At 50.7% G+C, this 57,671-nt stretch carries 45 protein-coding genes, 2 tRNA genes and 1 riboswitch (1 of these 48 running past the window's edge); of the genes, 15 read left to right on the forward strand and 32 right to left on the reverse strand.

Going from position 1 to position 57,671, the window contains the following annotated elements:
• Positions 1-198 precede the first annotated feature (198 nt).
• From GOB58_RS10765 to GOB58_RS10775, 3 genes are all read right to left on the reverse strand, one after another.
• The gene (locus GOB58_RS10765; protein ID WP_173560192.1) at positions 199-1,164 is read right to left on the reverse strand and encodes an NAD-dependent epimerase/dehydratase family protein; all 966 of its coding nucleotides are present in this window, start codon (positions 1,162-1,164) and stop codon (positions 199-201) included.
• Positions 1,165-1,244: 80 nt separating this feature from the next.
• Positions 1,245-1,769 carry a DUF192 domain-containing protein gene (locus tag GOB58_RS10770; RefSeq protein ID WP_173560193.1) on the reverse strand — a complete coding sequence of 175 codons (525 nt, stop codon included), beginning with the start codon at positions 1,767-1,769 and terminating at the stop codon, positions 1,245-1,247.
• Positions 1,770-1,777: 8 nt separating this feature from the next.
• Positions 1,778-2,452 carry an MBL fold metallo-hydrolase gene (locus GOB58_RS10775; RefSeq protein ID WP_265793208.1) on the reverse strand — a complete coding sequence of 225 codons (675 nt, stop codon included), beginning with the start codon at positions 2,450-2,452 and terminating at the stop codon, positions 1,778-1,780.
• A gap of 215 nt (positions 2,453-2,667) precedes the next feature.
• Between GOB58_RS10775 and GOB58_RS10780 the strand changes: the two genes are divergently transcribed.
• The 5 genes from GOB58_RS10780 to GOB58_RS10800 all read left to right on the forward strand — a co-directional run bounded on the left by GOB58_RS10780 (position 2,668) and on the right by GOB58_RS10800 (position 7,083).
• On the forward strand, positions 2,668-3,762 hold the full coding sequence (locus tag GOB58_RS10780) for an XdhC family protein (RefSeq protein WP_173560194.1): 1,095 nt from the start codon (positions 2,668-2,670) through the stop codon (positions 3,760-3,762).
• The gene (locus GOB58_RS10785) at positions 3,762-4,376 is read left to right on the forward strand and encodes a nucleotidyltransferase family protein (RefSeq protein WP_173560195.1); all 615 of its coding nucleotides are present in this window, start codon (positions 3,762-3,764) and stop codon (positions 4,374-4,376) included. Before GOB58_RS10780 ends, GOB58_RS10785 begins: the two co-directional genes overlap by 1 nt.
• A gap of 113 nt (positions 4,377-4,489) precedes the next feature.
• On the forward strand, positions 4,490-4,840 hold the full coding sequence (locus GOB58_RS10790) for a RidA family protein (protein ID WP_086553955.1): 351 nt from the start codon (positions 4,490-4,492) through the stop codon (positions 4,838-4,840).
• A 324-nt stretch (positions 4,841-5,164) separates the two neighbouring features.
• Complete coding sequence (locus GOB58_RS10795) at positions 5,165-6,007, forward strand: CHAP domain-containing protein (protein ID WP_143295988.1); 843 nt, start codon at positions 5,165-5,167, stop codon at positions 6,005-6,007.
• A 134-nt stretch (positions 6,008-6,141) separates the two neighbouring features.
• Complete coding sequence (locus GOB58_RS10800) at positions 6,142-7,083, forward strand: alpha/beta fold hydrolase (RefSeq protein WP_173560196.1); 942 nt, start codon at positions 6,142-6,144, stop codon at positions 7,081-7,083.
• 58 nt (positions 7,084-7,141) lie between these two features.
• On the opposite strand, the gene gcvP is transcribed toward GOB58_RS10800, so the two are convergent.
• The 10 genes from gcvP to gyrA form a co-directional block, all read right to left on the reverse strand.
• Positions 7,142-9,964, reverse strand: coding sequence for an aminomethyl-transferring glycine dehydrogenase (gcvP, locus tag GOB58_RS10805; protein ID WP_242005320.1), 2,823 nt, complete (start codon positions 9,962-9,964; stop codon positions 7,142-7,144).
• A 254-nt stretch (positions 9,965-10,218) separates the two neighbouring features.
• Positions 10,219-10,584, reverse strand: a complete 366-nt coding sequence (gene gcvH / locus GOB58_RS10810) for a glycine cleavage system protein GcvH (RefSeq protein ID WP_173560198.1) — start codon at positions 10,582-10,584, stop codon at positions 10,219-10,221.
• 50 nt (positions 10,585-10,634) lie between these two features.
• Positions 10,635-11,768 carry a glycine cleavage system aminomethyltransferase GcvT gene (gene gcvT / locus GOB58_RS10815; RefSeq protein WP_173560199.1) on the reverse strand — a complete coding sequence of 378 codons (1,134 nt, stop codon included), beginning with the start codon at positions 11,766-11,768 and terminating at the stop codon, positions 10,635-10,637.
• A 177-nt stretch (positions 11,769-11,945) separates the two neighbouring features.
• Positions 11,946-12,034: riboswitch (glycine riboswitch) on the reverse strand.
• 43 nt (positions 12,035-12,077) lie between these two features.
• On the reverse strand, positions 12,078-12,959 hold the full coding sequence (gene speE / locus GOB58_RS10820) for a polyamine aminopropyltransferase (protein WP_086636185.1): 882 nt from the start codon (positions 12,957-12,959) through the stop codon (positions 12,078-12,080).
• Positions 12,960-13,058: 99 nt separating this feature from the next.
• Entirely contained in the window at positions 13,059-13,526 is a 468-nt protein-coding gene (gene speD, locus GOB58_RS10825) for an adenosylmethionine decarboxylase (RefSeq protein ID WP_086553950.1), read from the reverse strand.
• A gap of 142 nt (positions 13,527-13,668) precedes the next feature.
• Positions 13,669-15,987, reverse strand: a complete 2,319-nt coding sequence (locus GOB58_RS10830) for a tetratricopeptide repeat protein (protein ID WP_173560200.1) — start codon at positions 15,985-15,987, stop codon at positions 13,669-13,671.
• Between the two features lie 487 nt (positions 15,988-16,474).
• A tRNA-Lys gene (locus GOB58_RS10835) sits at positions 16,475-16,550 on the reverse strand.
• A gap of 189 nt (positions 16,551-16,739) precedes the next feature.
• Positions 16,740-17,231 carry a peptidylprolyl isomerase gene (locus GOB58_RS10840; RefSeq protein WP_086553948.1) on the reverse strand — a complete coding sequence of 164 codons (492 nt, stop codon included), beginning with the start codon at positions 17,229-17,231 and terminating at the stop codon, positions 16,740-16,742.
• 28 nt (positions 17,232-17,259) lie between these two features.
• On the reverse strand, positions 17,260-17,799 hold the full coding sequence (coaD, locus tag GOB58_RS10845; RefSeq protein ID WP_086553947.1) for a pantetheine-phosphate adenylyltransferase: 540 nt from the start codon (positions 17,797-17,799) through the stop codon (positions 17,260-17,262).
• Positions 17,796-20,549 carry a DNA gyrase subunit A gene (gene gyrA, locus GOB58_RS10850; protein ID WP_407651759.1) on the reverse strand — a complete coding sequence of 918 codons (2,754 nt, stop codon included), beginning with the start codon at positions 20,547-20,549 and terminating at the stop codon, positions 17,796-17,798. Before gyrA ends, coaD begins: the two co-directional genes overlap by 4 nt.
• Before the next feature lie 325 nt (positions 20,550-20,874).
• Here gyrA and GOB58_RS10855 point away from each other — a divergent pair, with 325 nt between their 5' ends.
• Positions 20,875-21,060 (forward strand): YqaE/Pmp3 family membrane protein, encoded by a 186-nt coding sequence (locus tag GOB58_RS10855; protein WP_086553945.1) that lies wholly within the window; start codon positions 20,875-20,877, stop codon positions 21,058-21,060.
• 71 nt (positions 21,061-21,131) lie between these two features.
• Here the strand turns inward: GOB58_RS10855 and GOB58_RS10860 are convergent, their stop codons facing one another.
• From GOB58_RS10860 to truB, 4 genes are all read right to left on the reverse strand, one after another.
• Positions 21,132-22,550: an NAD(P)H-dependent flavin oxidoreductase gene (locus tag GOB58_RS10860; RefSeq protein ID WP_173560202.1), complete on the reverse strand. Its 1,419-nt coding sequence runs from the start codon at positions 22,548-22,550 to the stop codon at positions 21,132-21,134.
• A 61-nt stretch (positions 22,551-22,611) separates the two neighbouring features.
• Complete coding sequence (gene pnp / locus GOB58_RS10865; protein WP_173560203.1) at positions 22,612-24,771, reverse strand: polyribonucleotide nucleotidyltransferase; 2,160 nt, start codon at positions 24,769-24,771, stop codon at positions 22,612-22,614.
• A gap of 264 nt (positions 24,772-25,035) precedes the next feature.
• A complete protein-coding gene (gene rpsO / locus GOB58_RS10870; RefSeq protein ID WP_086553942.1) occupies positions 25,036-25,305 on the reverse strand; it encodes a 30S ribosomal protein S15 in 270 nt (89 codons plus the stop codon).
• Positions 25,306-25,326: 21 nt separating this feature from the next.
• Entirely contained in the window at positions 25,327-26,241 is a 915-nt protein-coding gene (gene truB, locus GOB58_RS10875; protein ID WP_173560204.1) for a tRNA pseudouridine(55) synthase TruB, read from the reverse strand.
• 240 nt (positions 26,242-26,481) lie between these two features.
• Between truB and GOB58_RS10880 the strand changes: the two genes are divergently transcribed.
• The 4 genes from GOB58_RS10880 to GOB58_RS10895 are packed head-to-tail and all read left to right on the forward strand — an operon-like array spanning position 26,482 to position 29,989.
• Positions 26,482-27,651 carry an MlaE family ABC transporter permease gene (locus GOB58_RS10880; RefSeq protein WP_242005319.1) on the forward strand — a complete coding sequence of 390 codons (1,170 nt, stop codon included), beginning with the start codon at positions 26,482-26,484 and terminating at the stop codon, positions 27,649-27,651.
• 2 nt (positions 27,652-27,653) lie between these two features.
• Complete coding sequence (locus tag GOB58_RS10885) at positions 27,654-28,436, forward strand: ABC transporter ATP-binding protein (protein WP_086553940.1); 783 nt, start codon at positions 27,654-27,656, stop codon at positions 28,434-28,436.
• A 6-nt stretch (positions 28,437-28,442) separates the two neighbouring features.
• On the forward strand, positions 28,443-29,399 hold the full coding sequence (locus tag GOB58_RS10890) for an MlaD family protein (protein WP_086553939.1): 957 nt from the start codon (positions 28,443-28,445) through the stop codon (positions 29,397-29,399).
• Complete coding sequence (locus GOB58_RS10895; RefSeq protein ID WP_173560205.1) at positions 29,396-29,989, forward strand: PqiC family protein; 594 nt, start codon at positions 29,396-29,398, stop codon at positions 29,987-29,989. Before GOB58_RS10890 ends, GOB58_RS10895 begins: the two co-directional genes overlap by 4 nt.
• Positions 29,990-30,037: 48 nt before the next feature.
• On the opposite strand, the gene GOB58_RS10900 is transcribed toward GOB58_RS10895, so the two are convergent.
• The 6 genes from GOB58_RS10900 to GOB58_RS10925 form a co-directional block, all read right to left on the reverse strand.
• Complete coding sequence (locus GOB58_RS10900; RefSeq protein WP_173560206.1) at positions 30,038-31,459, reverse strand: glycosyltransferase family 4 protein; 1,422 nt, start codon at positions 31,457-31,459, stop codon at positions 30,038-30,040.
• A gap of 69 nt (positions 31,460-31,528) precedes the next feature.
• The gene (locus GOB58_RS10905) at positions 31,529-32,686 is read right to left on the reverse strand and encodes a hypothetical protein (protein WP_233127803.1); all 1,158 of its coding nucleotides are present in this window, start codon (positions 32,684-32,686) and stop codon (positions 31,529-31,531) included.
• 161 nt (positions 32,687-32,847) lie between these two features.
• Positions 32,848-35,916 (reverse strand): glycosyltransferase, encoded by a 3,069-nt coding sequence (locus tag GOB58_RS10910; RefSeq protein ID WP_173560207.1) that lies wholly within the window; start codon positions 35,914-35,916, stop codon positions 32,848-32,850.
• Between the two features lie 50 nt (positions 35,917-35,966).
• Positions 35,967-37,781, reverse strand: coding sequence for a tetratricopeptide repeat protein (locus tag GOB58_RS10915; RefSeq protein ID WP_173560208.1), 1,815 nt, complete (start codon positions 37,779-37,781; stop codon positions 35,967-35,969).
• 43 nt (positions 37,782-37,824) lie between these two features.
• Positions 37,825-39,285, reverse strand: a complete 1,461-nt coding sequence (locus GOB58_RS10920; RefSeq protein WP_173560209.1) for an HlyD family type I secretion periplasmic adaptor subunit — start codon at positions 39,283-39,285, stop codon at positions 37,825-37,827.
• A gap of 3 nt (positions 39,286-39,288) precedes the next feature.
• On the reverse strand, positions 39,289-41,484 hold the full coding sequence (locus tag GOB58_RS10925) for a peptidase domain-containing ABC transporter (RefSeq protein ID WP_194299706.1): 2,196 nt from the start codon (positions 41,482-41,484) through the stop codon (positions 39,289-39,291).
• Positions 41,485-42,179: 695 nt separating this feature from the next.
• Between GOB58_RS10925 and metH the strand changes: the two genes are divergently transcribed.
• The 4 genes from metH (at position 42,180) to purF (ending at position 49,469) form a co-directional block, all read left to right on the forward strand.
• A complete protein-coding gene (gene metH, locus GOB58_RS10930) occupies positions 42,180-45,695 on the forward strand; it encodes a methionine synthase (RefSeq protein ID WP_407651757.1) in 3,516 nt (1,171 codons plus the stop codon).
• A 73-nt stretch (positions 45,696-45,768) separates the two neighbouring features.
• Complete coding sequence (locus GOB58_RS10935) at positions 45,769-47,421, forward strand: Na/Pi cotransporter family protein (protein WP_158092779.1); 1,653 nt, start codon at positions 45,769-45,771, stop codon at positions 47,419-47,421.
• A 2-nt stretch (positions 47,422-47,423) separates the two neighbouring features.
• Complete coding sequence (locus GOB58_RS10940; protein WP_173560212.1) at positions 47,424-47,948, forward strand: CvpA family protein; 525 nt, start codon at positions 47,424-47,426, stop codon at positions 47,946-47,948.
• Between the two features lie 45 nt (positions 47,949-47,993).
• Entirely contained in the window at positions 47,994-49,469 is a 1,476-nt protein-coding gene (gene purF, locus GOB58_RS10945) for an amidophosphoribosyltransferase (RefSeq protein WP_086636158.1), read from the forward strand.
• A gap of 72 nt (positions 49,470-49,541) precedes the next feature.
• Here the strand turns inward: purF and GOB58_RS10950 are convergent, their stop codons facing one another.
• The 3 genes from GOB58_RS10950 to GOB58_RS10960 are packed head-to-tail and all read right to left on the reverse strand — an operon-like array spanning position 49,542 to position 53,386.
• The gene (locus GOB58_RS10950) at positions 49,542-50,201 is read right to left on the reverse strand and encodes a PqiC family protein (RefSeq protein ID WP_086636157.1); all 660 of its coding nucleotides are present in this window, start codon (positions 50,199-50,201) and stop codon (positions 49,542-49,544) included.
• A 3-nt stretch (positions 50,202-50,204) separates the two neighbouring features.
• On the reverse strand, positions 50,205-51,860 hold the full coding sequence (locus tag GOB58_RS10955; RefSeq protein ID WP_086553971.1) for a PqiB family protein: 1,656 nt from the start codon (positions 51,858-51,860) through the stop codon (positions 50,205-50,207).
• 44 nt (positions 51,861-51,904) lie between these two features.
• The gene (locus GOB58_RS10960; protein WP_233133287.1) at positions 51,905-53,386 is read right to left on the reverse strand and encodes a paraquat-inducible protein A; all 1,482 of its coding nucleotides are present in this window, start codon (positions 53,384-53,386) and stop codon (positions 51,905-51,907) included.
• A gap of 166 nt (positions 53,387-53,552) precedes the next feature.
• Between GOB58_RS10960 and GOB58_RS10965 the strand changes: the two genes are divergently transcribed.
• Positions 53,553-53,628: transfer RNA gene (locus GOB58_RS10965), tRNA-Thr, on the forward strand.
• Between the two features lie 43 nt (positions 53,629-53,671).
• On the opposite strand, the gene GOB58_RS10970 is transcribed toward GOB58_RS10965, so the two are convergent.
• The 6 genes in view from GOB58_RS10970 to GOB58_RS10995 are tightly spaced (at most 52 nt apart) and all read right to left on the reverse strand, a layout consistent with a single transcriptional unit that may run on beyond the window.
• On the reverse strand, positions 53,672-55,363 hold the full coding sequence (locus tag GOB58_RS10970; protein WP_173560213.1) for an ArnT family glycosyltransferase: 1,692 nt from the start codon (positions 55,361-55,363) through the stop codon (positions 53,672-53,674).
• Positions 55,357-56,121, reverse strand: a complete 765-nt coding sequence (locus tag GOB58_RS10975; protein ID WP_369822914.1) for a glycosyltransferase — start codon at positions 56,119-56,121, stop codon at positions 55,357-55,359. The genes GOB58_RS10970 and GOB58_RS10975 overlap by 7 nt, the downstream gene beginning before the upstream one ends.
• A gap of 13 nt (positions 56,122-56,134) precedes the next feature.
• On the reverse strand, positions 56,135-56,629 hold the full coding sequence (gene atpF / locus GOB58_RS10980) for a F0F1 ATP synthase subunit B (RefSeq protein ID WP_173560227.1): 495 nt from the start codon (positions 56,627-56,629) through the stop codon (positions 56,135-56,137).
• Positions 56,630-56,663: 34 nt separating this feature from the next.
• A complete protein-coding gene (locus GOB58_RS10985; RefSeq protein ID WP_086636181.1) occupies positions 56,664-57,254 on the reverse strand; it encodes a F0F1 ATP synthase subunit B family protein in 591 nt (196 codons plus the stop codon).
• A gap of 37 nt (positions 57,255-57,291) precedes the next feature.
• Positions 57,292-57,516, reverse strand: coding sequence for an ATP synthase subunit C family protein (locus GOB58_RS10990; protein WP_003624142.1), 225 nt, complete (start codon positions 57,514-57,516; stop codon positions 57,292-57,294).
• A gap of 52 nt (positions 57,517-57,568) precedes the next feature.
• Positions 57,569-57,671 carry the final stretch of a F0F1 ATP synthase subunit A gene (locus GOB58_RS10995; RefSeq protein WP_086553925.1) on the reverse strand. The gene runs 647 nt beyond the window's last position, so 103 of the gene's 750 nt are visible here — the last part of the coding sequence; its start codon lies off the right edge, out of view — the gene reads right to left on this strand; its stop codon occupies positions 57,569-57,571.

Genomic DNA, 57,671 nt, shown 5'->3' on the forward strand with positions numbered 1-57,671 from the left:
AAAACCCCGGAAGCCTCAGCCTCCAGAGCCTCATCCGCTCTCGATGAGCCAGCTTCTACAGCCTCATACTAACCCTGTCAACACACCCCAAAATTAACCCAAAAACCCAGGAAAAACCTGGTGAAAACAACTCAAACACACCTCAATTCCACTCAATTCCACTCAAAAAAAAGCAAAAATCCTCAAAAAAAATCAAAATTAATCCTCATATGCTCTGAACCACTGCGTAAAGGCCGAAAGTCCTTCCTCAAATGACACCTCAGAGCGCCATCCGGTCAGTTCATGAAGGCGTTCAACGCAAGCCCAGGTCTTTTCAACATCAGCCTGCGGGCGCGGCAGCAATCTCAGGTGAGCCTTACACCCCAGTCCTTTCTCCAGCAGATGCACCATATGCCGCACAGATTCGGGATGATCACTGCCAACGTTGAGAATCCGCGCTGTGCCATGAGCTGGCGGTCTGACAAGCACGAGTAATACGGCACGAACAGCATCACTGATGTAGGTAAAGTCACGTGCAAGGCTATCGCCTTCATACAACGTTACCTCGTCACCCAGCGTCATCGCCCTGGCAAAACTGTAATACGCCATATCAGGTCGGCCCCACGGCCCGTAGATAGTGAAAAAGCGCAGCCCGGTCTGTGGCAGGCCGTAAAGATGAGAGTAAGACTCGGCAGTGAGTTCACCACTGCGTTTTGTCACAGCATAAAACGAGCCTGGAACATCGACTCTGTCTGTTTCACGAAAAGGCAGTTGCGTATTGCGCCCGTAAACGGACGAAGAAGATGCATACACCAGGTGCTTAAGCCGGGGCAGCCTGCGTGCAAACTCGAGCACAGCTACATGACCCTGCACATTGGAATGCACAAAAGCCTCAGGGTTACACACCGAGTACCGCACGCCGGCCTGCGCAGCCAGATGCACAATACCGGTAATGCGCGCGCTGACATCAGAAAGGGCATTTTCTGCCAGCAGATCACACAAATCCATCCGGAAGAAGGTGAAGTTTTTTTTCTGCCTGAGCTGATCAAGACGATTCTGCTTCAGACGGGGGTCATAATACGCATTGAGGTTATCGATACCGATAACCTCAGCCCCCTCTTTTAACAGAGCCAGACAGGTATGATACCCAACAAACCCGGCTGCCCCGGTTACCAGAATCGTCACGCTTCTACCTCGTCAAACAGGTTGGAATGGTATCTGCCTGCATCAGCCACACTTACTGCCACATACATCAGGCTTATTATTCAGGACTTTTTCTTCAGAGCTGCGGCGTCAACTTTATCGCCCACAACAATACCAAGGCGAGCCGTAACACCGCCGGCCAGTTCAAGTGTAGCCACTGCGGGCCCATGACTGCTGATATGCGCCAGGCTCTGAGGCACAGTATTTTCTGCGATGGCCTGAATACGATTATCTGCACCGATAAAAACAATATCGAGCGGAACAAGCGTATTTTTCATCCACATATCGCTCTGTTGCGGATAGCTCCACACGAAAAGCATACCCTCGTTATCAGGAATATGCGTACGAAACATTTCGCCAACCTGCTGCTGCCTGGGTGTACGGGCTATCTCAGCAGAGAAAATATGTGCTTCACCACTGGCTGACGTGATCGTCAGTTTTTCAACAGGCAGTTTAGGCTGTGCCTGAACTGGCTCAGGCAGCTCCTGCTCCTGTGCAGAAACATACAGCGGAGCTGCGGTGACCATAGCAGCACACAGGCCTGCTGCCAGAACATACCGTATACCGGTTTTTACATTAACACTCATCACATGCCTCAGCCTGCATTAAAGAAAGGATTACCGCTACGCTCGGAACCCACAGTGGTGTGCCCTCCGTGCCCGGGAACAACGATATAGCCATCATCCAGAGAGAACAGCTTTTCACGAATAGAATTTAAAAGAAGGGACTCGTCAGCATAAGCAAAGTCAGTACGACCCACTGCCCCTTTGAAGAGAGTATCTCCTGCAAATACGATTTTTGCAGCATGATCGATAAAGACAACATGCCCAGGCGTATGGCCAGGTACATGAAGCACATGAAGCTTACGCCCGATCAGATCGAGCACCTGCCCGTCCTCACTATACTCATCAGCTGTCGCATTCTCCAGCTCACTCAGACCAAAATGTCCGGCCTGCTTCTCGATAGAGGACAAAAGAAATTCATCGCGCTTATCAGGGCCGATAACGACCGGCGCTTTACCCTGACGTTCTGCCAGAATACGACACAGCGGCGCCACACCACCTGCATGATCAAGGTGCCCATGAGTGAGAATAATCGCTGAAACAGTAAGATTATTTTGCCCCAGGAACTGAGCCAGAACATCTGCATCACCGCCAGGATCAACAACGACAGCCTCAGCTGTCTCAGGGTTCCACAATACAGAGCAGTTTTGCCGAAAAGGGGTGACGGGAACAACCCGCACCTGCAAACCATCAAAGGTGAAATGCACGTCTCTTAACTCCTACTTCTTCAGGCGCTGCTCACGCAAAACAAAACGTCACGGCTACAGTCCACTTAAAACCTTAAGTCATACTATCACGAGAGCAGGCACATAAAAACTGAGCGAAAAAACAACTTCCTTTTAACAGCACTGGTCTATGCTTCGATAGAAGCCTACACTCCTCTCAAGTATAGTCTTTGTTATGTCAGGTTTTATTAGTCGTTATGACCAGCTCTCCCCTTCCGACCCGAACCCTTATTGATCATGCACTGCACTGGTGTGATGCAGGCGATAAGGTTGTGATTGCAACCGTCACCGGTACATGGGGCAGCTCTCCCCGGCCAGCGGGCAGCGTAATGGTCATGAGCGAAAGCGGTCGGATAGAGGGTTCTGTCAGCGGCGGCTGTGTTGAAACAGACGTCATTACCGCCGCACAGGAACTTATGAATGGTGCCCCGCCACGTATTATCTCTTATGGTGTCAGCTCAGAGCGCGCATGGGAGGTCGGGCTGGCCTGTGGTGGTAAACTCGAAGTTTTACTTGAAGCCGTTAAAAACGCCGCCTGCCCGTGGGGCAGATTACCTGAAGCCATTTTACGCACGGCGCAGACTGCACAGAACCGGCGTGAGAGCGTTGTTCTGATCAGAACCATGGATGGCTTACACCACACTTTACTGACGGAGGAGCAGCTCGCCGGGGGGGACACACCCGATATTCCTGTTCCTGTTAGCCGCCTGGCCCTGCAAAGCCTTAAAGAGGGACGCAGCAAAGCCCTTGAAAGCGAAAACAAAACACCGGCATGGTTTGTGCAGCCACTGCCGCCGCCTTTGCGCCTTCTTATTGTCGGAGCAGTACATATTGCGCAGCATCTTGCTCTGCTGGCCCGCATGTCAGGGCTGGCTCCGGTTGTTATCGACCCCCGGACACCGCTCGCGACCGAAGAACGCTTCCCCGGCCTTATACCCGGCACAACCCTGATTACAGAATGGCCGGATGAGGTACTGCATAAGCTAAAACCTGACAGTATGACAGCTATTGTCACCCTGACACATGATGCCAAACTGGATGACCCGACACTGGAGGTCGCACTGCGCAGCTCTGCTTTCTATATTGGTGCTCTGGGCTCACGTAAAACCCAGGCGAGCCGGATTAAACGACTACATGAAGCAGGCTTTTCTGAACATTCACTGAAGCGCATTCACGGTCCGGTTGGTCTGGCCATTGGCGCGACTGGTGCTGAGGAAATTGCTATCTCGATTCTGGCGGAAATTATTGCCGTACGGCGTAATGCCTCCCTGGCGGAAGCACCAGGCTGGTAATGTCGCGCCTCAATATCACGCTTATTCTGGCCGCAGGCTATTCCCGCCGCACCGCGCCCTGCCATAAGCTTCTGGCAACTAATGCTGCCGGGCAAACAATGCTGGGCTGTACGATCAATACGGCCCTGGACAGCATAACTGACCGGGTTGTGGTGGTAGTGCCACCACAACGCCCCGACTTAAAGAATATTGTCACGCAGGCTTCGGCTTTATCAGACCGCATAGAATTATGTGTCTCACATAATACAGCACTGGGCCTGTCAGCCTCTTTACGAGCCGGGATAGAAGGCGCTGAAAAATACCAGGCACACTCTGCGCTGATCTGCCTGGGAGATATGCCACTTGTGCCCGTAACATTACTCAACACATTAATAGCAACGCAGCATGTGCCCTCCCCGCCCCCCGCAGCGGCCCCTTTGCTGCATGGCCGCCCTGGTAACCCGGTAATATGGCGCGCCGATCAGTTCTCTGCCCTTAAACAGGCAGAAGGAGATAAAGGCGGACGCGACCTTCTCAGGCAGCTTGGGGCAGCTCTGCATCTCATCGAATCTGACCCTGCCCTTCTGACTGATTTTGATACACCTGAACGCCTGCAACAATTCGCCCGACTATAAGCATTTCATCTGTTGACCATCTGGCAGATCCGTCTGAACAATAACGGCAGAAGCTGGCAGACATAACGTTACCAGCCCGTTAGCCACAGCCTTTTTCGGAGTACAATAAAAGAATGAGTAGAATTCTGCGCACAAACCCCTCTCCTGTCCTTTCTACAGCAGTAGAGTATCATGGTTTTGTGTTCACACAGGGTGTTGTTGCACGTGACCTGAGCCAGGATATTGATGGGCAGACACGCGATGTGCTGGCACAGCTTGATGAATTACTTGAACACCACGGAACAGATAACACACGTCTGCTGCAGGCTCAGATCTGGCTCAAAGACATTAACGACCGCGATGCTCTGAACAAACACTGGACAGCATGGCTGCCAGAAAATCAGGCTCCTGCACGTGCCTGTGTTCAGGCTGTGCTGGCAGACCCACGTATGCTGGTCGAAATTATGCTGGTTACCACTAAATAAAACACTCTTATTTTGTGACGGTCAGGCCACACAAGCTGTGATAATTTCGCAACTCTCCTGACGAATCCTGGCCGTCATTCTGTATGCTCGCTCCGACAAAAAAGAACCCTCATTTTTTATAATTTTGCAGATTTTATCATTTTATAGGAAATTTTTCCTATAAAACATTTTTTGCTATCCTTTTTATGACAAATCGATAAAAGCATGTTTATTGCTCTGCTTTCAGTGCTTGCCCGATATGCACAGAATGTCAGATAACTCCTCTTACAGTTGTTTCAGACAACAGACCTAAGAACAGATTTAATATGAACGAGGTAAGGCGACATGCGAAAAAAACAGTCAGGCTCTCTTATACTCAAAGTAGCCGCTGTTTCTCTGCTGTCCTTATCTGCCACCCTGCAGCCTGCATGGGCTAAGAGAGTCTCTCATTCTGTTACAAATCATCACAGAATAAACAGAGCTTCTCTGCATTACAGCCATGCCCGCAGACATCACTATGCAGGTGGTGGCCACGTTATTCAGTGTGTTGCCTACGCAAAAACTGCATCTGATGTTGTTATTCGCGGTAATGCACGGGACTGGTGGTACAAAGCCGCCGGAGTTTATGAGCGTGGCTCAGCACCCCGCGAAGGTGGTGTACTAAACTTCCGCCCGATACGCCGCATGCCTCTGGGACATGTTGCTGTTGTACGACAGATCATTAACAGCCGTACTATTATGGTCGATCAGTCACACTGGGCGCAGAACGGCATTGCTCACAATACACCCGTTATTGATGTTTCACCCAACAATGACTGGTCAGCTGTTCGCGTTGCACTGAACAATCATTCCGGTAGTTTTGGTTCAATTTACCCGACATATGGCTTCATTTACGGGCACGACAATCACAACACCTCAGCGCCTCAGCACCACCAGAATCCTGAAAATGCACGCAGTGCCGTTATGATGGCCTGGGCGAAGAAAATACAGAATAACCCGAACCTGGCTACCCAGCTTGCTGAGGCTCCGGAAAATGCTCAGCCTGTTGACGGTCTGCACTCAGCCACATCAGATACTGTCAGCAATGACCAGAACCTCCCGTCAGGGACAAAACAGAAACCTGCTATCAGACACGTTCGGTCAGGTATACATCACAGACCAGGCGTAAGACATACCAGCCACAGATAAGGCAAAAACTCATTTTAGTTTCAGATTAAACGCATCAGGTTATTACTGGTGCGTTTTTTGTTATGAAGATTTTATAATTCTAAAATTATTTTCATAAATCTATACTGACCTTAGCCAACAATAAGGTCATGAAAATGCGAAAATTATCCCGCGCTATTCTGAAGTTAGGTGCTTATTATTTATTACTGACATTTCCTGTTGCCGCGCATACAGAAAATATTTCTCATCAGTCGCAATCTGCTGCGTTTTCTTCGTCACATTTTACCATAACAGACGAAGGAACAACGCAAAAACCTGATATTATTTTTATACCAGGGCTAAGCGAAGGACGTGATATATGGGCAAACGAAGCCCTGCGACTTTCATCTGATTATCACCTTCATATGCTACAAATTAACGGCTTCGCCGGGCAAAAATTCCCTCACAATACATCCCGTTTCTTTCTGTTACCCTCAGTTGTTAAGCAGCTCCACAACTACATTACGACCCGCCATATGCACCCCGTGCTCATCGGGCACTCACTCGGCGGGCTGATTGCTTTGATGCTGTCTCAGCAATACCCACAGGATGTCTCCAAAATCATAGTTGTCGATACACTACCCTTTTATGGTAATTTATATGGCCCTCAGGCGACTGTTGAAAATACAAAAAAGATCGCTCTGGCAACACGTGATAATATTGTGCATCAAAACCCTGAGCAGGCGAAACAAGCCCAAAAACAGATTGCTCAGATGCTGGCTTTAAGTCCGGCAGGGCAACAATACGTTCTGATAAATACGCAAACCAGTGATCCCGCGATTGTTGCACAGGCTTTGTATGAAGACGCACAAACAGACCTGCGCCCACAAATTTTATCTAACAAAGTCAAAACCCTTGTTCTCTATGCCTATGACCCGACACTGTACGGAAAGACAGATCAAAAAACACCTGCCGGGGATTATATGGAGACAATTTTCAAAGCCGGTTACAAAAATATGCCTGATGTCACGCTGGTGCGTATCGATAATTCGCGTCATCTGATTATGTTCGATCAGCCCGAAGCCATGCATAAGGCCATCGAAGATTTTCTCAGATAAAATACCCATAAAAAAGGGGCCATAAGGCCCCTCCGTTACTGATAATAACTTCCTGGTATTATTCCATATACTCCGAAATATCAGGGCAGGTGCACACCAGGTTACGGTCACCATGAGCGTTATCAATACGCCCGACAGGCGGCCAGTATTTTGTTGTAAACGCGACACCCTCCGGGAAGGCCCCTTGCCTGCGTGGATAGGCACGATCCCACTCGTCTGCCGTTACGACATCAGACGTATGCGGTGCATGACGGAGAGCTGACTGCTCAGCGCTCAGTCTGCCCGCTTCAACCGCACCAATTTCTGCTCTGATACCCAGCATTGCGTCACAAAAGCGATCGAGCTCTGCTTTCCCTTCCGATTCGGTTGGTTCGATCATAAAGGTACCCGCAACAGGAAAACTGACTGTTGGCGCATGAAAGCCATAATCGACCAGCCGCTTGGCAATATCATCAACGCTCACGCCCGTCTGATCTTTGATCGGACGAAGATCAAGAATACATTCGTGCGCCACACGGTTATGAGACCCGCGATAAAGCACCGGATAAACTTCTGACAAACGGCTGACGATATAGTTAGCATTCAGCACAGCAACCTGCGTTGCCCGTGTCAGACCTGCATCCCCCATCAGACGGATATAAGCCCATGAAATTGGCAGAATAGATGCAGAACCAAATGGTGCGGCACTCACTGCCAGCGAGGTCTCAGTCGCTGCCGGGTTACCTGGCAGAAAGTCCTTCAGATGTGCTTTTACGCCAATTGGCCCCATGCCTGGGCCACCGCCACCATGCGGAATACAGAATGTTTTATGCAGGTTAAAATGGCTGACATCACCGCCATAATCACCGGGGCGTGCCAGGCCAACCTGCGCATTCATATTGGCGCCATCGACATACACCTGTCCGCCTGCTTCATGCACCAGGTCACAGATCTCGCGGATGTTCTGTTCAAAAACACCATGCGTAGAAGGATAGGTAATCATGAAAACGGAGAGATCAGCGGCGTGTACCTGAACTTTCTCACGCATATCAGCCAGATCGATATTGCCGCCGGCATCACACTTAACCACAACGACTTTCATGCCAGCCATCTGGGCTGATGCCGGGTTAGTACCATGAGCAGATGCCGGAATGAGGCAGATATTACGATTCTCCTGTCCGCGATGACGATGATATGCGCTAATGGCCAGCAGACCAGCATACTCACCCTGCGCACCTGAGTTCGGCTGGAATGAGACTGCATCATATCCGCTGACAGCACACAGCCAGCGCTCAAGATCATCAAACAGTGCCTGATAGCCTGTAGTCTGCTCAGCCGGAGCAAACGGATGAATGGCACTAAAACCAGGCCATGTGATCGGCAGCATTTCGACCGTAGCATTCAGCTTCATTGTACACGAACCAAGAGGGATCATAGTACGGTCAAGCGCCAGGTCTTTATCGGCCAGACGGCGCAGATAGCGCAGCATATCAGTCTCAGACTGACAGGAGCGAAACACAGGCTGCGTCATAAAAGCAGATGTACGGTTCAGCGTATCCGGCAGAGCAGAACCTGCTGCGCTGAGCCCCCGTGCCATGCTCTCAACCTGTCCGGCAGTTTTCTCAAAGACTGTCCAGACCGCATACACAATCTCAGCAGTCGTGGTCTCATCAAGGCTGATACCAAGACGTCCCCCGCCTGCATCACGCAGATTGATGCCCGCAGCACGTGCTTTGACCAGAATATCCTGCGCAGCAGCGCCAGCCTGAACGGTAATCGTGTCAAAGAAGTGAGACGTTTCAACCGTCGCCCCAAGTGCCTTAAGACCTGCTGCCAGAGTTGCTGTCAGACCATGTACACGACGGGCAATTGCCTTCAGCCCTTCAGGGCCATGATAGACACCATACATACCGGCAATAATGGCCAGAAGCACCTGTGCTGTGCAGATATTCGAAGTCGCTTTTTCACGACGAATATGCTGCTCACGTGTCTGAAGAGCCAGGCGATAGGCCGGGTTACCGGCACTATCCACCGACACACCGACAAGACGACCGGGCAGGTTACGCTTATGGGCATCACGCACAGCAATATAAGCCGCGTGCGGACCACCAAACCCCATAGGCACACCAAAACGCTGGCTTGAGCCGACAGCAATATCGGCTCCCAGTTCACCAGGCGAGGTCAGCAGCGTTAAAGCCAGCAGGTCAGCAGCGACGGCAACAATACCACCAGCCTGATGCACAGCATCAGCAAACGGACGCAGGTCTTTCAGGACACCAGATGTACCAGGATACTGAAAAAGAGCACCAAAAATATCAGAGGCAACAAGGTCTGTAGCAGGGTTACCCACAACAATGGTAATACCGAGGGGCTCTGCACGGGTTTTTAAAACAGTCAGTGTCTGCGGATGACACTCAGCATCGACAAAGAACGCAGAAGCTTTTGACCTTGCAACACGGTGCGCAAGAGACATAGCCTCAGCTGCAGCTGTTGCTTCATCAAGCAATGACGCGTTGGCAATATCCAGCCCTGTCAGCTCGGTAATCATCGTCTGAAAATTGAGAAGAGCTTCAAGACGCCCCTGACTGATTTCAGGCTGATAGGGCGTATAAGCTGTGTACCAGGCCGGGTTTTCAAGAATGTTACGCTGGATGACAGCAGGCAGAACCGTGCCGTAATAACCCTGACCGATGAGAGACGTCATCACCTGGTTCTGGCTGGCCAGTCTGCGCAAATGGGCCAGAACTTCCTCTTCCGTCCAGCCTTCGCCAATCCCCATCGGGGCTGACAGGCGAATCTCATCAGGCACAGTCTGCTTCATCAGCTCATCAAGCGAAGAGGCTCCAACTGTTTTAAGCATAACAGCAACATCATCGGCCGAAGGACCAATATGACGCGGCATAAAAGAACCTGCCGCAGGTTTAAGGCCATCAAAAACTGACAAGCCTGCTACCGGAGAAGCAGAACAACGATCTGATGCAGAATCAGGGGTGAGCATGCAGGGGTGATCCTGAAAAATAAAACTGACACAGCAGTTCAGACGAAACATTCAGGCAAACAGCGCGTTTTTGCAGACTGTCGGCCCGCAATCAGAATAAAAAAGCCTTACAGCCTCTGTTTGCTGCCTCACAGAAGCAGAAGCTGTAAAAACGTAGCTTAACCAATAAAAGCAGCGTACGCGTCGGCATCCATCAGGGCAGAAAGCTGCTCCGGATTGCTGATACGCAGTTTCAGGATCCAGCCTTCGCCCTCCGGGTCAGAGCTGACACGTGCAGGGTCATCAGAAAGCGCAGCATTGCCTTCAAGGATTTCGCCATCAACAGGTGCGTAAATGTCTGACGCAGCCTTAACGGATTCAACAACAGCCACAGCATCGCCAGCACTGGCGACAGTTCCGGTCTGGTGCACTTCAACGAACACCAGTTCACCAAGCTCATCAGCCGCGTGGCGGGTAATACCAACAACAGCTGAATCGCCATCTACACGCAGCCATTCATGCTCTTTTGTGAAATATAACGTCATGTCAGACTTTTCCTTAATAATCAGAATAAAAAATCAGAAAAAACCGGTGCTCAGCGCTTAAAACCAGCTGGCACAAATGGCAGAGCCGCAACGGTGACAGGCACAGCACGACCGCGCAGCTCTGCAAAAAGAGATGTCTTCAACGCGGTATAAGCACTATCGACATAACCCATCGCAACAGGTGCCCCGACAGTGGGACCAAAAGCGCCAGATGCAATGTGTCCGACCTGCTGTGTTAATGCTTCATCCGCATACAGCTTTGTGCCATGACGTACAGGCGCCCGCCCCTCAGGGCTCAGGCCAACACGACGGCGGCCTACACCCTGTTCAAGCTGCCTGAGAATAATATCAGCACCAGGGAAACCGCCTTCACGTTTACCACCTGCACGACGTGACTTCTGAACCGACCACTCAAGAGAAGCTTCAACCAGTGTTGTTGTCTCATCAATATCAACACCATACAGGCACAGACCACCTTCAAGACGCAGGCTGTCACGTGCACCGAGGCCGATGAGCTTCACTGAAGGGTGCTCAAGCAGTTTACGGGCAACACGCTCAACATCAGAAGAGGGAACAGAAATTTCAAATCCGTCCTCCCCCGTGTAGCCTGAGCGGGAGATAATGCAGGGCGCGCCATCAACATCAAAAGCCCGTACATCCATAAATACCATATCTTTAACGTCAGGTACCAGAGCAGCCAGCACCAGCTCTGCTTCAGGCCCCTGAAGAGCAAGAAGCGAGCGGTCTGACAATGGCTCCGTCACACACTCTGTCAGCTCCGCTGTCAGGCGGGCAATATCGGCCTCTTTACAGGCGGCATTCACTACAAGAAGCAGTTCATCATCAAGGCGGGTGACCATCAGATCGTCGAACATGCCGCCTGTCTGCGTTGTAAACTGGGTATAACGCTGCCGCCCGTTTTTAAGTGCGAGAATATCTGCCGGCACGAGGCGCTCAAGGGCCAGGGCGGCCGTATCAACATCGCCAGAGCGTGCGCGCAGACGCACCTGCCCCATGTGAGACACATCAAACAACCCGGCATGCTGCCGTGTGTGACGATGCTCAGCCATAATACCGTCAGCATACTGCAAAGGCATTGCGTACCCTGCGAAGGGAACCATTTTGCCGCCAGCATCCACATGCAAATTATAAAGAGGAGTATGGAGAAGAGAATCTGTGCTCATGCACGCTGCCTTATGACAAAAGACACGGCAACCCTGCACATTGTTAACTCTGAAAACAGACAGAAAAACAACTCACGGGGCTCCGGATCAGGATAATACCGTCCACTGCCCCTTCTGTCTTTTTGCCTGAGATCGCTATCCCGTCGGCGGGTGAGTTAACACCTCTCTTCAGAAGTTTACTGCACAGGGTCCTTTTGCCTGAGAGTTTCCGGGGCGGTTGCTCCTTCGGCGCCGGCCTTACAGCCGGTCTCTCCCTCTGTGCAGCTAAACTGGTGACATCATTACGCTAACAAGTCAATCGTGACCTGCTTACTTTACCTTTTTGTCAGCACCTGGCAGGTGGCGCGCAATGTAAGGTGGCAGATTAAACGCACCAACATGAATTTCAGGTGTCCAGTAATCCGTTTTACCCGCAATGCCAGCCTGAACTGCGCGAGCCCGCACTTCCTCTGCATTCTGCTGCGCAGGGTTTTTGCCTTTTGAAGCAATACCAAGTGTCATAAAGCCACCGACATAAGTCGGCACAGCAGCAACATAAGCTGATACATGAGGGAAGAACTGTGCACGACGCGCACTGGTTTCATGCAGCTCATCAGCCTGCATGAACGGCACACCGCACTGATTTACAATCAGCCCCTCGGCTGAAAGGATACGGGCACAGTTTTCGTAGAATTCGTCAGTAAACAGAACTTCGCCAACACCAATAGGGTCAGTGCTGTCAACAATGATCACATCGAACGAGCCATCAGCAGCACGCTTCACATAGTCAATGCCATCACCCACAATTACTTCAGCGCGCGGGTTGTTCCATGCATCACCGGCAATACCTGGCAGATATTTCTTTGAAAGCTCAATAACGCTGCCATCAATCTCAACCATGACTGCTTTTTCAACACCTGGGTGTTCAAGCACACGACGCAGCACACCGCCATCACCCGCACCGATGATCAGAACACGACGTGGCTCAGCATGGGTAAACAGTGGCACGTGTGTCAGCATTTCCTGATAAACAAACTCATCACGCTCAGTAATCTGCACAACGCCATCAAGCAGAAGAACGCGCCCGTGAGAATCACTCTCGAAAACAACGATATCCTGAAAGTCACTTTTTACGCGGGCCAGTTCTTTAACCACGCGAAAACGCTGACCCCAGTTATCGTACAGGGTTTCTTCTATCCATTGCTGTGTCATGTATTTTATACCCGGTTCATAAAAACGAAGCCAGGACGCGCCACTTTCTGGCATGTCCCGGCTTCGGGCAGACTATCAGAAAAAAGAAAGTGACTGTGCTTACTTAACAGTAACGCGACCGCGACGCTGCTCATCCACTTCAATACGTTTTGCCTGGAAGAGACGCTGCATCACAGGAATAGCCAGATGCGGGTCACAAACACCACACATAAAAATATCCACAGCGGCGAAGTTACGCTCAGGCCATGTGTGGATAGAGATGTGGCTCTCTGCCAGAACGATCACACCTGACACACCACCATTGGGCGTGAAGTGATGAAAGTGACTGTGCAGAATAGTTGCACCCGCAGCAACAGCGGCTTCGCACAATGTACGATCGATCTGTGCCGGGTCATCGAGATTGGTAGCATCCCAAAGATCAATAAGCAGATGCGTGCCTGCAAATTTTTCGCCATCCCTTTCAACGAAATAATCTTTACGATCTTCGTCAAACGATGCGGGAAGAGTAGCTGTCTGGTTATCGCTCGGGAGTTCCGAGACCATCCCCAGTTGAGCAAGTGCGTTCATTGACGTACCCCTAAACCAGTAGATAGCCTGTTGGGCTGAATTGCCCCCTTGGGCCAAGAGGCCCCGTAACTAGGTCCTTATGCCTCCCTGGCGCAAGTGTTTTTTTAATATTTCACAAAAATAAATAAAAAATTAAAATATATCAGTGTGATGGCGGGCGAATCATTGCACCTTTAAACTGGCGTTCGAGAAGGAGATCCGCCTCATGCCCCATGGTCCGCCCGGAAAGGAAATTTTTAAGACGCTGCAGGGTATCTGTATCATGTGCTGAGACAGCATCAGCCGTAAGACGCGCCGCCAGACTTTGCTGCGCATCAGTCAATGCCCCTGACTGAGGTAACTTCCGAGTCGCCAGACGACCGATAACCAGCACGGCATCAGGCCACTGATAGCTGGCCTCATACAGCTGACCACGCAAATCAAGCCCCTCATCTGTTTCATCATGAGCAAGCAGAGCCAGAGCCTGATCTGCTTTGCCTTTCTTTTTTGCCAGCAGGGCCAGATCATACGTTTTACGGGCTGCCAGAGCCGGAGAAAGGAACTGAGCCGGCATGCTCTCCAGCAACTGACCAGCCTCATCTGTCATCCCCTGAAGCAGAGCAGCGCGTGCCATCAGTTCTTTCGCCTGACTACGCTGTTCAGGTGCTGGGAACAGTACCATCGCCTGACTGAAAATATGCTGCGCTCGCGAAACATTATCAAGCGCCATCAGTAACTGACCATACCCCATCAGTATCTCTGCTTTTTCTGGCCCGTCAGTCAAAAAAGGTAAATTCTGCCCTGACAGTGCAACTGTATCAGAAATCTGATTTTTCTGCGCAGAGGTAAGCTTTGTTGTATGTTTAATCAGATCAAGCTTCTCAAAAATCATTTTTCTGATGAGCTCGCGATACGCCTGCTCAAGTATATCCTGCGGAATCTCAGGTCCGGGCAACAGAAACGAAAGCATCATCATTGCTGATCTGTACTGCCTGAGCTGCATCAGGGCAGAAGAAAGCCCCAGATATAAAATCTGCCGCGATGATGCCGGTGCGATTCCTGCTTCATCTTCATCTTTCTGAAGACTGATATAATCCTGCACAATTTCATCAGGATAAGCGTGCCCCAGCACCTGCCGTAACCTGATTTGCATGACATGCCCGACAGAAGCCACTCCCCCGGAAGAGGAAGACGCCATCTGATCGAAGATAACCCGGGCAGCATCGCCTTTCTTCTCACGCATGAGTATCAGCCCGCGTGCCAGAGCATACACCGGCGTATCAGGCAGATTACCAAGCTGTTTTACTTCGCCATTAGTACCATATCGTATTATAGCTGCCGCCACGGAAGGCAAAATCAGATCGCGTAAAGTGTCAGGATATTGTTTAATTTTACTGATATTATCTGCGAGGTCGGGTAAGGTTTCCCAGCTTTTTTTACCAGCCTGCAGGCCATAAAAAGCACGCCAGAGAGTCATATCCGGCATCCCGATCCACCTGGTGTCCGCCAGAATTTCTGCGTCTTTTATTTTCCCGCTTAACAGAGCCACAACACCACTCAGGGCAAGGTTTTGCGGCGAATTTATAACTGCTTCGGCACCGCTTTTCTGAGCCTGTGATAGCAGCTCCTGTGCAGCTGGAAGATCCCCCGCAGCCAGAGCGGCTCGTACGGCATCAAACAATAAGGAGGGCTTCTCCTGACCTGAACTCTGCCCTGCTTTATCGACAGCTTCCTTCTGACGATTCTTCAAATTCTGAGGTGTCGTATTCTGCAGCCCCTGGAAAATTAAATCCTGGTTCTGCGCGGTGTTATTAGCGTGAAAGACGAGAGCTCCCCCGACCGGGAGGCGCGTTGACTGAGCAGAAGATAAAACACCCCCTGCATGTGAGAGAGAAAAAATAAGGCAGTCAGCATCAGCAATTACCACCACGCCTTCAAGAGAGGCACGCACGCGATAACCAGGACCGCTGAAGGGAACTGTCACGCCACCAGATGCCGCTTTTGATGTCATCAACAACAACCGGGCACCTGTAGCAGGGTCAGGAAAAGAAACCACATGACCAGGCTGCGCCAGAGGGAACTCAAGCGCACCAGGCCTTACAACCGGCATCAGCCCGGATTTTGAAGAGGCATGCCCGGCGACAAGCTGCCAGCCTCTCGAATCGCGTCGTATGCTCAGCTCAGGATGGGAAGGCAAATGGAACCGGATCAGCGTAGCATGATCAAGAGTGACAATACTCTGATCAGTAAAAGGCCCTGAGATTTTCCTGATACCATCCAGACTCAGCCCGATGCGATCAGCCACAATAATAAAATCATCACCAGACCAGAATGCTGCAAGACCTGTCTGATCATCACATGGGATCAGAATAAAAGAATCATTCGGTTTTTGCGTCAGTGTCTCCTGCATCACTGCCACAGGGGGTAATTTATGCAGACCGTCGACTCCCTGTGCTACAGCCGCATCACTTATAGACGACACCGCAATAACCGCAGCTGCGGCTAATCCTGTTTTATAAAAATATCGCACAGAACTCTTAATTCTTTCAGGTCATAATAATTTAAAAAATTTCAGAAATTCCATGCAAATATATTATGCAGGAACGTATTACCCATGTTTTACGGGTCCATTACCACTTTCGATGTTATTATAATAGCAGGATAAAAAGGCCATTTCATACTATTTTAAAGAATATTTTTATCATGTTCTGCAATTACTAACTGAACACATAAGATTATACAGAAAACACATATTCAGACAAACAGAGGTCCGAAAACGTAAATTCATCCCATATGTGACAGATGCATCCACACAACATATTATCTGTGGATAACTGTGTGCATAAACTCTTTAATTTTTCTGCTTAAACATGAATAAAAAAGAAAAAATCCAGTAAAACTGCCGTTTTTTCACGATGAAAAATTATCTTGCTTTTTGTGGAAAATATTTTTTTATAGATGGGGGATAATGGTGAGCCGGGAGGGACTCGAACCCTCGACCATTCGATTAAAAGTCGAATGCTCTACCAACTGAGCTACCGGCTCTCACCAAAGAGAAACACTTTTTAACCCTCTGAGAAGGCGGTGTGTTTCGTTGAAACGCTGTCTAAACGCATCATGCCCCCCCGTCAAGGCGCCTGGGGCATTTTTAACAGAATTAAATGAAAAAATTGCACCAGGAACAAAAAAAGGGAAGGCACCACAGATATGGCACCTTCCCTTTTTTATATAAAATCAGGCAGCGTCAGAGGAGGACGCACGCATCTTCGTAATACGATCCGGGTCTTTCACCTGACCGGACATGCCACTACCAGGCTTGATTTTATCAATAAACTCCATACCTTCGATAACTTCTCCAACGATCGTGTAATCACCATCAAGGTGTGGAGAAGGTTCAAACATAATGAAGAACTGACTGTTCGCGCTATTTGGATTCGCCGAACGTGCCATGCCCACTGTACCACGCAGGAACTTAGCTTCGTTCGTAAACTCTGCTTTCAGGTCAGGCAGATCACTCCCGCCCATACCAGTACCTGTAGGGTCACCACCCTGGGCCATAAAGCCAGGAATAACACGATGGAACGGGACATTGTCGTAAAAGCCCTGCTCTGAAAGAGTCAGCAGACGCTCAGCAGCCAGAGGCGCCAGATCAGAGCGGAGCTGGATAACAACGCGACCGGCAGGTACGTCCATATAGAGTTTGTTTTTATCAGAGTCAGATGACATTCTTTTTTCCTCAGACCGCTTTGAGCACTTAACGATCTTTTGCTTGTTTTGCCTTACTCGCCTGTAAACAGGCCAGCAGACGCTCCTGCGTATATGGGGTCACAAAATGCGAAATATCACCCCCATAACGCGCAACCTCTTTTGTAAAACTTGATGAGATAAACTGAGTTCGCTCAGACGCCATAAGAAAAACTGTCTCAATTGACGAATCCAGACGACGATTAACCCCTGTCATCTGAATCTCATAGTCAAAGTCAGTCAGTGCCCGCAGCCCGCGAATAATAACAGAAGCTCCATGCTGCTTCACCGCATCAACCAGCAAGCAATCGAACGAAACAACGCGAATATCGCACTCCGTCTGCTCAACAACCGGAAGAATCACCTGCTCCATACAGTCTAACCGGTCGGCCAGGGGCATAAGCGGGTTTTTACGAGTATTTTCTGCAACACCAATAATCAGCTTATCAACAAGTCGCGCAGCACGGGTAATAACGTCAAAATGGCCGGCTGTTACCGGGTCAAACGTACCGGCATAAAAGCCGGTACGCCGCGCCAGAGTCGTTGTCACCCTTCCTGCCCTGCGGCATCAGAGTCCGGAGCCGAAGACACCGGGGCAGAGGAGGCTTCGTCAGAACTCTCGCTTTCCTCATTACCATCATCAATCACGGGGAACACACTGGTAACACGCTCATTCTCATTGAGACGGAACAATGTCACACCACTGGCCTGACGCGCCATAACGCGTACCTGATCAACCGGCACACGAATTAAACGTCCTGCATCTGTCACGAGCATCACGTCTGTGCCGTTAAGCACCTGCAGTGTTGCTGCCACTTCGCTCCCGCGCTTGTTCGCCGAGAAGGTCATATTCGTGAAACCCTGACCTCCACGACCGCTAACACGGTAATCGTAAGCTGAAGAACGACGACCAAAACCACCATCGCTCACGGTCAGCAAAATTTCTTCCGCCTCTTCCAGCTCGGCAAACCGCTCTGGCGTGAGAAGGTTCAGAGACTGAGAACCTTCCTCTTCCTCCTCTTTATCCTGAACGACAAGGTCTGCATCCTCCTCATCAGTCAGTTCAGCTGCATTCTCAGCACGGCGTTTCGCATTCGCCATACGCAGATAAGCCGAACGTTCTTCAACCGATGCCTCGACATGATTCAGCACTGAAAGACTGATAACCCTGTCATTTTTACCCAGCTTAATACCGCGTACGCCTGAAGAGCCGCGACCGGCAAATACGCGTACAGTTTCATCCGTAATCTGGAAACGGATGCAACGTGCATTACGGGTCGCCAGGAAGACATCCTGCCCTTCGCGACAGGTTGCAACACCAATCAGGCTGTCTCCCTCATCCAGCTTCATAGCAATCAGGCCGGAGACACGAATATTACGGAAATCGCTAAGACGGTTACGGCGTACACCACCACTCGCTGTTGCAAAAACAAGGTGCAGGGCTTCCCACAGCTCCTCGTCATGCGGCAAAGGCAGTACGGCCGTAATCGTATCAGTACCAAGGTCAGGCAACAGGTTAACCAGCGCACGGCCTTTGGCTGTGGGGCTGGCTTCCGGCAAACGCCAGACCTTCTCACGATAGGCTTTTCCTCCCGATGAGAAGAACATAACCCACTGATGTGTATGAGCGTTAAACGAACGCACAACAATATCGTCACCACGTGTGCCAGCACCGGTACGGCCACGGCCACCACGGTTTTGCGCACGGAAGACGTCAAGCGGTGTACGTTTAATAAAGCCATCACGCGTGATCGTTACAACCATCTGACCAGGCTCAATCAGACTTTCATCATCCTGATCACCTGCATAGTCAGAAATTTCGGTTGCACGCGGTGTTGCCACTTCAGCCCGGGCCAGCATCAGCTCATCGTGAAGGACTTCCATACGACGCACGTGGCTGCCGATAATCTCGAGCAGCTCGTTAATGCGAATGGCCACATCAGAAAGCTCTTTCTGAATTCTTTCACGTTCAAGGCCTGTAAGACGCTGCAGACGCAGCTCAAGAATGCCGCGTGCCTGAGCCTCTGTCAGCCAGACTTTACCGTCAACAATCTGGTTGCCATCATCATGAATCAGCTCAAGTAGCGGAGCCACTTCACTGGCATCCCACCGGGCCTCCATCAGAGCAGCACGGGCCGCAGCTGCATCGGGCGCACCACGAATCAGAGCGATAACCGCATCAATATTGGCAACCGCAATCACCAGGCCAACCAGAATATGCCCGCGATCACGTGCTTTATTCAGCTCAAAGCGCGAACGACGCAGAATAACTTCTTCGCGGAAAGCAATAAAAGCTGTGAGAACATCTTTCAGGCCCATCAGGCGCGGCTGACCACCATCAAGCGCGAGCATATTCACGCCAAAAGAGGTCTGAAGCTGCGTGAAACGATAGAGCTGATTCAGCACAACCTCAGGGGTCGCATCACGCTTCACCTCGATAACCACGCGCATACCTGAACGGTCAGATTCATCGCGGATATCTGCCACACCCTCAACCTGCTTATTGCGTACAAGCTCTGCAATACGCTCCTGCAGGGTAGCCTTATTCACCTGATACGGGATTTCGGTAATAATGATCGCTTTACGATCTTTCCGAATTTCTTCAATCTCCGCACGGGCACGGATAATCACAGCGCCGCGTCCGGTCGCAAAGGCGTTACGAATACCAGAGCGCCCGAGAATAATACCACCGGTCGGGAAGTCAGGACCGGGGATGTAGGTCATCAGCTCTTCCAGCTCCATAGCCGGATTAGTGATCAGCGCAAGGGTCGCATCAATAACTTCAGCCGGATTATGAGGCGGAATATTGGTTGCCATACCAACAGCAATACCCGTCGCACCATTAATCAGCAGGTTCGGGAAAGCCGCTGGCAGAACTGTTGGTTCCTGCTCGCTTTCATCATAGTTTGGCTGAAAATCAACCGTATCACGGTCAATATCTTCAAGCAGAAATGTTGAAGCACGGGCAAGACGCGCTTCGGTGTAACGCATAGCGGCCGGGCTGTCGCCATCAACCGAACCAAAATTCCCCTGCCCGTCAATCAGCCGGACACGCATCGACCATGACTGCGCCATACGCACCATGGCATCATAAATAGAGGAGTCTCCATGCGGGTGATATTTACCCATAACCTCACCCACTGCACGGGCAGACTTACGGTAAGGCTTATCATGGGTAAAGCCACTCTCATGCATCGCGTAGAGAATACGACGGTGCACAGGCTTAAGGCCATCTCGCACATCAGGAAGTGCGCGGCTCACAATTACCGACATCGCATAAGCGAGGTAGGAGGAGCGCATTTCCTCCTCAATCGTGACTGGCAAGAGAGCAGAAGGCTCGGGTGATCCCGGGTGATCAGGGGTATCGGTCAAGGTTTCATCCGTTCTGTCATGCCGCGTACCCGAGCAGCCAGGTACGCCTGAAGTAAATACATATCAGGCAATTCGCCAGGCAAGGCCGGGCGCCTGCTTAAACACCTGACAGGCAATGGACAATTTTTAGCACAAAATTATGCCCGAACCTAGGGCAGGCATTTGTTTTCTGTTTTTTCCTCTACACCGAGAAAGAAGCACTGTATGCTACGGAACGTTGGCTCATTTTTACAAACCAGCGAGAAAACACACTATGCGTCTCCTTATAGCTCTTATCCTGCCATGGCTGTTATTTTTCACAATCAAACGCCCATTTGCAGGAATCATCTGCCTCATTTTGCATCTGACCATCATCGGCTGGGTGCCGGCAGCAATCTGGGCCGTTTATGCTCTGAATCAGTATGAAACAGACCAGAAACTTGCTCGCCTGGGTCGATGACCTGCAATAAGGTGATATAAAAAAAGCAGCCCTGACAGGCTGCTTTTTTAACATTTATATATCAGAAACCATCATCTCCCGCTGACAATTCTGTCAACGAGCTGCTGGACTGTTGGCACAAAACCATTTTCATAAAATGGATCTGAGCCAAAACGCCAGGCATTTGTACCACCAAACATCAGATTATGATCCATAACAGCAGGACCATCAGCTACTGATGCATGGGCCGCATTTTGCAATGTTTTCTGAATACAGAAAGAACGCGGATCAGCTTTACGGCCTGTAGAATAAGAAGGCCCGCGCTGGCTCCAGTTTGAGAATTTACATTCAGACAGACAACCCATACAGGCAACCTGATCAGCAACAATCTCACGCGCCTGGTCAGGTGTCACAAAGACAAGTGTTGAATCCGGGGTACGCAGTGCCTCTGTAAAGCCCTGCTGTTCCCAGCTCTGCATACGGGCGGCATCTTCTGCTGAGACAAAAATCTCACGCCTGCGCGCACCAATACCATAAGCCGTATTATAAACGTCAGTCTGCTCAGACGAAATACTAACCTGACGTTCTGAACGTGCTCTCAGATCCTGCAGGAAGCTGTTATTAACCGCTGAGGAGTAAAATCCTGTCGGAGAAAAACGATTAAGATAAACGTCACCCTTTTTAAGAGTGAGCAACCGTTTTTTCCACGCATCAGGAATCGGGCTTTCCTGGGTCAGAAGCGGACGCGTACCAAACTGGAAGACAACAGGCCCCAGCTCAGGGTTATCAATCCAGTCCTGCCACTCTTCTAACCACCATACCCCGCCAGCCATGATAACCGGCACATGATCAAGGCCAAAACTACGCATAAGCTTACGCAGGGCAGCTACACGCTGGTATGGTTCTTCCGGGCTAAGTGGGTTTTCAGTATTAGAAAGCCCGTTATGCCCGCCGGCACGCCAGGGATCTTCATACACAACGCCACCCAGCATGTCTGAAGCTTTGCTGTAAGAGCGCTTCCATAACGCATTAAATGCGCGTGCAGATGACACGATGGGGTAGTAGTACACCCCATGCTGTGCAGCGATCTCTGACAAACGATAGGGCATGCCCGCACCACAGGTCACACCATGAATGAGACCTTTAGCGCCTGACAGAACACCTTCTATAACATGCTCCGCCCCACCCATTTCCCACAGGATGTTTGCGTGGATACGTCCTTTTCCACCTGCCATCTCGTGAGCAATACGTGCCTGCGCAATACCGCCACGAACAGCATATTCTATCAGCTCTTCATGACGTTCACGCCGGGTGCGGCCATGGTAAATCTGGGGAATAATATTCCCCTCTTCATCATAACTATCTGCGTTCACAAGTGAAATCGTACCCGCACCGCCGGCCGCAGCCCAGGCCCCGGCCGAAGCTCCGGTAGAAACTGAAACACCTTTACCACCTTCAATCAGTGGCAAAATTTCAGCTCCACCTATACGAACTGCATTGATCGACTTCATTCTTATCCTATCGTCGTTATGTCTGTCAGGATCAGCTGCTACCAAACCTCAGAGAAGAGGTTTATTCAGCATCCCGGCGCGGCGCACGACCAGGCTTTTCGCCTGCGATGTCTGTAATATCAGCACCGGTCTCCTGATTAACAACACGCATCGAAAGCTTAACTTTACCGCGGTCATCAAACCCGATCACTTTTACCTTCACAGCATCTCCCTGCTTAACAACATCGGTGGTTTTACCCACACGACCCTGTGTCAGCTCAGAGATATGCACTAACCCGTCCCGTGCACCAAGGAAGTTTACAAAAGCTCCGAAATCAGCTGTCTTTACGACTTTACCATCATAAATACGACCAATTTCCGGCTCAGCGACAATACCATTAATACGCTCAATCGCTTTATTCGCCTGCTCTTCAGACATCGCAGCGATAGTAATAGTACCATCATCTCCGATATCGACCTTCGCACCCGAATATTCAACAATCTCACGAATAACTTTACCACCGGAACCAATCACATCACGAATTTTTTCGCGTGGAACGCTCATAGTGGTGATTTTTGGTGCTGTGGTAGAAACGCCTGAACGGCCTTCTGTCAGTGCGCGGCTCATTTCACCCAGAATATGCATTCTGCCATCACGAGCCTGTTCAAGAGCGATCTTCATGATCTCAGGTGTGATTGAGGTGATTTTAATGTCCATCTGCAGAGCTGTAACACCCTGATCAGTTCCGGCCACTTTAAAGTCCATATCGCCAAGATGATCTTCATCACCCAGAATGTCTGACAGAACAGCAAAATTTTTGCCTTCTTTAATCAGACCCATAGCAATACCAGCAACAGGGCGCTTCAGCGGCACACCGGCATCCATCAGAGCCAGCGAGCTGCCACACACTGTAGCCATGGAAGAAGAACCATTGCTTTCTGTGATCTCAGAAACAACACGCAGCGTATAAGGGAATTCTTTACGTGTTGGCAGCAGTGGATGCAGTGCACGCCATGCCAGCTTACCATGCCCGATTTCACGACGACCAGGAGAGCCAACGCGACCACACTCACCAACAGAGTATGGAGGGAAGTTATAATGCAGCAGGAAGTTTGTGCGATATTCGCCTTCAAGTGCGTCAATCACCTGCTCATCCTGAGCTGTACCAAGCGTGGTTACAACCAGAGCCTGAGTTTCACCGCGGGTAAACAGAGAAGAACCGTGAGCGCGTGGCAGAATACCAACTTCTGAAACGATCGGACGCACAGTCACCAGGTCGCGGCCGTCAATACGCAGGCCTGTTTTCAGCACAGCGGTACGTACAACGTCAGCCTCAAGGTCTTTAAGCATTGGTTTAGCGGCGTCAACATCGAGATCTTCAGCTGTCAGCTTCTCAAGAATTGCTTCTTTCGCTGCACCAATTTTCTCATAACGCGCCTGCTTTTGCTTTTCTTTATAAGCTTCAGCAAAAAGCTTACGACCTACTTTATCAACACGCGTACGCAGTTTCTGCGCTTCTTTTGATTCTTCAGGCAGATCCCACGGTGCTTTTGCAGCATGCTCAGCCAGAGAAATAATTGCATCAAGCACTGGCTGGAACGCTTTATGGCCAAAAGTAACGGCTTCAAGCATTACTTCTTCAGACAGTTCAGAAGCTTCTGATTCTACCATCAGAACGCCGTCGGCTGTACCTGCAACAACGAGATCAAGATCGGTATCTTTCATCTGCTCAAGAGTAGGGTTGAGCAGGAATGCACCATCTTTATATGCAACGCGTGCACCAGCAACCGGCCCGAAGAACGGAATACCAGACAATGTGAGTGCTGCTGAGCAGCCGATCAGCGCAGCGATGGAAGGGTCATTTTCCATATCATGCGTGAGAACAGTCGCAATGACCTGCACTTCATTACGGAAGTTTTCAGGGAACAGCGGACGGATCGGACGGTCAATAAGGCGGGAAACCAGAGTTTCATTCTCTGACGGACGACCTTCACGCTTAAAGAAACCACCAGGAATTTTGCCCGCAGCATAGGCTTTTTCCTGATAATTAACAGTCAGAGGAAAGAAGTCCTGACCGGCTTTAACTGATTTTGCCCCAACAGCAGTACACAGTACAACAGTCTCGCCGTAGGTTACGACAACTGCACCATCAGCCTGCCGGGCAATTTTGCCGGTTTCAAGAATCAGAGGGCGACCGCCCCACTCAATTTCTTTACGAAAATATTTAAAATCAATGCTCATTCAGCTCTGCTTTCGTTTTCAGTACCATCAGATTACAAAAAAACAGGTCAAACAGAAACTAACATAAACAGACAGCATCTCGGACGGCATGGAGACTGGCATGATTGCCCAGGCACCATGTGGTCGGAAACGCTGTGGTCCGGAAACTTCTGTTATCCCTCTTTATATCTGCAATCAGACTGACTGGTAATAAATCAAAAATAACACAAACAATGCGACAAGATTGTGAGGAAACGCAGCGATGCGCTCCCTCACGCTCAGCTTTTAGCGGCGCAGACCCAGACGGGCAATCAGTGCCTGGTAACGGGCAACGCTTTTACCGCGCAGATAGTCAAGAAGGCTACGACGGCGACCAACCAGAATCAGCAGACCACGGCGAGAGTGGAAGTCTTTCGCATGTTCTTTAAGATGTTCGGTCAGGTTGTTAATCCGCTCGGTCAGGATCGCGACCTGAACTTCAGGTGAACCCGTATCACCAGGTGAGGTCTGGTATTCGCTTATTAGTGCTGAGCGGCGTTCTGCAGTAATCGACATCACATATCTCCATTCAAAAAATCAGAAAATGCGTACCGGGCGCAGCAATCCGTCTCGCAGACGGCACAGTCCCAGCACACGCTCCCCCGTCATTGCCCGAATGGGTTCACCTTCACCAACCTCGGGGACACGCCCTTCAAGATCGGCAAGGCTCAGAGCCCGCCCATACAATACAGAGGCTGCTTCATCCTCAGTCAGGGCCAGCGCCGGGATGTCGGCCAGCACGGTCGCAACCGGATAAAGCAGCTCCGGAGCAGTAGAGGATTTCTCATCATTTGTCACGAGCTTGTCGAGCGTTATTGCATCAGCTTCAGTAAAAGGACCGACCCTCAGCCGCCGAAGGGCCGTAATATACCCCACTGTACCGCAGGCGAGCGCCACATCACGCGCCAGAGCACGCATATAAACACCCTTCCCGGACTCGACTTCAAATATAGCCGTATCCCGATCTACACGCTCAATCAGTTCGAATCTGTCCACCCGTGCCGGGCGTGGCGGCAATTCGGGAGGCCTGCCTGCACGCGCCATATCATAAGAGCGCTGGCCACCAACTTTAAGAGCTGAAAATACCGGAGGCACCTGCATAATATCGCCGGTCAGCGCCGGCAGAGCCGCCCGCAGCTCATCATCATCCGGACGAATAGCAGAATACCCCGTAACCGCACCTTCTGCGTCATCGCTGTCACGCGATTCACCCATTCTCAGGGTAAAGCGGTATACTTTTCTGCCATCCATTATATACGGTACTGTTTTTGTTGCCTTACCAAAGGCAATCGGCAACAGACCGGTTGCCAGTGGATCAAGAGTACCTCCGTGACCAGCCTTACGGGCATCAAGCAGATAACGGGCACGCCCGACAACCTGTGTCGATGTCATACCTGAGGGTTTATCAATCACCAGCCAGCCATCAACTGGCATACCACGCTTGCGCCCCATGCATTCCCCCCTCAGTTCGCACTCAATATCCTGCCTGGATATTTTCTGCCCTGTTATGGCAGAAAGCAGCCACTAGCGGAGCACACCCACTCCCGCAATAAAAAATTAATTACGTCATCCCAGGAAAAAATATCTTTAAAGAGCTTAATGTTATCTGCTGCTGAATTATGGAAAAAAATTCACATTTTCATGATACGGGCTGGTCATGTTAGTTTTTCTGCCTTAATGTCGTCACATATCATGACCAACGCACAGCCCCCATTGCCTTCAGAGGCCCGCACCGCACCGCCAGGAGGACCAGAATGGTCTCTTGATGTGCATGACACGACGATGGTCCTGTATGTTGGCGGAAACTGGAATAGCAGAAGCGATGATATTCCTGTTTTTGACACTGAGCATCTGAACGGGGGAACACCCTGTAAAAGCTGTGTCATTGATACGCAGGCTCTGGGCAGATGGGACTCCGGCTTCATCTCTTTCCTGTGGGATGTAAAACAAAAAGTAGCCGCAGCGCAGCTTGAACTGGACGATTCAGCCCTGCCCCCGGCAGCAAGAAATCTTCTTTCTCTGCTCCCGCAAAAAGCGGTGGAAGTAGCGGCCGATTATAAGAAGCCTCTGCCTTTCTTCGAAAAAGTCGGTGACAAAACACTTCAGACCCTTGAAGAGACTGGCACTCTCACAGATCTGGGCATTCAGACTGTTAAAGGAACCCTTCAGGCTCTGCGCGGCAAAAGCCGGATGCGGGTGAAAGACCTGGCTACAGATATCTGGAATGCCGGCCCCTCAGCCCTTCTGATTGTCGGAATTGTTAATTTTCTTATTGGCGCTATTCTGGCTTTTGTCGGGCTGATCGAATTGCGCCGCTTCGCAGCAGAGATATATGTTGCGAACCTGGTTGGCATCGCATGTGCCCGTGAAATTTCTGCCATTATGACCGCCATTATTATGGCTGGCCGCACCGGCGGCGCTTACGCGGCGCGCATTTCGACAATGCAGGCCAATGAAGAGATTGACGCTCTGCAGGTCTTTGGCATTCCTGTCTCCACCTACATTCTGCTGCCTTCCATCCTCTCACTGTCTGTGATGATGCCTGTACTCTACGTGTACGGTACGCTTATCGCTATTCTGGGTGGTTTCGTCGTGTCTATGACCATGATGAGCACCTCAGCCATTGGCTACTGGGTCACCACCATAAACGGTGTCTCCTTACATGAATTCGTGTTTGGATTTGTAAAGGCGTTTTTCTTTGCAGGCTATATTGGCCTGACCTCATGCCGGGTTGGTCTTAAAGCCGGGCGCAGCGCAGCAGATGTTGGTATTGCAGCAACCCGGGCTGTCGTGATTGGCATTGTCGGTATTATCGCTATGGATGCCGTATTTGCTGTCATTGCCAAAGTGCTGGACTTCTGACCATGACACACGATGAAACACTTATTTCAGTCCGTGATCTGAAAATTGCTTTTGGCCCTAAGCTTATTCAGCAAAATATTTCCTTCGACCTGAGGCGTGGGTCTATTTTTGCCGTTATGGGCGGGTCAGGCTGCGGCAAAAGTACGCTGCTGAAAAGTATGATCGGATTGTTACGCCCTGCATCCGGGCAGATTCTGCTGGGTGGCGAGGATTACTGGGCACAGAACGAGCAAAGACGCACAGAGCTTAACCACCGCTTTGGCGTGTTGTTTCAGAGTGGGGCACTGTGGAGCTCAATGACAATCGGTGAAAACGTCGCCCTGCCTATGGAGATGTTCACCTCTTTCTCTGCAGACATGATCCATCGCCTGGTTAAGCTGAAACTCGGTCTGGTCGGTATGGAGCATGCCATCAACCTGATGCCTTCTGAAATCTCGGGTGGTATGCGCAAACGCGCAGGGCTTGCCCGTGCCATTGCCCTCGACCCCGATATCCTGTTTTTTGATGAACCATCGGCTGGGCTTGACCCCATTACCTCTGCCAGGCTGGATGAACTGATCCTGACTCTCCGTGACGGGCTTGGCGCAACGATTGTTATCGTCAGTCACGAACTCCCAAGCCTGTTTAAGCTTGCGGATGATGGTATTTTTCTTGATGCCCAGGCGCGCGAACCTATAGCGCATGGTGCACCTCGTGCTCTGCGCGACCACAACACAAACCCGACGGTCGTTTCTTTTATGAACCGTGCAGCAGACCTCTCATCTGCCCCCCAAACAAGAGGCTAATCGACTATGGCTGATACACATCACCGTAAAACTTTGCTTGGCGTCTTTGTCACCGGCGGTGCAGCACTGGGGCTGGGCATTATCATTTCATTTGGCCATATGAGACTGTTCACGCCGACCCGTGAAGCCGTTGTAATTTTTCAGAGTTCAATTAACGGACTTAGCCTTGGCGCTCCGGTAACTTTTCGCGGGGTTAAAGTCGGTTCTGTTCAGAACATCAAGCTCTCTTTTGATCCGCAGGATTATAAAGCCTATATTCCGGTGACTATCACGCTTGACCCCGACCAGGTTCATGTTGTTGACGGCTCAAACAAGAACTCCCCCGTTGACGTCAACAAACTCATTGCCAATGGCCTGCATGCTGAACTGAACATGCAAAGTTTTGTAACAGGCCAGTACAATATTAATCTTGATTTTGATAAAAATGCGCCCAGAAATCTGCATCCGCGCATTGCAACATTGCCGGAAATTCCTGTTCGCCTTTCTGATGTTGAAAAACTCAGAACCTCACTTGGTCAGATACCCTTTAATAAAATTGCTGACCGTGCAGACAATACGCTTGCGTCAGCCAATTTACTCCTGGCCAGCCTGAATAAAGATCTTCCTCCTCTTATTTCAAGCCTGAAAACAACATCTGATGACTCGCATCAGACATTAACGGTTACCACCGAGGCGATACGCAACCTGCAAACAAAGCTGGATGCGACATTAATCCATCTTGATACCCTGCTTGAAACCAGTAACTCTCAGCTCAATTCCCGTGGTGAAGACCTGCACAAAACACTGGTCTCTGCCACAAAGACGCTCGATTCATTGCAGGGTATGCTCTCGCCTCGTTCTGTTGACCGCGCCAACATGGATGCCGCCTTACGCGACATCGCCGCCGCCGCGGCGTCACTCCGTGGCTTTGCTGGCGATGTTGAACGTAATCCGCAACTCCTTCTGATGGGACGCCGCAAATGACATTCCAGATCCGTCGCCTTGCTCTGCCTGCTATGGGTGTGTCGCTGCTGCTGGCCGGCTGCGCCTCCTCAGCTCCGCCATTGAGTTTTTATACACTGGGCACACCCAACGGGCCTGCGGCAGCATCTCTGCCATCTTTATCAGCGCATACACCAACCGTTCAGATCGCGCGGGTTGTTCTGCCTGATTATATGGACACGCAGGATATGGTGCTGCGTGATCAGGAAAAAATAGTCCGCAGCGATAAAGGGCGCTGGGCTACAAGGCTTTCGGTCGGCGTTACCGATTTGATTACAAATCAGATCGCTCTCTCCCACCCTGACGAACTTATTACAGATCAGCCCGTCCCTGAAGCTGCCACCTGGCGGGTACAGATTAATATATCACGCTTTGATATTGATACGCATGGCCAGGCTATACTCGACGCTAACTGGAGTGTACTGCCTGCAGATATGAAGCAGCCCATTGTGAAGCAAAGAGCGCACATTGTAACTTCAGGTTCAGTCAGTTCAGATGCAAATGTCGCAAGCCTGATGCGTAAGCTGGTTGTTATCCTGGCGGGTCAGATTAATAGCTCCCTGCCCTCATAAAATTTGAAAAACCTGATATCTGATACAACACAGATATCAGGCAAAACCTCACGCAGGTTTAAGAGGCGCTTTACGTCCCTTCATGTTGCGTGGCATTCTGACAGATGTTTTTTTACTCGCAGCGGCACTGGCTGACGCCACCTTCCGTGTTGTCTTCCCCCTGACTGGCGCTTTAACTGCATGAGATTTTTTTGATGCAGGTTCCTGAGAAATAACCTCAGGTTTATCTTTTTTCAGACGGCTCGCATTATCTGTAATGATGTGATCGATCAGTTTTTTATATTCTGCAATAGAATGCTCTATATTCAGAGAATGCTCAGCCTCAGCCCGCGCCCCTTTACGAATAGTACGGGCCAGCACTTTGTCATTAAGTACCCTGACGATACCATCAGCAATTGCTTCAGGCTCATGGAAAGGTACCAGAACACCTGTCTCTCCATCCCTGATAAGTTCTCTGACCGGGGCTGTATCACTCCCGACAATTGCACAACCAGCAGCCATCGCCTCACGCAGAGACCATGATACCACAAACGGGTAAGTCAGATAAACATGAGCATCAGAGCGTTTGATAAGTGTCAGGAAAGTCTCGTACTGCACCTTGCCAAGAAAATGCACACGAGAGAGGTCTGTCTGCCCCTCAAGCTCACGTAGCATAATCTCACGCCAGCAGCCTGCTGGCAGCTTCGCCCCGTAACTGATCTCATCACCACCTACCAGCAACACCCTGACATCTGGTTCCTGCTCAAGCAGGCTGGGAAGTGCACGCATAAACACATGAAAACCACGATAAGGCTCAAGGCCACGAGCGACGTAAGTAACAAGCTTATCTTTTGGTTTGATCGTTATATCACCAAAAACGACGTCTTTTCGGGCAAGTGTTTTATCAGCTTTACACTTTTCAAGATTAACACCCTCTTTTAGCACATGAATTTTTTTCTGTGCCCAATCAGGATACGTACTTAGCTGAAAAAGAGTAGGTGTCTGTCCATAACCGGGGTTGTTAAGTGCCAGCAGATTAATTGCATTCTTTGCCCGCACCAGCGACCTGAAAGCCTGATCCATAGGAAACTCAGGATCAAAATCGACATCAAACCCGGGGCCTGAATGATAATAAAATTCGAAATAACCCAGTACAGGTACATCAGGATAAACATCCTGCATGTTCAGCAATTCACCCCAGCCATGGTGGCCGATAATAATATCTGGTGTGAAACCAAGCTGCCTGAGTGTCACAGCCGCAGCAGCGACTGCTTCAGCACGGATCATACCAGCTTCAAGTTCTTTTACGCCTGAATGAGCGCCTTCAGCGACAGGACGGGGCATACGGTAACGAACCCGCCGGACACCGGAGATAACATTATCATTATCTTCACTGATAAAAACAATTTCATGCTTCTCCTCGCGTGCAAGGTGCCTCACGAGATGTAAATACTGACCAGGAAAATTCTGGTGTACAAAAAGATACTTCAAGAAAAATACCTATAATATTTATTTTAATAATAAATGAAAAACCCGGCCATACAGCCGGGTCATTATAGTTTATCGGCGAGAAGCAGGTTTACGTCCACGGGTTGTTTTACGTGGAACGGAAACAGGCTTTTCTGCTTTCGGGGCAGCTGGCCTGCCGCGACGTGCTGGTACGGCTGGCACCGCTTTCACCGCCACAGCTTTCACGGCCACAGCTTTCGCTTTTCGGGCAGAGGTTTTACGCTTTTTAGGCGTTATAATTTCTTCTTCTTCAATAACCTCTGTAACCGGAGAATCGCCTTCTTCTTCGATAAACAGATCAAAATCATCTGCCTCGAAGATATCACCGTCCTCTTCGTCGAGCAGCACAGCCAGTTCAGCTTCAGCCTCTGCTTTTGCCTTAGCCGAAGCCTTCAGGCTTTTAGCTTTTTTGCCAGCACTGCCACGGGGAATAATTTCAAGTAAAAAAGCCTCAAGCGGAGCAAGAGATGCTGCTTCAACGGGCTCATCACCAGAAACTGGTCCGATCTCTGTACCATCTGTAAAGGTTGCTGTAATACGGCATTCAAATTTTTTCGCCGCCTGACCTTTGAGACGTACACACAAACCAAGGATAGGAAGCGCCATACCACGGCTGCCACAATACTGCCCGCCGGCAACCCATGGTGACAACCAGCCTTTGCCCAGAACAGCCTGATATTCAATATCAGCCGGAGCGATCAGCGAAGCGGGAGCCACACCAAAACCTTCAATCCAGGCACGACTGCCCGGCTTACCCATCCATTCACCAAGGCGCGCGGCAACATCACCCCGGCGCTGAATATGCGCACCTATTTCAACTTCATCCTGTTTCACTGAGGCCTCAGCCTCCTGTGAGACAACAGCACCTTTAGCAGCCTGACCCTTTGTTGCTGCTGAAGCAACCAGCGGTGCTGCCGATGCGTCAGACTGCGCGCTGAGCTGAACGACCTGAAGACGGGGCGCTTCGTGCGGCGAACCATCTTCCTGATAAATTGTAACCATGACCTGAGCCGGACCCTGATGCACCCTGATCAGAGCTGCACCATTAACTGTGCTCATCCAGCCTTCACTATCAAACGTCAGAATTTCGACATTTGCTGTGTTTTTCACAGGTGGCTGCGAAATGCGTACACCAGGCAGGCCAGAGGCTGACGGAGGCTGTTGCCCTGGTGTAGAATACACACAGAACAGGCCCGTCTGAAGAGTCATCAGAGATCCTGAGACTTTTAAATCCGAAATTTTCTGCTGCGCCGACGCCTGGTTACTAGACATAAATCCTCATTCAATCAGGAATTTTTTTTAAAACTTACAAAAATAAGTTTAAATATCAGTGAATAAAGAAGCGAATGCTCCTGTGATCTCATCTCGTTCTATTTATTGCCTATATTTATGCTTTTTATCAACATCTCATTAAGCTCTGCACCTCTGAGATGCGGATTAATCACAACGCCCTGCCCTGTAGCACGAATGCGTTCAGCAGGCGCACCATGATCGAATGCAATAACAGACAACCCTGCTTTCCAGGCAAGCTCCAGTGTAAAACACCATGTTTCTGGCCAGACTGATGGTAAAAATGCAGCATCTGCCTGTATAGATTCCAGTAATGTGACTGCATCACCCTCTTTGTACCGACCGGTAATGTAAACCCGACCAGTATTCAGCAAAGGAGTATCATCAGGGGTATGCCCGACCAGAACAAATTCAAGTGGCAAATCCCGGAGAGCTGCATCAAGAGCAGCCTGATACAGCACATCATACCCTTTTTCCCGGCCAACCGCGCCCACAATACATAGCCGTAAACGCCGGGATTCTGCCTGCCTGGGTGTTTTTAAAAAACCATCGGCAGGAACATAATGTCCTGCCGTTGCCTGTTTGCCACGACCTGGCAACTCTGCTCTCTTTACTCTCTTCTCAGCAGGTCTTACCACACAGGTGATTTCGGGAAAATGTTTCAACATTCTCTGCGCAGTATCACGAGACGGTACATATACAGTATCTGCCATACTGAGAACCGATGCAGAGCGCTGTACATATACTGCAACACTAATATCTTCTTCTATATTATTGCCGCCAGTAGAAATACAACGCTCGCACCCTGAAAGATCCGGCTCGCCACAATAGTTTCCAGATGGGTCAAGCAACGAGATACGCTGACAAAACCACATATAGTCATGCACAAACACATCACAGGAGCAGCATAATTCATTTGCAAGGTGTGCAATTGACGGATGGTGACCAAGCAGATGATGCAGCTCTACCTTCTGAACATTTTCATGCTGTAAAAGATCGAGCAGCCCGGCATGCTCATCAGGCAACGTAAAAGCCAAAGACGGAAAATCCTCAGGGGCAGTACTATCTTCAATAAGGCATCCTTTTTTTGATGGCCTGAGAATTAAAACCCGAAAAGAACGCTTCCTGTAACTGGCGGCCCGCTCCTGAATAACCCGCTCAACTCCTCCGCCGTGATGATGCGTAACCAGTAAAACTGTTTTTTTACACACGCGGGCAGCCACCCCACGTGCGCGAAAACGCACCTGATCAAAACGCCGGCGCGCCTCAGACAGCGGATCACGCCTGATCCAGTCTGTCACCAGAGCATGATACCCAGGGTGCAGATCCTCAAGAGTATCAGCATTGCGTGCCATCAGATCTGCCCGGGCACTGCCGAATGAGACAGCCCCTGTATGTGCGACAAATACTCCTGGTGCGGCTTTATGCTTCCACCCCAGAGCACGGGCACGCATACAAAAATCATTTTCTTCGCCATATCCCTGGGCGAAAACATCTTCGCGCAACAGTCCTGTCTGCTTCAGGCAATCATGACGTATATAAAGGCAAAATCCGTGACCTGTCGGGATGTCATATGACACCCCTTTATTGGCTACCAGTGCTGCAGCCATGAAAACCCTTGTCTGCATTGCATCAGGTTCAGCGTTTTCTCTCTCATGCGACGGGTATGACAAAATACTGGCATCGTTTGAAAATGGTGTCACCGTACCTGTCTGCTGATCACGGTAAGCAATCCGCCTCAGTTCTGCCAGCCAGCCCTCCGCGACGCATGTATCACTATTGAGCAAAATAACATCATGGCCCGCTAAAGCCCTCAGGCCCTTATTAACTGTACCGGGAAAACCAAGGTTACGCTCATTCTGATGACAGGAGAAATTATACTTCTCGCAAAAAGCCTTAACGAAATCGGTCAGCTCCCTCTCGGGGGAAGCATCATTGATAACCAGAACCTGAATTTTTATACCCTGAGTTGTCTTTCTGACAGCTTCAAGACAGCGCCTGGTACACGTCAGGTCACGAAATACAGGAATAATAATGGCAAGAGGTGCTCGCCGCCCTGAAACCTCCGGTGCGGGAATATTGTTTGTCAGGACCGGAACGGGAAGAAAGCTTTCAGCCACACCCTTATCAGACGAAGAAAAAACCTCTGATGCAGTAAGGCGCATGCCGGCAAGGTACCTGGCAACCGCAACCGCACTCCGGGCCTTCTGCCCTGGGAAAAGCGGGCTGCCTGCCAGGTCGCGGCCATTTTCATCCCTGACACTTATAAAACCTGCAGGCAGCTCATGCTGCGAAAGTGAAAAATGACGGTACATGGCGCCCGGACGTTGAGCCCCGCCTGTTTCGTCAAGAACTGTTGCATGAACATGCTGCAGAGTTTTACCGCTCTGCACATCAATCACTTTGAGCACAGGCTCTCTTTGCGAGTCATAAGGAAACCAGGCCCAGCCTCTGAGACCTTCTGCCTCTTCTTCAACAAAACCCTCGCATTTTATAATATGCCCTGGCCTGAAATCATTACCAAAGAAATGATCACCACCGGAAAATATAACTGAGACAACCTCAGCATGCTGCCAGCCTTCGGGACAAAACCATTCTTTCCCTCTTCGGCATACAGGCTGAACCGTATTGTCATAACATACACTGACAGGCTTTAACGGAAAACGGCTCCCCCACCTGATCTGACCATTACCCTCAAGCCCGCACCAGCCTGCGGCCCCATTAAGGTGGTAAATTTTGCTGACAAAATCAGCGATATCTGCATTACAGGAAAAATGAGACAACAAATGCTCTGCAGCGGCTAACGCACCCGCGACGTCCTGCAATTCAAGGCGCAAACCTGAAAGCAGCATCCACCCTTCTTTAAAATCACACTCTGACAATAACGCAGAAAGAAGTATTTCTGCTTCAGACAGATCTCCTGTCATCTGGCGTGCAAGCACCAGGGCAAACATGACATGCTGGCTTTCAGGAGCCTGCCTGTTAGCATATTCAAGAAGGTCTCTGGCGGTGGCGTAGTCACGCTCTGCCCAGGCTTTAAGACCACTATAATAGGTTTTCTGCGCCTGCTGACTGGCAATGACCGCACGGGACCGGGCGCTCAGTGTCACATCCTGCCAGATCAGTGCTGCTCCGGAAGACCCGCTCATAAGAAAAACCTGGCTTTTCTGATACTCAAATAAAGAGACCGGGCTGCTGCTCAGCCGTCATGACTGGCGGCAGGAACACGGGTCTCAGCCTCAGCAGCCTCAAGGTTTGCAAGCTCAGCCGCTGCTTCAGAGATGCCCTGGGCTGCTGCCTTTTTATACCATATTTTTGCCTGTTCTGTATCCTGCTCACCAGCGCGGCCGGCAGCAAGGTAACGTCCCATCATCAACTGTGCAGGAGGGTTATTTTTCTCCGCTGCTTTCCTGAACCACTGCTGCGCAGCGACAAGGTCCTCAGGCACATCGTGCCCGCCGCCGTACATTGCACCAAGCGAGAACATTCCCCACACGTGCCCCTGGGCCGCTGCTTTTTTATATAACTCCAGTGCTTGCTGGTGGTCCATTGGCCCACCAGTGCCATTCACCAGAAGATCAGCATAAGCAACCTGGGCATCTGTCATACCAGCCTCGGCAGCTTTTCTGAGCCAGGCGCGACCTGCTTCAGGGTTCTTATCCGTGCCACGTCCATGCAGAGTAAGAATACCATACCAGTACTGTGCATTAACAATTTTATCAGCTGCAATACGCAGCCATCTGAGTGCCTCTGCATCACTCTTATAGCTTTGCTCTGTGCCTACCCCCTGAATAAGACACACGGCCAGATTAAAAGCTGACAAAGCATCACCCTGTTCAGCCTTTGTACGATATACCTGAATAAGGTCAGCGCTTATATCGGAAGAAGCCTGCCCCTGAAGCAGCATATTGCTCAGATCAATGGTTGCGTGATTGTGCCCCTGCTCGACTGCGAGCCTGAACCAGCGCTCAGCTTCACGCTCATCCCTGGCAACACCAACGCCCTCTTTAAACAGGGTCCCCAGCGTATAGCTGGCAGCTGCATGACCGGCTTTTGCTGCCTGCTGATACCACGAAACAGCCTCGACATAATTCGGAGGCAAATCACCACCGCGACCGTACAGATCGCCCAGAGTAGCCGCCGCCTCTGCATCACCGCCTAATGCTGCACGCCTGAGCCAGGTCTCTCCGCGCACGACATCACGTTCCATACCGTGGCTACCAGCCATTAAGGCTACACCCAAACGAGCCTGAGCTTTTGGAACACCCTGCTCGGCAGCTTTACTGTAATATGAAAAAGCGGCACCTTCATCAGCAGAGCAGCCACCCATGCCATGCTCATACATCACACCCATCAGATATAATGCTGTAGATAAACCAGCATCAGCAGCCTTTCTCAGGTGCTGCGCTGCGACAATATAATCATCCTGAGAAGAGGCTGTCCCCAGTGTCAGCAGCCCCAGCCCAAGGTGGCCCTGAGCATTTCCCGCTTCAGCAGCCTTACGATACCAGTTTCGGCCTTCTTCAGGATTTCTGACATCCTCAGGCCCGTTACACAGCACATAACCATAAATTGCCTGGCCATCGACATCACCGAGCTCAGCCGACAATTTAGCCCAGACCGCGGCCCGGTGAAAATTAGGCTCACCTTTTTCAACAAGAGGCGAGCTCGCACCAAAAAGAGCACCTGAGCTGCCCTGATCTTCAATACTGGCCGGCAAACCGTTCAGATACAATGTTGCCATCGTAAAACCAGCTTTAGGCCAGCCTTTACGTGCAGCCTGGCGCATCCAGCGTACCCCCTCCGGCAGGTTGGGTGGCACCCCGTTACCTGTCAGATAAGCATCGGCAACAAGAAACTGCGCTTCAGGGATATCTTCACGAGCAAGCAGAGAAAGCTGCGAAAAACCCTTAATGGCTGTTTCGGAGGCAGCCATCAGAGCCTTTGCTCCCTCAAGACGGGCCTCGGCAGACCCATCGCGTCCGACCATCCGTTTGATTAAGCTTACGACCATAATGACTACCCTTATATTGTATGCCTGAACCGCAACTCTTCTTTTACGGCTCGCGCATTCCCTGGTTCATAAGCGGCATGATCGTATTAAGCATATACTGCATAATCGTTCTCTTACCGACCTTAATATCCGCTGTTATTGGCATACCAGGCTGAGGATGGAAGAAACTCGGAACGCCATGTAAAGTGTATTTATCAATTCTCATATGAACCCTGAAAAACGCCTGGTTTTTCGGATCAAGTGAGACACCGACCTGCTGCGCATCCTCATCCTGAACGAAGGAGTCCGCACTAATCGTTCTGACAACAGCCTCTGCACCGCCATACTGCTGGAAAGGGAAGGTTTCAAATTTAACCAGAGCTTTGTCACCCAGCTTTACAAAACCAACGTCTTTACCGGACAGAACAGTCTCAACCTCAAGCCCCTTACCAACCGGAATCAGGGTCATCATACGCTGCCCGGCAGAGAGAACACCGCCGACAGACACTCTGGCCAGACTAAGAATAATTGAGTCCTCAGGGGCCCTCATAATCACAAGCTGACTGTGAAGAAGTGCTTTACGATATGATGCTTTTGATTCAGCCAGATGATGTTCAGCAGTATTCAGATCGCGATAAACCTCAGCCTTCCAGTTCTGAATATAACTCTCTTTTTCTGAAGTCTGTGCCGCAAGTTTATTGCTGGTTGATGCCGCCTGCTGCTGTGCAGCGATCTGCGAGCGCTCAATATCCATCAGGGCATTCTGGGCACTCAGCGTTGAAAGCTTACTGCCAACCTGATCTTTCTGCAGCTGCATACGCATAGAGTGCACATCTGCTGCGACTTTACTTTGCGCTGCATACATAGCTGCACTTGCCTGATACCCTTTCATATCATGCTGAAGGCTGGCGATCATTTTATCATAATTAGTAATCTTGGCATTATACTCACCCTGACGGCGAATAAAGGCTTCAGCCTGCTGAGCTGATACAAGATTCTGAGCTGTAGCCGTATACGTCCTGCCATCAGCCTCAGCCAGCAGACGATCTACCTCAGCCTGGTACTGATCTGTCTGGGCACGCATATTATCAATATCAGCACCGGTTGTTGTCGGATCAAGCTCAGCTAATATTTCGCCTTTACGAACGTAATCACCTTCACGCACCTTAATAGAACGTACAATTGACGCATCAAGAGGCTGAATAACTATTGGTGTTTCCGTTGAAATCAGCCGTCCTGACGTTGAAACCACTTTATCAAGCGGAAAAACAACCATAACTGTCAGGGTCGAGAGCATCAGTGCACCGATCAGCCAGATCATATACTGTGCTGATGCCGTTGGCGGCATGTTAACCAGAGCCGCAGTAGGCGAATGAAACTCAAGCAGGCCTATAGGCAGGTCACCAGGAGCGTAGGGGTCATCTGCCTGCCGGATAAAAGCTGTCGCTGTTTCATCTGGCATCTCATACTGAACAGGTTCCTGTGACTGAGGCTGCCCTGCGGGAATAATATCCTTCTCGCTCATGGCTTATTCTCCTTCCGCGATAAGGGAGGTATCACCCACGGCACTACCATGTGTATGACGGTTCTGCTGCATCCAGAGCGTACGATAAATATCACACCGCTCAAGCAAAACATCATGAGGCGCTATATCAACGACAGACCCCTTATCCATCACACAAATCTGGTCACAGTTCACAAGCGATGACAAACGGTGCGACACAATGACCATCGTGCGCCCTTTGCCTATACGTTCCAGGTTGGCATTCACCAGTGCTTCACTCTCAGGGTCGAGAGCTGATGTTGCCTCGTCGAGAATCATCAGTTTCGGATCGGTGATGACTGCACGGGCAATAGCAAGACGCTGACGCTGCCCACCGGAAATATTAGTCGAGCCCTCTTCAATAAAGGTCTCATACCCTGCAGGCATACGCTCAATAAACTCCTCAGCGCCAGCCATACGTGCTGCACGCATAACATCATCAATCGTATAGCCCGGACGACCCGCCGTAATATTTTCACGGATTGTACCACGAAACAGAAAGTTATCCTGCAACACAACACCGAAGGAACGACGCAGATGGGTAAGGTTAATTTCCCGCAGGTCAATACCGTCAAGGCGCAGATAACCCGTATAAGAACGGCTGACACCCTGCAGCAGACGGGTTATGGTTGATTTACCTGAACCACTTCGCCCGACCAGACCCAGCATAGTGCCGGCAGGAATCTGAAAGTTCACATCTTTAAGCGCCAGACTTGTCGCGCCGGGATAGGTAAAGTTAACGCCATCAAAAACAAGAGCGCCTTTAATAGCCGGACGCATTCCTGTTGTCAGCGCAACTGTCTCTGACGGCTGATTCAGGACCGAAGCCGCATCGCCTAAGGAGGTCATAACTTCCGTATAATCATCCATCAGCTTGGCCAGGCCAACAAGCGGAGAGGCAACACGACCACCCAGCATCATAAACGCAACAAGCGCACCAACACCTACTGTACCGGGACTTGTCAGCGTGAGATAAGCGCCAACAATAAGAATGCCGCGACTAATAAACAAATCCAGCGGCATCACCAGCGTTTGTGGCCAGTTCATCATACGTCCGGCAGCAAGCTTCCAGCGCACAACGCGGGCTGTCATTTCATCCCACACATGCTTACGGCTGTTTTCAAGAGCCAGCGTTTTGAGAGTACGAATACCAGCGACAGTCTCATAAAGAATCGCAGAACGATCACGTTCAGCAAGCAGCTGATGCTGCATGACTTTAGTAACAGGGCCGGTAAACAACACTACAATGAGCCCGATAAAACCAGCGGCACCTATTGTCATCCAGGCCAGTGTCGAACTTAAGAAGAACAGAAACGGTAAAATTACAACAAGAGTAAACAAATCCAGAAAAGTGGACATAAGCCTGCCGGTCAAAAAGTCACGCACTTTATAAATAGCCATGACACGACCAAGAAGGTTACCCGCCTGCTGCCGCTCAAAATACTCAAGAGGTAACGACACAAGACGATTAAAAATATTAAGAGATAAACGTGAATCAACACGGGTTGTCAGAACGAGGGAAACCTCACGCCGTGCATAAGACAAAAGAATTTCATAAACTGAAAACACGACGATCATACCGGTAATCGCCACCAGAGTAGACATCGAGTGATAATTAATAACTTTATCAATAATCTGCATCACGATAAGCGGCGGAAAAATCTGCAGCACACTTAATGTCATTGACGACAGTGCAATATCACGCAGGGATTTCTTCTCACGCAACACCATCTTGGTAAACCAGGCGAAACTGATTGGCGCATCAGCCTCTGACTGCCCCTCTCGTGCTTTCACCAGAACGATCTCACCTGTCCAGATACGGCTCAGGCGCAGCTCGTCAACTGGTACCGGGGGTGTCTCTTCCCCCTTCAGGGGATCACGCAGCCAGACAACACCGCGGTCGGGCGTTGTATTGACCATAATGGCCGCTGATCCATCTTTAAAAAGCAGAACAATAGGGGGCGAATTCGACATTCTGACAAGGTAGCGCCACTTGATCTGCATCCCCTTGGCGGCAGCACCCTGCTCTTTCAGCCAGCGGCACAACGTTGCAGGAGACGGGCTGACCTCACCTGGCTCTGCCGCAAAATCCCGTATATCAAGCTCAAGCCCATGAAACCGCGCCGCTGCAATAACAGCACGCAACCGGATAATAGCGGGTGATACGCGTTCTTCACCCATATCAGTATGTGACTGAGAGCCAGAGACTTCCGGAACATTGTCAGAATGATTCACGAACAACCCTTTTGATAAAACGCAAACATTTCGTGTCGTTAAAAACTTTTTGTCACACAATCAGAGAGAATATAACTCTTTGAAAAAAATAATAATCAGAAATCAGGTGTTTTTTTGTGCAACAGAGCTTTGACACCTAACTGAACCACATTGAAAAATCACTCAAAAATTTTCACAAACTATCCTTAAGTCCGTACATTCCTGACACAACGCGGCTTTGCACAACCATATCGCACACCTCGTTTATGACATTTTTTTCACAAATAAGAAATACTTGTGTAAAAAAACAACATTGCCCCGTTGCACGATCGCGAAATATTTTCGCCAGAAGCTGGTCTATATCAAACGGATTAACACAACATGCACATGTGCGCCCGTGCCTTACCAGAGGACCATACCAGACACGGCTTTCTGCCCAGCTCTGCAGCAGATCAGAATGTAGCGTAAAATTGATAAATACTGCGGCACTCTGATTCCGCTGAGCCGGAACATTCTCCTCTGCCACGACGAACAGAGGCACTCGCCTGTCCTCTTCCCCTCTCCACCGCAGCCTTGCGGTGGACAGAGACGCCTGTCTCTGAAATAAGGTAGCGTCACGCAGCGCTGCTGCCTGCCCGTCCCCTCCCTCCTCTTTTCGCTCCATGGATGCCATGCCCTCTCGTCTCTCTCTCTCTGATGCCCTGCGTGAACACGTCCTGCTCTGCGATGGTGGAATGGGCTCGCGTATTCAGATGCTCGATCTGGACCTGACACGCGATTACTGGGGACAGGAAAACTGTACTGAAATTCTTACTCTGTCACGCCCTGAACTGATTCGTGAAATCCATCGCGGTTATTACGAAGCCGGTGCTGATATGGTCGAGACCAATACATTTGGCGGCTCTCCGATAACATTAAGCGAGTTCGGACTGACAGACAAAGCCCGCGAGATCAATCGTAATTCTGCCATTCTGGCACGTGAGGCCGCTGAAAGCTTCTCTGATGGCCGCCACCGCTATGTTCTGGGCGCTGTAGGCCCTGGCACAAAACTTCCCTCTCTGGGTAACGTTGATTACGACACTCTTGAAGCCGCACTGACTGAGCAGGGACGCGGCCTGATTGAAGGCGGTGTCGATGCGTTTCTGATAGAAACCTGCCAGGACACCCTTCAGATCAAAGCGGCTGTCAACGCCATGAAAGCTGCCCGTGCAGAAATGGGCGTACATCTGCCTATCTTTGTGCAGGTAACCGTTGAGGCAACAGGTACTCTGCTGGTTGGCCCTGACATCGCCGCCGCAGCCACGGTTATTCACAGCCTGGACGTTGACCTGATGGGCCTTAACTGCGCCACAGGCCCGCAGGAAATGGCAGAGCACGTGCACTGGCTTTCCGAAAACTGGCCACGCCTGATCTCTGTACAGCCTAATGCAGGCCTGCCTGAACTGATTGATGGTCAGACACATTACCCTCTCTCCCCCGAGGAGATGGCCGCATGGGTAGAACGCTTTATTAACGAAGACGGCCTCAACCTTATTGGCGGCTGCTGTGGCACATCGACACCTCATATCGCGGCTCTTGACGCCATGCTGCGCCGCCGCGCAGAGGGCACTGGCCACCACCGCCCGGCCCCTGCCAGACGCACATCTGTGTGGGTTCCTTCAGTCGCCAGTCTGTATAACCAGGTACCACTGAGACAGGAAAACGCCTATTTCTCTATTGGCGAGCGCTGCAATGCCAACGGGTCTAAAAAATGGCGTGAACTTCAGGAATCTCACGACTGGGACGGCTGCGTCTCGCTTGGTCGCGAGCAGACCAAAGAAGGCTCAAACGCCCTCGACATCTGTACCGCTTTTGTCGGGCGTAATGAAACAGCAGAAATGAATGAAGTGATCAGGCGCTTCACCTCATCAGTTAACGCCCCTCTGGTCATTGACTCAACCGAAACACCCGTGATCGAAGCCGCCCTGAAGCTGCATGGTGGCAAACCCATCATCAACTCCATCAATTTTGAAGACGGAGACGGCCCGGCAGCAGACCGCATGGCCCTCGCCCGTAAATTCGGTGCCGCAGTCGTTGCTCTGACCATTGATGAAGAAGGGATGGCCCGCAAACCAGAAGACAAACTGCGTATCGCAAAGCGCCTGATCGAATTTGCCTGCGATCAGTACGGACTGCCGCAGTCTGACCTGATGATCGACCCGCTGACCTTCACCATCGCCACCGGTGCTGAAGATGACCGTAAGCTTGGGGTGTGGACACTTGAAGGCATTAAACTGATCCGTGACAACTTCCCGGATGTGCAGATTGTTCTTGGTCTCTCCAATATTTCCTTCGGTCTGAATCCGGCAGCACGTGCCGTACTCAACTCTGTTTATCTCGACCATGCAGTCAAGGCCGGTATGACGGCTGCCATTGTGCATGTCTCAAAAATCCGCCCGCTGCACATGATAGCGCCAGAAGAAGTCAAAGTTGCAGAAGATCTGATCTTTGACCGCCGCACAGCAGATTATGACCCGCTGCAAACTCTGCTTGCCATGTTTGCGGACCGGAAGGCATCTGAAGCCGTCAAGCGTAAAAAAGCAGACACCGCGCAGGAGCGACTCAAAGACCGCATTGTTGACGGTGACCGAAAAGGCCTGGAAGCAGACCTTGAAGAAGCCATGACAGAAATGTCACCACTCGACATCATCAACACAGTACTGCTTGACGGTATGAAAGTGGTTGGTGAGCTGTTTGGCGCAGGCAAAATGCAGCTGCCTTTTGTGCTTCAGTCTGCCGAAACTATGAAGGCTGCTGTTGCCTGGCTTGAACCTCATATGGATCGGGCTGAAGGCCAGCAGCGCGGCACAATCGTCCTGGCAACGGTTAAGGGTGATGTACACGATATTGGCAAAAACCTGGTTGATATCATTCTGACCAATAACGGCTACCGCGTAGTGAACCTGGGTATTAAAGTGCCCGTAGCTGACATGATCGAGGCTGCAAAACGCGAAAAAGCCGATGCCATTGGCATGTCAGGTCTGCTGGTTAAATCAACAGTGATTATGCGTGAAAACCTCGAAGAAATCACCCGTGGCGGGCTCGACGTTCCCGTTCTTCTTGGAGGGGCGGCACTGACCCGCAACTATGTTGAAGAAGACTGCGTAGCCTCCTACAACCCTTCAGGGCGGGTCGCTTATGCCCGTGATGCGTTTGATGGCCTCACGTTAATGGACCAGATTACGCAAAACCGCTTTGATGACTATCTCTCCGCTATCAGCAAGCGTCGTGAGGGCAAAGCAAAACGTCAGGCTGCCCGTACACCTGAAGACAGCATTACACGCGGTTATGGTCCGGTCGACCGCGAAGCCGCCCGCGCCAGACGCACCAGGCTGACACAGGATGAGGCTGTACTGACCCCGCCCTTCTGGGGTAATAAAATCCTCTCTGTTCCGACAGAGGCGGTTATTCCTTTCCTCAATGAGCGCTCACTCTACCAGTTCCAGTGGGGGTTCAGAAAGCAGGGCCGTTCGCTCGATGAGTTTATGGTATGGGCGAAACAGGAGCTTCGACCTGTGCTCAGACGGATGCTCGACATCGCCGCGGCAGATAATATACTCACACCGCAGGCGTCATACGGCTACTGGAAAGCCGCAGGCGATGGTAATGACCTCGTTTTATTTGATGAAGATGGCATAACGGAAGCCGCACGCTTTACTCTGCCTCGTCAGCCACGTGAAGATGGTGAATGTATTGCTGACTTTGTGCGTGATATTTCTGACGCACAGCGTGACGTTGTCGCCCTGCAGGTTGTTACCGTGGGGCAGAAAGCCTCTGACATTGCCCGCGACTGGTTTGAAGAGAACCGCTACCAGGATTATCTCTACCTGCACGGTCTCTCAGTTGAAATTGCTGAAGCTATGGCGGAATATACCCACAAGCGCATTCGTTCAGAACTTGGCTTTGCCATTGAAGACGACCGTAATATGGAAAAACTGCTTCAGCAGGGCTATCGTGGGTCACGCTATTCTTTCGGCTACCCGGCCTGCCCGCGCCTGGAAGATCAGCACCCTATTCTCAAGCTGCTGAATGCACCTGATATTGGGGTATCTCTGACAGACGGTGATCAGCTTCACCCGGAACAATCAACATCTGCGCTTGTTATTATGAACAAACATGCGAGATACTTCACTATCTGAGACTATCAGCCTGGATTTTTTCTTATAAAAACCCGGGCTGACGGTTTTTATAAGAAAAAGGAACGCCCATAACGTGGCTCTGCTAACGCTTATTAATCTGGCCGGAAGTATCGCGCTGCTGTTATGGGGCGTACATATGGTGCAGACCGGCGTACAGCGAGCCTGCGGTGCACGCCTTAACAGCCTGCTGGCCCGTATGCTGGGCAATCGCTTTCAGGCATTTCTGACAGGTCTTGGCATAACAGCTATCCTTCAGTCTTCAACCGCAACAGGGCTGATGATTACAGGCCTGGCAGGACGTGGCCAGCTTGAGCTGGCACCGGCTCTGGCTGTTATGCTGGGTGCCAATGTTGGCACCACACTCATTGTTCAGCTCCTTTCGTTTGATGTCTCCTCCATCGCGCCGGCATTTGTATTAACCGGAGTCATGCTGTTTCGCCGCAGTCAGGGCGCATGGCGCGATTCAGGCCGTGCTTTTATTGGCCTGGGACTGATCCTGATCTCACTGCGACAGTTTCTGGTTCTGCTTGGACCATATACTCATAAAGCAGAGTTTACGGCGGTTCTGGCCTCTATGGGCTCACATGATATTGCCGCTATTCTGCTGGGAGCTGTCATTACCTGGCTCAGCCATTCTTCTGTTGCCACGGTTATGCTGGTTTCAACCTTTGCAACCAGCAACACCATCACCCCGGAAACAGCTCTGGCCCTTATTCTGGGTGCCAATATCGGTACCTCCATTAACCCCGTAATGGAAGGGAACCGTACCAGCCCTATTGCCCGCCGTATTTCTATGGGTAACCTGCTGGTGCGTATCGTCGGGGCATGTATGCTGCTGCCGGTTCTGCCATGGATCAGCACCCTGATTACACGCCTCGAGCCTGATGCCGCCCGCCAGGTAGCCAACTTCCATACTCTGTTTAATGTTGGCCTCGCGGTTATTATGCTACCCGCCCTGAAAATATATACCAGATTAATGGAAAAACTCATCCCGGACATTCCGGATGACAAAAAACAATCTCCAGGCACTCCACGCTATCTGGATACACTCCTCCTTGATAAGGCGCCTCAGCTGGCCATTGGCAGTGCCGCCCGCGAAGCCATGCGGCTGTGTGACCTTCTTGTAACCATGCTCGCGACTATGGGCGAAGGTATGAACACGACTGACCCGTCCCGTGCAGCGTCAGCCCGCCCTTTAGGTAACGCCATTGAAGATCTGGGCGCGTCTATCCGTTCTTATCTGGCCGGGCTCGACCCCGAAACTGCCAGTGAACCGGAAATGGAGGCCGCTGAGGAAATTCTGGCATTCTGTAATCAGCTCCTGCATGCTGAAGACATTGTAGAACGCAGCCTTGTGCCTATGGTACAAAAAATGGCGCGCCAGCGTATTTCTTTGCCTCCGTCACTTCAGGTGCCCGTGCAGAAAATGATGGATCAGCTCGCACGCAACCTGAATATCTGCGCGACTGTTCTGCTACGACAAAACACTTCGGAGACCAACCCACTGGCAGGCCAGAAGGATTTTTTCCGAACACTTGAATCAACAGCAACTGCTGCCTATTTTGAGCGCCTGCGCAAACAACCCGGAGACAGCAATTCATCAGCTGAATATAACCTGCGGGAGGAAGTGGTGACCTATCAGCTCACCCTTTTACGTGACCTTCGCCGTGTCAATACGCATATTGTTGCCGCAGCGTCTTACTCACTCCCTACAGGAGAAGACTGAACGTGGCTGCGATCGATATTATCGCGCTTGTCCTCGTTACTTTATCTGTGCTGCATGGCCTTATACGGGGCTTTGCCAGGCAGGCACTTGGCATAGGGGGGTGGGTTATCGCTCTGCTACTGGCCTGCCGTTACTATACTAACCTGATTCCCTGGACCCGCTCCTTCATCCACGACCATACTGTGGCAGATATTACCGCCTTTATTTCACTGATGCTCGTGCTGCTTGTCGTGGCTTCATTCGCCTCTTCCCTGATCGTGCGGGTGATTCATCAATCAGCCCTTCAGGGGCTCGACCACACACTGGGTGCCCTTTTTGGACTTGCGCGCGGGGTCCTTCTGGTTTTATTGCTTTTTGTGTCTGCACAGTGGCTTTTACCCCCGGAAGATATCCATGATATTGAAAATAAAGGGAAATTTACACCCTATATCCGGATGGGAGTCGCTTACATTCAGCCTTTTATGCCTGATTTTACGACAAAAGGGGTTGCGCCAGATCGCACAGCAGGTCATGACGCCACCTTATAGCTCATTTGGCACTTTTTCGGCTTTCTGCGGAGACCCTTCTTACTCATGAATGCCCCCGGTTCCTTACCCCCCGTACCATCAGCACATGATGATGATCATCTGCACGAAGAATGTGCTGTTTTTGGCATCTGGAACGCCAGAAATGCTGCCGCTCTGACTACTCTTGGCCTGCATGCTCTCCAGCACCGTGGCCAGGAAGCAGCTGGTATCGTCTCATGCGATGACAACTCTGAATTCTACTCCCACCGCGGACTGGGACTCGTCAGCGACGTTTTCAGTGACCCGCGCGTTATGGCAACACTTAAAGGCAACCGTGCCATCGGGCACAACCGCTACGCCACAACAGGCGCAACACTGCTACGCAATGTGCAGCCCTTATTTGCTGAGTTCGCCTTTGGTGGCCTGGCTGTTGCCCACAATGGCAACCTGACAAACTCAGAAACACTGCGTAAAGAACTGATCCTGCGCGGATGCCTCTTTCAGTCCACCATGGATACAGAGGTCTTTGTTCATCTGATCGCGACCTCTCTCTATGCAACTGTTGAAGACCGCCTGATTGACGCTCTAAAACGTGTTACCGGTGCTTACTCACTGGTTGTTCTGTCAGGTGATGCCCTGATCGGTGCCCGCGACCCTATGGGCGTTCGCCCGCTGGTTCTGGGGCGCCTGAGCGGTACAGATGGTGATGGCGACAGCTGGGTTCTGGCATCTGAAACCTGTGGTCTTGATATTATCGGCGCAGAGTTCGTCAGAGATATCGAACCAGGCGAGCTTGTCATTATTGATAATGATGGCGTGCGCTCTCTGCGCCCGTTTGGTCAGACCAAACCCCATTTTTGTATCTTTGAATATATCTACTTTGCACGTCCCGATTCTGTCCTTGAGGGGTTGCCGGTTTATGCGGTCAGAAAGCAGATCGGTCAGGAACTTGCCCGCGAAAGTGGCGTTGAGGCAGATATCGTTGTGCCTGTACCGGATTCAGGTGTGCCTTCTGCCATGGGGTATGCTGAAGCCAGCGGCATTCCTTTCGAGCTGGGTATTATCCGCAATCACTATGTTGGCCGTACCTTCATTGAACCCACTGACCAGATCAGAAACCTGGGCGTTAAAATGAAGCATTCGACAAACCGCCCTGCTCTGAATGGTAAGCGCGTTATTCTGGTCGATGATTCAATTGTACGCGGCACAACCTCACGTAAAATCGTCGACATGGTACGGGCTGCCGGCGCGAAAGAAGTGCACATGCGCATTTCCTCTCCGCCAACTCAGCACTCCTGCTTTTATGGTATCGATACCCCTGAGCGCAGCCAGCTGCTCGCCGCACAGCACGACCTGAAGAAAATGGCTGAACTGATTGGCGTTGACAGCCTTGCCTTTATCTCTCAGGACGGCCTCTACCGTGCTATGGGCTATGAAAGCCGTGAATCCTGCCGCGATCGTTATTGCGATGCGTGCTTTACCGGTGACTACCCTATTCCGCTCATTGACCATGATAAAGAATTTGGTACAGGCACTGCCTGAGGCAAAGCCAGACAAAAAAAGGAGCTTCCGTAAGGAAGCTCCTTTTTTTATAACCAGCCTAAAGCTTTTTATTTACTGAGACGTAACCTGCCGGGAGGCCTGATCTGCCTGCAACATTCTCAGCTGAGTTGCCGCTGTATCAGATAACTGCCCCAGCAGCAGACTCATATCCTGAATCAAAGCAGCTGAAGAAGACGGAGCCTTCCCCTCAAGAGTCAGACGCTGCATATAAAAAGGCTGATTTGTATCAATTGCACGCACTGACAAAATCGCTTCAAGCTGCGTACGACCTGACGGCCCCCGACTGAAGTGAGTGACCGAAAGCTCGACATAAGCATCCGGCTGCGTTGAAACAGCATCATTCTCAGCAAAAACAGCCGAGCCGGGCAAACGCTGTGCAATATCACCTGCCAGAGCATGACTTATCTGAGCAGAGAGAGAGTCACTCCAGGCATCATTCTGAGAAAGTGTCAGTCGATAACCTGAATCAGCCGTTACAATACGATCCCGATCCAGGCCAGAGGCAATGGTAGGAAGCCGCACTTCGACATAACGCGGACCACCTGATAAGGGCTGCCCGGGTGTAACGGCAAGCGTATAAAATGCCGGATTGGCACCTGAAGAGCAGGCTGTAAGTGATGTTGCCATAACACTCAGCGCTGCAAAACCAGATAAAAAAGAACGGCGCCCAGAAAAAGAACGGGCAGACCGAAGAGCAAAAAGCATTTTCATGGCTTAACGTCCTGATATCAGCGCAGAAGGATGATTTGTCAGAAAATCAGCCAGGAAACGCATAGAACGGGCGGTCTGACTCAACTGAAGAATCATGGTTTGCATATTACGATAGAAGTCTGTGTTCTTACCATAACTGCCCATAAGCTTGTTGGCATTCGCGATTGTCTGCTCAAGCTGCTTCGTCATGGCAGGCAGGCTTTGCATCAGTGGTGCAGTACCTTTACGCAGTTCGGTGCTCATGACCTGCAGATTCTGTAATGACGCTCTCAGACTGGTCAGGCTTTGACGCACATCCGGGCTGACCAGTGTCTGATCAGCATGAGCCAGAAGATTGCTTGCGTTCACACCAAGCTGCTCAAACGGTACACCAGCAAGACGTGCTGCCACTGTGGAGAGAGATTCCATAATGCCATTCATACCACCAGGCTGGCCAGGAATAACGAGGGTCGTGCCGTCCATCTCCACCTGAGCAGGCTGAGCATTTTTAACGAAATTGAGCGAGATCATACTTTCGCCAGTAAGAAAACTCACACTGTCAACAGAAGCACGCAGCCCGTGCTGAACCAGAGTTCTGAAAATATCTGTTAATGCACCATGCTTAAGCTTATTAGCGTCAAGAACACGCTCCGGCTGAATCTGCATACCAACACGAACGCGAGGCTGATCAGTCTTCGCATTCATCTCAAATTTCACGCTGGTCACATTACCTATCTGCAGGCCGAACATGCTCACTTTGCTGCCAACAGTCAGACCCTGCACTGAAGATGTCAGGTAAGTCACAAGCGGCACACGCTCATGATAACCGGCTGTTTCAGCATCTTCCCTGCTCTCATACAGCTTAAACAACGTATTCTCAGGCGCGTCGTACTGCGTCACGGTGTCATATTTAAGCGGCAGGCCAAAAGCGACCCCCCCTGAGAACAACGCCTGCAACGACTGCAACTGCACCTTGAGACCACCAGCACCAAAACCAACAGTGACACCCGACACGTTCCAGAAACGCGTGTCTGTGTGCAGATATCTGTCATAAGGCTGACGAATAAACAGCTCAATAAGTACTGGCCCAATCCCGCCAGGAGGCATGGTGTAACCCAGCACCTCACCAACAACCATATCACGGAAGAAAACCGGTGCTCCCGTACCAATAGACCCGATTGAAGAGGCAAGCAGATAATATGTCTGACCTGGCTGGTCAGAGGTTATACCTGGCGGTGATTCGAGGCCGCGAAAATGAGTAACATGCCATAGATCTTTCTCACCTGGCGTTACCAGCCCCGGGTCGAACGCGATATAGGCACCTGATAAAAGGGTCTCAAGACCTGTAATACTGGCCCCGTTAATACGCGGACGAACCACCCAGAACCTGGCGCGGTTTGTCAGCATATAGCTTGTGCCTGCATTCATACGAATACGAACCTCAACATGGCTCATATCATCGACAAGCATAATTTTCTCGACAGTACCGAGCACAACTGACTTATTTTTAACCTGCGTCTGACCACTGGTCAGACCATCAGCAGTGTCAAAAATCACCGTCACTTCGGGCCCGTTATTGGCAAAACTACGCCAGACCAGAAAACCTGCAATGAAAATAGAGAGAACAGGAATGATCCAGATAATTGAAAACCGGATACGACGCAGGGCAGAATCAGGCATAGCATCATCCTGATCCGGTGAGTTGTTATGTGTATTCTGCTTATTCACGCCTCGTCGGGCTCCATATTAGCTGAATAAAATTTCTCATCGCGAACCATAAGCGCCTTCTGAGAAGGCTGAAGTACACGCGAACTCCGGTCACCTTTGTTTTTTTGAGCAGCATCCCACATCAGGCGCGGATCAAAAGTATGGGCCGCAAAAATTGTCAGCACAACAACTGCGGCAAAACACACCATGCCACCATCCGCCGAGATGCTGGCAAGGTGACTAAACCTGACAACAGCAACGAGGATAGAGACCATAAAAACATCAATCATAGACCAGCGGCCAACAACATCGATAACTCTGAAGAGCTTTGACCTCAGAACCAGCCCTTTGGCTGAATGACGATATATTGTCACAACCATAACGGAAAGCCCAACCACTTTAAGCACCGGCACAGTAACGCTGGCAAATAACACCAGGATGGAAAGGGGTATCATATCACTCTGCCAGAGCTCTATTGCGCCCTGAATGATTGTATGACCCGAACCATTACCCAGACTGATCACTGTCATGACCGGATAAATATTTGCTGGCAAATAAAAAACAATCGCTGAAATCAGCAATGCTGTTGTGCGATGCAGACTGTTGGCCTTTCTTTGCCTGACCACATGCGAACATCGCGGGCAATGCCCTTCAGGATTGCTCGGATGTACATCGTGATCAAAAGCAAGGACCAGACCACAACTCAGACAGGAAACTCTGCGGGAAAAAGGATGCGTCTCGACTGAACACTGGTCAGCAGTAATCGTTTCAACAGGAACGCGGCTCCCGTTCATCATATGCATAAAAGAGTCAATTTTACGCTTACGCCATATCATTTCCATATCAAGCGTTGCATCTGTGGCTGCCATAGACACCATCAGAGCAGCAACCAGGTAAAGCGCCGGACCCACTTCAACAAAGGCCAGATCAACAAGCTTAGTGTAAGCAACAAATACACCAAGAATATAAACCTCAACCATCGACCATGGGCGTAAGATTTCATACCATTTCAGGAGGTATGGCACCCATGATGGCAGCTGAGGGCGCAGGGCTGTTGTCAGAATGAGCCCCATCAGGGCAATCACCACGCCAGGAGCCAGCACCGTTACCAGACCGACCAGAATACCGGCCTCGCCCCAGCCTTCATGTAAAAGCTCTATAGGGCCTGTAACCATATCTACAGTTCTCTGACGGCCATACAGGTCAAGCGTCATAAGCGTAGAAAATAACATCGCAATATAAAGAGCAGCAGAACTAATGCAAAAAGCCAGAGGTGTCGCGATCGGAGCAGTCCTGTTACGGCGATCAAGTAACTGGTTGCAGCGCGAACAACGGGCCTGTGTCCCTTCTTTAAGCTCTGGCAGCTTCTGATGCAGGCCGCAGCAGGGACACTCCATCACGTCCTGCACTACGTAAACCCGGCGCGACGTATCAACCGGTCCGGCCTGCTGGTACGCAGCCACATCCCGCTGCAAAGTCTGAAAAAGAGACATTTTCATGATTACGAGACTTTAACGCAAAAAAAATTCTGACGTAACAGAATAAATGAATAACGCTTCATCTTTTAACCTGGCCCTTTTTGTACAGAGTTTTTTCTGCAGTCGTGCTCATTCCTGGTTGCGTTTCCTATATGAGCATGATAGTCAGCGGTCGAAAATAAGTTATGCCCGCTTAGCTCAGTTGGTAGAGCACGTCATTCGTAATGATGGGGCCGGTGGTTCGAATCCGCCAGCGGGCACCATTTTCACTCCCTGATAAAATTACTAATAACCAGAGTTTAGCGCTCAGTTGCTCTGTTGTGCCAGAAAATACAGACTAATCGCAAGATGGTGGCCATTCGAATAATTCAACCCTGTTACCATCCCGCGTGACAGCAGGTCCGCCTTATCATCACCAAGAGCTGTTACAAAAGCCTCACGATCTCTCTGCGCAACAAGCGCAACCGTACAGGCTTTATCATTATGCATCAGGCGTGCTGCGGCCTGTGCACCAAGCAGCTTCACCTTCCCTCCCAGCAAAAATACAAGACTGGGCTCAGAAAAAGAAACTGAAATCACCTGTGTTTTATCACCGCAAGGACGGTACGTTTCAGCAAGAGCTGCGAGGCGGGGTGCCAGCCATATACTGTGCAACTTTGGCACAACAACCGTAAACAAACCGGCATAAAGCAGCAGTGCGCAGGTCGCACTGGTCACAAAAGCCTTAATAAGCTCAGAGCGTACCAGCATAACTGCTGAAATAATAACCAGAGGACCACACCCTCCTGCCAGAATGAATGCTGGCAGCGAGAGCTGCCCCTCCAGACGCCACAGAAGAACCGGACCGGCGACCGACAAAGCAAGCCCTGTTATCGTCCATAATCCGCCATACACACAAAGAGCAACACGAGCCCAGAGTGCTTTTGGCCAGTTTCTCCAGACCGGGTCACCCTGTGCCAGAGCTCCGGCCGTGAGAACAGCAAGTGCCGGATAGGTCGGCAAAACATAATGGGGGAGTTTGGTTGCAATAGCTTCAAACACAAGCCAGTGGGGAATGATCCAGCATAAAAGATAGCGGACTGCCGGGGTTAAACGGTTACGCCACACCACAGGTAACGCTGCGACCACAAAAAACGACCCTGGCCAGAACGCCAGCAAAAACACAAGAAGATGATAACCTGGAGGTAAACCATGAGCCTGCTGCCCTGAAGCAACCTTACCCAGGAAATTCGTACCAACTGCATTACTAAAAAATGCACCGTGGCTCACTACGCCAATAGCAACACACCATGGCAAAACAATAACCAGTGAAACTATCCAGCCCCAGCCGGGTCGCAATCTACGCCAGATATCAGCCTTACGCTCTGTCAGACAAAAAGCTGCAACCGTACCAAGTGTAGGAATGAGAATGACAGGACCTTTGAGCATCAGCCCAAGACCTGCCGCCCCCCAGAATAACAGAGCAGTTTTAATGGGTGTAACACGCCTGGCCTCGCGATCAAGCAAAACCCGTACAAGGGCAACCTGCGCCAGCATAACAGAAAATAAGAGCGTGGAATCTATGGTCCCCATACGACTTTCAGCCGTAACGAGCACCGAAGCCATGAGCATAGCAGCTGCAAAAAAACCAGCTGAAGCGCCAAAAAGCACCGAAGCCATCCAGGCTGTTATCGCCACTGATGCAGACATGGCAAGCAGAGAGGGGACACGATACGCCCACACAGCACGGTCGTGCAGTGTACCACTCAGAGCAACTGAAGCCGCCTCGAGCCAGTAAATACCAGCCGGCTGAAGATATCGCGGCTTATCCTGAAAGCGCACATCAACAAAGTTGCCACTTTCGAGCATCTGCGCTGTGGCCTCCATATATCGTGGTTCATCACGATCAAACGGAGGCGTCGAGGCACGCCCGGGCAAAAATACCAGGAATGCAAAAATACCAATAAAAACAAGAGACCAGATAGACAGCCGGGACTTACCCTGGAAATGTCTCAACATTCCCGAACCGATTTTGGCAGTCTGGTGCGGTTGCGCAGCCACATAACCCCAAGCAGGTCACGCACGCCAACAATCGCCCTGTTAAGGTTTGTATATTTGGACTGACCATGCAACCTGGGACGATGCCCCACAGAGTGACACAGCAGCGGCACACCATAGGAATTGAGCAGAGCCGGTAAAAACCTGTGAAGCCCCTCAAACTGTGGCAGACGCAAAAAAACATCGCGCTGAAACAGTTTCATAGGCGCACCGGTGTCAGGGCAGTCATCATTCAGCAGCCGGCGGCGCAGCCCGTTAGCAAAACGTGTTGCCAGCACACGCGACAGACCGTCACGACGACGACGACGCACCCCCACAACTAAAGGGGGTGTGCCACTGGCTAACTGTGCCAGACGAAGCATTTCTATAAATTCGTGTGGATCATCCTGGCCATCACCGTCAAGCGTGGCAACCCACTCCCCCCGTGCAGCAGTAATGCCTGTACGCAGAGCAGCCGATTTCCCGCAACAACGTTCGTGACAGAGAATACGCAGCGTAGGCAATTGCTCATCACGCAGCTTTTGAAGAACAGCCACTGTGTCATCGCGGCTGCCATCATCAACAAAGATAATTTCTGTTTCAGGCAGGCTGCGACAGGCGTCAGCCAGCTCCTGACAAACAAAAGAGAGGTTATCGCTCTCGTTAAGAACAGCGATAACAAAGCTCAGAACCGGTACTGTATCAGACCGGGAAGAAGAGTGGATGCTCAAACCGGGCAACAGCGCAGTTTACTTACGCTGCTGGTCGGGCCAGAGCTGCTGGCAGATCGGAAATAGCACGATCAACCAGTGCTGAAGCTCCATCTTCTTTAAGCGATTCAGCAATAACCTGACGGCTGGCTTTTATCGCAACATCAATAGCAGCCTGACGCACCTCACGGGTTGCTGCACGCTCAACAGCACTGATACGGTCACGAGCACTCTGCTCATGCTGTTTCACTGCGGCTTCAGCGTCTTTACGTGCCTGTTCTGCTACTTCAGCAGCATGACGCAGTGACTGCTCAACCATTGTTTTGGCTTCAGCAAGTGCCTGCTCACGGTCACGGGTCGCATCTTCAAGCATCTGTTCAGCCTCACGACGCAGACGGGCTGCTTCGTCAAGGTCCTGACGGATACGCTCTGCACGGCTATCGAGAATAGTCACGATAGGGGTCCAGAGTTTGCGACCAAAAAATACGAAAAATAAAACGAAGGATACGGCTACCCAAAAGCCTGCTTCGTGAAAAATGCCATTCATGACGGTTCTTCCTCCCGAAGAGTAATCAGGCTACCCGTTCAGCCACTACGTTTTCAACTTTTGTGGCAACCAGAGCCGGCGCAGGCCGAACACCAGTGACACGACTGACCAGCTCCTGAGTTGTCTCAACAGCAATATCTGTCAGTGCGGCAAAAGCACGCTGCTTTTCAGCAGCAACCTTGCTCTCTGCTTCAGCAATCTCAGCAGCAAGACGCTCTTTAATTTCCTGAATTTTTGCTTCAGTGTTACGCTTTTCATCGTCAAGCGCTTTTTGCAGGTTAGCCTTCGCCTCAGCCATAGCCGTTTTACGGGCATGCTGAAGTTCGGCTACCGCATTATCGGCATCATGCTTTGCAGCACGTGCGACTTCAAGATCACCCGAAATACGGGCACTACGATCTTCAAGAACGCGACCAACACGTGGCAGCATTACCCGGCTGAGCACCAGATAAAACACCAGGAAGATAAATGCCCCCCAGATTACCTGACCGGTAACCAGAGGGTTTTTAAAGTCAAGCTGAGGCATTCCTGCGGCGTGAGCACAGGGTGCCGCCACGACGAGAAGGGACACGCCGGCAGCAAAAGAGAATATGCCGGCACGAACAGTCTTTATCATGACACCCACAGGAATCTCTCCTTTTTCCGTCTTCTGATCAGACGAAAAGAATCAGGAACGCAATAAGCAGAGCAAAAAGCGCAATCGCTTCTGTCAGTGCAAAGCCGAGCATACCCAGGCCGAACACGTGCGGACGAGAAGCCGGGTTGCGAGCAATGCTGCTTACCAGAGTTGAAAAGATGTTGCCGAGGCCGATACCAACGCCGGCAAGGGCGATTACGGCGATACCTGCACCGATTTCCCGGGCTGCAGCGATGTCCATATCAGTCACTTCCTTGTTAAAAGTACAGTTCAAACGAAACGGGCAAAGCAGCTCAGTGAGCCACGGCCTCCCGCAGGTAGATGCAGGTCAGAATGGCAAACACATAGGCCTGCAACACACCAACCAGCAACTCAAGAGCCACAAGCGCTACGTTA

Source organism: Acetobacter thailandicus (assembly GCF_011516655.1).
Classification (GTDB): Bacteria; Pseudomonadota; Alphaproteobacteria; order Acetobacterales; family Acetobacteraceae; genus Acetobacter; species Acetobacter thailandicus.

What these genes read in the sequence shown, in the direction of transcription:
- GOB58_RS10770 (WP_173560193.1), bottom strand. Translation starts at nt 1,769, where the DNA reads ATGAGTGTTAATGTAAAAACCGGTATACGGTATGTTCTGGCAGCAGGC.
- GOB58_RS10780 (WP_173560194.1), top strand. Translation starts at nt 2,668, where the DNA reads ATGACCAGCTCTCCCCTTCCGACCCGAACCCTTATTGATCATGCACTG.
- GOB58_RS10785 (WP_173560195.1), top strand. Translation starts at nt 3,762, where the DNA reads ATGTCGCGCCTCAATATCACGCTTATTCTGGCCGCAGGCTATTCCCGC.
- GOB58_RS10790 (WP_086553955.1), top strand. Translation starts at nt 4,490, where the DNA reads ATGAGTAGAATTCTGCGCACAAACCCCTCTCCTGTCCTTTCTACAGCA.
- GOB58_RS10795 (WP_143295988.1), top strand. Translation starts at nt 5,165, where the DNA reads ATGCGAAAAAAACAGTCAGGCTCTCTTATACTCAAAGTAGCCGCTGTT.
- GOB58_RS10800 (WP_173560196.1), top strand. Translation starts at nt 6,142, where the DNA reads ATGCGAAAATTATCCCGCGCTATTCTGAAGTTAGGTGCTTATTATTTA.
- gcvP (WP_242005320.1), bottom strand. Translation starts at nt 9,964, where the DNA reads ATGCCGCGTCATATTGGTCCTTCGGCCGATGATGTTGCTGTTATGCTT.
- gcvH (WP_173560198.1), bottom strand. Translation starts at nt 10,584, where the DNA reads ATGACGTTATATTTCACAAAAGAGCATGAATGGCTGCGTGTAGATGGC.
- gcvT (WP_173560199.1), bottom strand. Translation starts at nt 11,768, where the DNA reads ATGAGCACAGATTCTCTTCTCCATACTCCTCTTTATAATTTGCATGTG.
- speE (WP_086636185.1), bottom strand. Translation starts at nt 12,959, where the DNA reads ATGACACAGCAATGGATAGAAGAAACCCTGTACGATAACTGGGGTCAG.
- speD (WP_086553950.1), bottom strand. Translation starts at nt 13,526, where the DNA reads ATGAACGCACTTGCTCAACTGGGGATGGTCTCGGAACTCCCGAGCGAT.
- GOB58_RS10840 (WP_086553948.1), bottom strand. Translation starts at nt 17,231, where the DNA reads ATGTCATCTGACTCTGATAAAAACAAACTCTATATGGACGTACCTGCC.
- gyrA (WP_407651759.1), bottom strand. Translation starts at nt 20,549, where the DNA reads ATGCGCTCCTCCTACCTCGCTTATGCGATGTCGGTAATTGTGAGCCGC.
- GOB58_RS10855 (WP_086553945.1), top strand. Translation starts at nt 20,875, where the DNA reads ATGCGTCTCCTTATAGCTCTTATCCTGCCATGGCTGTTATTTTTCACA.
- GOB58_RS10860 (WP_173560202.1), bottom strand. Translation starts at nt 22,550, where the DNA reads ATGAAGTCGATCAATGCAGTTCGTATAGGTGGAGCTGAAATTTTGCCA.
- pnp (WP_173560203.1), bottom strand. Translation starts at nt 24,771, where the DNA reads ATGAGCATTGATTTTAAATATTTTCGTAAAGAAATTGAGTGGGGCGGT.
- rpsO (WP_086553942.1), bottom strand. Translation starts at nt 25,305, where the DNA reads ATGTCGATTACTGCAGAACGCCGCTCAGCACTAATAAGCGAATACCAG.
- truB (WP_173560204.1), bottom strand. Translation starts at nt 26,241, where the DNA reads ATGGGGCGCAAGCGTGGTATGCCAGTTGATGGCTGGCTGGTGATTGAT.
- GOB58_RS10880 (WP_242005319.1), top strand. Translation starts at nt 26,482, where the DNA reads ATGACCAACGCACAGCCCCCATTGCCTTCAGAGGCCCGCACCGCACCG.
- GOB58_RS10885 (WP_086553940.1), top strand. Translation starts at nt 27,654, where the DNA reads ATGACACACGATGAAACACTTATTTCAGTCCGTGATCTGAAAATTGCT.
- GOB58_RS10890 (WP_086553939.1), top strand. Translation starts at nt 28,443, where the DNA reads ATGGCTGATACACATCACCGTAAAACTTTGCTTGGCGTCTTTGTCACC.
- GOB58_RS10895 (WP_173560205.1), top strand. Translation starts at nt 29,396, where the DNA reads ATGACATTCCAGATCCGTCGCCTTGCTCTGCCTGCTATGGGTGTGTCG.
- GOB58_RS10905 (WP_233127803.1), bottom strand. Translation starts at nt 32,686, where the DNA reads ATGACTCTTCAGACGGGCCTGTTCTGTGTGTATTCTACACCAGGGCAA.
- GOB58_RS10910 (WP_173560207.1), bottom strand. Translation starts at nt 35,916, where the DNA reads ATGAGCGGGTCTTCCGGAGCAGCACTGATCTGGCAGGATGTGACACTG.
- GOB58_RS10915 (WP_173560208.1), bottom strand. Translation starts at nt 37,781, where the DNA reads ATGGTCGTAAGCTTAATCAAACGGATGGTCGGACGCGATGGGTCTGCC.
- GOB58_RS10920 (WP_173560209.1), bottom strand. Translation starts at nt 39,285, where the DNA reads ATGAGCGAGAAGGATATTATTCCCGCAGGGCAGCCTCAGTCACAGGAA.
- GOB58_RS10925 (WP_194299706.1), bottom strand. Translation starts at nt 41,484, where the DNA reads ATGGGTGAAGAACGCGTATCACCCGCTATTATCCGGTTGCGTGCTGTT.
- metH (WP_407651757.1), top strand. Translation starts at nt 42,180, where the DNA reads ATGGATGCCATGCCCTCTCGTCTCTCTCTCTCTGATGCCCTGCGTGAA.
- purF (WP_086636158.1), top strand. Translation starts at nt 47,994, where the DNA reads ATGAATGCCCCCGGTTCCTTACCCCCCGTACCATCAGCACATGATGAT.
- GOB58_RS10950 (WP_086636157.1), bottom strand. Translation starts at nt 50,201, where the DNA reads ATGAAAATGCTTTTTGCTCTTCGGTCTGCCCGTTCTTTTTCTGGGCGC.
- GOB58_RS10955 (WP_086553971.1), bottom strand. Translation starts at nt 51,860, where the DNA reads ATGCCTGATTCTGCCCTGCGTCGTATCCGGTTTTCAATTATCTGGATC.
- GOB58_RS10960 (WP_233133287.1), bottom strand. Translation starts at nt 53,386, where the DNA reads ATGAAAATGTCTCTTTTTCAGACTTTGCAGCGGGATGTGGCTGCGTAC.
- GOB58_RS10970 (WP_173560213.1), bottom strand. Translation starts at nt 55,363, where the DNA reads ATGTTGAGACATTTCCAGGGTAAGTCCCGGCTGTCTATCTGGTCTCTT.
- GOB58_RS10985 (WP_086636181.1), bottom strand. Translation starts at nt 57,254, where the DNA reads ATGATAAAGACTGTTCGTGCCGGCATATTCTCTTTTGCTGCCGGCGTG.
- GOB58_RS10990 (WP_003624142.1), bottom strand. Translation starts at nt 57,516, where the DNA reads ATGGACATCGCTGCAGCCCGGGAAATCGGTGCAGGTATCGCCGTAATC.